The organism is Collinsella sp. AM12-1, from assembly GCF_003472325.1.
In the GTDB taxonomy this organism is placed as follows: Bacteria; Actinomycetota; Coriobacteriia; order Coriobacteriales; family Coriobacteriaceae; genus Collinsella.
The window spans coordinates 1-41649 of record NZ_QRLS01000016.1 but is presented as its reverse complement, the minus strand read 5'-3'; the positions used below and the strand labels follow the sequence as shown (position 1 = coordinate 41649).

33 protein-coding genes and 2 tRNA genes are annotated in these 41649 nt (G+C 57.9%); 24 read left to right on the top strand and 11 right to left on the bottom strand.

Annotation, left to right across the window (positions count from 1 at the left end; genetic code table 11):
* Positions 1–162 precede the first annotated feature (162 nt).
* From gyrA to DW136_RS08160, 7 genes are all read right to left on the bottom strand, one after another.
* The gene (gene gyrA, locus DW136_RS08190; RefSeq protein WP_199580218.1) at positions 163–2874 is read right to left on the bottom strand and encodes a DNA gyrase subunit A; all 2712 of its coding nucleotides are present in this window, start codon (positions 2872–2874) and stop codon (positions 163–165) included.
* Between the two features lie 41 nt (positions 2875–2915).
* A complete protein-coding gene (gene gyrB / locus DW136_RS08185) occupies positions 2916–4946 on the bottom strand; it encodes a DNA topoisomerase (ATP-hydrolyzing) subunit B (RefSeq protein WP_117769723.1) in 2031 nt (676 codons plus the stop codon).
* Between the two features lie 105 nt (positions 4947–5051).
* The gene (locus DW136_RS08180) at positions 5052–5615 is read right to left on the bottom strand and encodes a DciA family protein (RefSeq protein ID WP_118260018.1); all 564 of its coding nucleotides are present in this window, start codon (positions 5613–5615) and stop codon (positions 5052–5054) included.
* The gene (locus DW136_RS08175) at positions 5602–6708 is read right to left on the bottom strand and encodes a DNA replication/repair protein RecF (protein ID WP_117806590.1); all 1107 of its coding nucleotides are present in this window, start codon (positions 6706–6708) and stop codon (positions 5602–5604) included. The genes DW136_RS08180 and DW136_RS08175 overlap by 14 nt, the downstream gene beginning before the upstream one ends.
* 9 nt (positions 6709–6717) lie before the next feature.
* On the bottom strand, positions 6718–7821 hold the full coding sequence (gene dnaN, locus DW136_RS08170) for a DNA polymerase III subunit beta (RefSeq protein WP_099432409.1): 1104 nt from the start codon (positions 7819–7821) through the stop codon (positions 6718–6720).
* 238 nt (positions 7822–8059) lie between these two features.
* Positions 8060–9784, bottom strand: a complete 1725-nt coding sequence (locus tag DW136_RS08165) for a DnaA ATPase domain-containing protein (RefSeq protein WP_118289387.1) — start codon at positions 9782–9784, stop codon at positions 8060–8062.
* A 15-nt stretch (positions 9785–9799) separates the two neighbouring features.
* Positions 9800–11152: an ATP-binding protein gene (locus DW136_RS08160; RefSeq protein ID WP_118256742.1), complete on the bottom strand. Its 1353-nt coding sequence runs from the start codon at positions 11150–11152 to the stop codon at positions 9800–9802.
* Positions 11153–11497: 345 nt separating this feature from the next.
* Here DW136_RS08160 and rpmH point away from each other — a divergent pair, with 345 nt between their 5' ends.
* The 9 genes from rpmH to DW136_RS08115 all read left to right on the top strand — a co-directional run bounded on the left by rpmH (position 11498) and on the right by DW136_RS08115 (position 16538).
* Positions 11498–11632, top strand: a complete 135-nt coding sequence (rpmH, locus tag DW136_RS08155; RefSeq protein ID WP_019127408.1) for a 50S ribosomal protein L34 — start codon at positions 11498–11500, stop codon at positions 11630–11632.
* 20 nt (positions 11633–11652) lie between these two features.
* The gene (gene rnpA, locus DW136_RS08150) at positions 11653–11991 is read left to right on the top strand and encodes a ribonuclease P protein component (RefSeq protein ID WP_117766363.1); all 339 of its coding nucleotides are present in this window, start codon (positions 11653–11655) and stop codon (positions 11989–11991) included.
* Entirely contained in the window at positions 11988–12212 is a 225-nt protein-coding gene (gene yidD / locus DW136_RS08145) for a membrane protein insertion efficiency factor YidD (protein ID WP_117584026.1), read from the top strand. The genes rnpA and yidD overlap by 4 nt, the downstream gene beginning before the upstream one ends.
* Positions 12213–12241: 29 nt before the next feature.
* Positions 12242–13012, top strand: coding sequence for a YidC/Oxa1 family membrane protein insertase (locus DW136_RS08140; RefSeq protein WP_117584025.1), 771 nt, complete (start codon positions 12242–12244; stop codon positions 13010–13012).
* Between the two features lie 45 nt (positions 13013–13057).
* Positions 13058–13627 (top strand): R3H domain-containing nucleic acid-binding protein, encoded by a 570-nt coding sequence (locus tag DW136_RS08135; protein ID WP_117786710.1) that lies wholly within the window; start codon positions 13058–13060, stop codon positions 13625–13627.
* Between the two features lie 96 nt (positions 13628–13723).
* Positions 13724–14461, top strand: coding sequence for a 16S rRNA (guanine(527)-N(7))-methyltransferase RsmG (gene rsmG, locus DW136_RS08130; protein ID WP_233546551.1), 738 nt, complete (start codon positions 13724–13726; stop codon positions 14459–14461).
* Between the two features lie 134 nt (positions 14462–14595).
* Positions 14596–15396: a ParA family protein gene (locus DW136_RS08125; RefSeq protein ID WP_118289385.1), complete on the top strand. Its 801-nt coding sequence runs from the start codon at positions 14596–14598 to the stop codon at positions 15394–15396.
* The gene (locus DW136_RS08120; RefSeq protein ID WP_199409702.1) at positions 15389–16294 is read left to right on the top strand and encodes a ParB/RepB/Spo0J family partition protein; all 906 of its coding nucleotides are present in this window, start codon (positions 15389–15391) and stop codon (positions 16292–16294) included. The genes DW136_RS08125 and DW136_RS08120 overlap by 8 nt, the downstream gene beginning before the upstream one ends.
* The gene (locus tag DW136_RS08115; protein ID WP_022093798.1) at positions 16284–16538 is read left to right on the top strand and encodes a hypothetical protein; all 255 of its coding nucleotides are present in this window, start codon (positions 16284–16286) and stop codon (positions 16536–16538) included. Before DW136_RS08120 ends, DW136_RS08115 begins: the two co-directional genes overlap by 11 nt.
* Before the next feature lie 199 nt (positions 16539–16737).
* Here DW136_RS08115 and rlmN read toward each other — a convergent pair whose 3' ends face one another.
* Positions 16738–17790, bottom strand: a complete 1053-nt coding sequence (gene rlmN / locus DW136_RS08110; RefSeq protein ID WP_118289384.1) for a 23S rRNA (adenine(2503)-C(2))-methyltransferase RlmN — start codon at positions 17788–17790, stop codon at positions 16738–16740.
* Positions 17791–17875: 85 nt separating this feature from the next.
* On the opposite strand from rlmN, the gene DW136_RS08105 reads away from it, so the two are divergent.
* Together DW136_RS08105 and DW136_RS08100 are read left to right on the top strand one after the other, a co-directional pair.
* On the top strand, positions 17876–18841 hold the full coding sequence (locus DW136_RS08105) for a D-alanine--D-alanine ligase (RefSeq protein WP_117637917.1): 966 nt from the start codon (positions 17876–17878) through the stop codon (positions 18839–18841).
* Positions 18835–21729 (top strand): helicase C-terminal domain-containing protein, encoded by a 2895-nt coding sequence (locus DW136_RS08100; protein ID WP_118289383.1) that lies wholly within the window; start codon positions 18835–18837, stop codon positions 21727–21729. The genes DW136_RS08105 and DW136_RS08100 overlap by 7 nt, the downstream gene beginning before the upstream one ends.
* Here DW136_RS08100 and DW136_RS08095 read toward each other — a convergent pair.
* Both DW136_RS08095 and DW136_RS08090 read right to left on the bottom strand, forming a co-directional pair.
* The gene (locus tag DW136_RS08095; RefSeq protein ID WP_117637915.1) at positions 21726–22643 is read right to left on the bottom strand and encodes a YafY family protein; all 918 of its coding nucleotides are present in this window, start codon (positions 22641–22643) and stop codon (positions 21726–21728) included. The two genes, DW136_RS08100 and DW136_RS08095, sit on opposite strands and share 4 nt — an antisense overlap.
* Positions 22630–23652: a YafY family protein gene (locus DW136_RS08090; protein ID WP_118289382.1), complete on the bottom strand. Its 1023-nt coding sequence runs from the start codon at positions 23650–23652 to the stop codon at positions 22630–22632. The genes DW136_RS08095 and DW136_RS08090 overlap by 14 nt, the downstream gene beginning before the upstream one ends.
* Positions 23653–23850: 198 nt before the next feature.
* On the opposite strand from DW136_RS08090, the gene DW136_RS08085 reads away from it, so the two are divergent.
* Both DW136_RS08085 and DW136_RS08080 read left to right on the top strand, forming a co-directional pair.
* A complete protein-coding gene (locus DW136_RS08085; protein ID WP_118289381.1) occupies positions 23851–27048 on the top strand; it encodes a hypothetical protein in 3198 nt (1065 codons plus the stop codon).
* 21 nt (positions 27049–27069) lie between these two features.
* Positions 27070–27288, top strand: coding sequence for a hypothetical protein (locus DW136_RS08080; RefSeq protein WP_022094153.1), 219 nt, complete (start codon positions 27070–27072; stop codon positions 27286–27288).
* 66 nt (positions 27289–27354) lie between these two features.
* Here the strand turns inward: DW136_RS08080 and DW136_RS08075 are convergent, their stop codons facing one another.
* Positions 27355–30786 carry a SpaA isopeptide-forming pilin-related protein gene (locus tag DW136_RS08075; RefSeq protein WP_118289380.1) on the bottom strand — a complete coding sequence of 1144 codons (3432 nt, stop codon included), beginning with the start codon at positions 30784–30786 and terminating at the stop codon, positions 27355–27357.
* 297 nt (positions 30787–31083) lie between these two features.
* On the opposite strand from DW136_RS08075, the gene DW136_RS08070 reads away from it, so the two are divergent.
* The 11 genes from DW136_RS08070 (at position 31084) to DW136_RS08020 (ending at position 41025) form a co-directional block, all read left to right on the top strand.
* Positions 31084–31158: transfer RNA gene (locus DW136_RS08070), tRNA-Gly, on the top strand.
* Between the two features lie 424 nt (positions 31159–31582).
* Entirely contained in the window at positions 31583–32929 is a 1347-nt protein-coding gene (gene purB / locus DW136_RS08065) for an adenylosuccinate lyase (RefSeq protein WP_118289379.1), read from the top strand.
* A gap of 128 nt (positions 32930–33057) precedes the next feature.
* Positions 33058–33321: a TIGR03905 family TSCPD domain-containing protein gene (locus tag DW136_RS08060; RefSeq protein ID WP_117848466.1), complete on the top strand. Its 264-nt coding sequence runs from the start codon at positions 33058–33060 to the stop codon at positions 33319–33321.
* The gene (locus tag DW136_RS08055) at positions 33321–34532 is read left to right on the top strand and encodes a twin-arginine translocation signal domain-containing protein (protein ID WP_118289378.1); all 1212 of its coding nucleotides are present in this window, start codon (positions 33321–33323) and stop codon (positions 34530–34532) included. The genes DW136_RS08060 and DW136_RS08055 overlap by 1 nt, the downstream gene beginning before the upstream one ends.
* Positions 34533–34685: 153 nt before the next feature.
* Positions 34686–35408, top strand: coding sequence for a response regulator transcription factor (locus tag DW136_RS08050; protein WP_006236208.1), 723 nt, complete (start codon positions 34686–34688; stop codon positions 35406–35408).
* Between the two features lie 11 nt (positions 35409–35419).
* Positions 35420–36985, top strand: a complete 1566-nt coding sequence (locus DW136_RS08045; RefSeq protein WP_118289377.1) for an ATP-binding protein — start codon at positions 35420–35422, stop codon at positions 36983–36985.
* A gap of 118 nt (positions 36986–37103) precedes the next feature.
* On the top strand, positions 37104–37982 hold the full coding sequence (locus DW136_RS08040) for a phosphoribosylaminoimidazolesuccinocarboxamide synthase (RefSeq protein WP_035136481.1): 879 nt from the start codon (positions 37104–37106) through the stop codon (positions 37980–37982).
* Entirely contained in the window at positions 37983–38558 is a 576-nt protein-coding gene (locus tag DW136_RS08035) for a hypothetical protein (protein WP_022093792.1), read from the top strand.
* A gap of 89 nt (positions 38559–38647) precedes the next feature.
* Positions 38648–39928 (top strand): aminopeptidase, encoded by a 1281-nt coding sequence (locus DW136_RS08030; RefSeq protein ID WP_118289376.1) that lies wholly within the window; start codon positions 38648–38650, stop codon positions 39926–39928.
* A 28-nt stretch (positions 39929–39956) separates the two neighbouring features.
* A tRNA-Lys gene (locus DW136_RS08025) sits at positions 39957–40029 on the top strand.
* A 198-nt stretch (positions 40030–40227) separates the two neighbouring features.
* Positions 40228–41025, top strand: coding sequence for a TraX family protein (locus tag DW136_RS08020; protein ID WP_118289375.1), 798 nt, complete (start codon positions 40228–40230; stop codon positions 41023–41025).
* Positions 41026–41649: the final 624 nt, after the last annotated feature.

Sequence of the window (41649 nt, the reverse complement as noted above, 5' to 3'; positions counted from 1 at the left end):
ACATTAAGTGCTCTCCGGCTCGTGCGGAACTCGCGATCGACTTCATATGCCGCCGCGCGGCCGGGGCGAACGCGGGTCCAAGGTTGTCAAAAAAGCGGTCGGCGCGCAGTGCGCCGACCGCCGATATATGGGGTCTGATAATTTTTTACCAGCTAGGACCTCTTACTCGTCTAGGAGATCTTCTGGCATGTCGTTGCCGTCGCCTAGGTCGACTGGGGCCTCTTCGGGGGCAGAGCCGTTTTCCGTGGCTTCACCTTCGGGCTTCTCTTTGGCGGCCGTCATGCGGGCCACGGCGCAGATGCGGTCGTTGTCGTCGACGGTCATCATCTTGACTCCCTGGGTGGCGCGGCCAGTCTGGCTGATCTCGTCGGTCTTGACGCGAATGACCGTCGCGCCCTCCGTCACGATGAACAGCTCGTGCTGCGGGCCCACCGTCTTCATGGCCGCGAGGTTACCCTTACGCTCGGTCATTTGGATGGTGTAGACACCCTGGCCGCCGCGATTCTGCTCCGGGTAGTCCGCGACCGGCGTGCGCTTGCCGTAGCCGCGCTCGGTGATGACGAACAGATCGCCGTTGCCGTTAGTGACTTCCATACCCAGAACGCTCACGCCGTCCTTCATACCGATACCGCGAACGCCGCTGGTATCGCGGCCGGTGGCGCGCACCTGCTCCTCGGAGAACATGATCGCCTTGCCCGCGGTGGTGGCCAGGATAATCTTGTCGCCCTCGCGCACGCGGCGCACGTTCAGCAGCGCGTCGTCGTCACGCAGGTTGATAGCGATCAGGCCGTCGCGACGGCTGCGGTCATATGCGCTCATCACGGTCTTCTTGACCATGCCGCTCTTGGTGGCAAACATCAGATACTCGTCGGCAGGGAACTCACGGCAGCTGATGACGCTCGCGATCTTCTCGCCCTCCTCGAAGGGCAGCAGGTTGACGATCGCGGTACCGCGCGCCTGGCGCGTACCCACCGGCAGCTCATGCACCTTCAGGCGATAGACCTTGCCCTTGTTCGAGAAGAACAGCACGTACTCGTGCGTGGACGCGATGAACATCTCGTCGATGACATCGTCCTCTTTGAGGTTGACGCCCGACACGCCCTTGCCGCCGCGTTTCTGGGCGCGGTAGGCGGCCACCGGGATGCGCTTGACATAGCCGGTGTGGGTGATGGTCACGACCATGTCCTCGTCGGCAATGAGGTCCTCGACGTCCAGGTCCTTCTCGACCTGGCTGATCTCGGTGCGGCGCTTATCGCCAAACTTCTTGGAGATCTCGCGCATCTCTTCCTTAATGACGCCCAGGATCTTCTCCTCGTGCGCCAGCAGGTCCTCGTAGTAGGCGATGGCGCGGCGCAGGCCGTCCAGCTCTTCCTGAATCTTGTCGCGCTCCAGGCCGGTCAGGCGGCGCAGCTTCATCTCGAGGATGGCCGTGGTCTGCTCGGGCGTAAAGCCAAAGCGCTCGATCAGGCGACTGCTGGCCTCGGAGTCGGTCTGCGAGGAACGAATGATGCTAATGACCTCGTCGATATGGTCGAGAGCCATCAGGTAGCCCTCGAGGATATGCGCGCGGGCCTGGGCCTTCTTAAGGTCGAAGCGGGTGCGGCGGGTGACGACGTCGACCTGGTGGTCGATGTAGTGCTGCAGCATCTCGCGCAGGCTCAGGCATTTGGGGACGCCGTTGACGAGCGCTAGGTTGTTGGCGCCGAAGGTCGTCTGCAGCGAGGTGTACTTATACAGGTTATTGAGCACGACCTGCGGAATGACGCCCTTCTTGAGCTCGATGACCAGACGGATGCCCTTCTGGTTGGACTCATCGCGCATATCCGAGATGCCCTCGATGCGCTTGTCGTTGACGAGCTGGGCGATCTTCTCCTGCAGGGTGCCCTTGTTGACCATGTAGGGGATCTCGGTAAAGACCAGGCGGTTGCGGCCGGTCTTGGTGGACTCCACGTGAGCCTTGGCGCGCACGGTAATGGAGCCGCGGCCGGTCTCGTAGCTCTGCTTAATGCCGGCGCTGCCCATGATGATAGCGCCGGTGGGGAAGTCCGGACCGGGCATGATCTGCATGAGCTCGTCGACAGTGGCGTCGGGATTATCGATCAGGTAGCAGGTTGCCTCGATCGCCTCGGTGAGGTTATGCGGGGCGATATTGGTGGCCATGCCGACGGCGATGCCCTGGCTGCCGTTGACCAGCAGGTTGGGGAAGCGCGCAGGCAGCGCCTGAGGCTCGGCGAGCGATTCGTCGTAGTTGGGCTGCCAGTCGACGGTATCCTTCTGCAGGTCACGCAGCAGCTCCATGGCGGGCTTTGCCAGGCGGCTCTCGGTGTAACGCATGGCAGCGGCGCCGTCGCCGTCGATGTTGCCGAAGTTGCCGTGGCCGTCGATGAGCGGCGTGCGCATGGAGAACCACTGCGCCAGACGAACCATTGCCTCGTAGACCGCGAAGTCACCGTGCGGATGGTACTTACCGATAACTTCGCCGACCGTCCAAGCGGACTTCTTGTGCGGGCGGTTGGGGTAGATGCCGCTCTCGTTCATCGCATACAGGATGCGGCGGTGCACCGGCTTTAAGCCGTCGCGCACGTCCGGCAGGGCGCGCGCCGTGATGACCGACATCGAATACTCAATAAATGACTGCTTCATCTCGCGGCCAAACTCCGAAATCTGGAGCTGGCCACCGTTGATATCCTCGCCGGCCGAGGCGCCGCGATCGACTTCGCCAAAGCTCTCCTCGAGCTCACCGTCGTCGTCCTCTTCCTCGTCATCATCGGCATCGGGGTTATAGGCATCCGGATCGCCGTCCTCGCCCTGCTCAGCACGGGCAAGCAGGCGCTTCAGATCGTCGGGCATGCCGGCATCGCCGGCCTCGCCCATACCCTCGTTATTGTTGATATCGTCTGCCACGTTACCTCCTCTTAAGCGTCAAGGAAGCGTGCATCATGCGCATGCTTCTCGATGTACTCGCGGCGATAGCCGACCTCGGAACCCATCAGCTCGCGCACGGCGCGGTCTGCCACCACGGCATCCTCGATCGACACGCGCTGCAGGATGCGGGTCTTGGGGTCCATCGTCGTTGAGGCAAGCTGCTTGGGATCCATCTCGCCCAGACCCTTGTAGCGCTGGACGGTATAGCCCTTGCGCTTCTTGGTGATCTTGCCGTCCTTGGCCTTGCCGTCCTCGTCGTTGTCGTCGGGGTTCAGGCCCAGACTCTGGATGGTGTCGCGCAGGATCTCGTCTTCGGGCTGGCGGCCGTTGGGATACACGTAGTGGATCTTGTTGCGCACCTTAATGCCAAAGATGGGCGGGCAGGCAACATAGACGTAGCCGGCATCGATCAGCGGACGCATGTACTTGTAGAAGAACGTCAGCAGCAGGATGCGGATGTGCGCACCGTCGACGTCTGCATCGGTCATGATGATGATCTTGTGGTAGCGCGCCTTGGTGATATCGAAGTCGCCACCGTCGCCGGCACTCGTCGTGACGCCGCAGCCGATCGCGGTAATCAGCGACTGGATGGTGTCACTCGAGAATGCGCGATGGTCACCAACGCGTTCGACGTTCAGAATCTTGCCGCGCAGGGGCAGAATCGCCTGGATGTCTCGGCGACGGCCGTCCTTGGCCGAACCGCCTGCCGAGTCGCCCTCTACGATGAAGAGCTCGGTCAGCTCGGCATCGCGCACCGAGCAGTCAGCGAGCTTACCGGGCAGGGACGCCGTCTCGAGCAGGCTCTTGCGGCGGGTCGCCTCGCGCGCCTTGCGGGCGGCGTTGCGCGCCTTGCAGGCCTGTTGCGCCTTCTTGACGATCTCGCGGGCGGGCTTGGGATGCTCCTCCAAGTAATCGGCGAGGCCGTCGGTCACGATCTTGAGCGTGAGCGCGCGCATATAGGAGCTACCGAGCTTGGCCTTGGTCTGGCCCTCAAACTGCGGATCGGGCAGCTTGACCGAGATAACGGCCGAAAGGCCCTCGCGCACATCGTCGCCGGTCAGGTTGGCGTCTTTTTCCTTGAGCAGGTTCTGTTTGCGCGCGTAGTCGTTGATCACGCGGGTGAGCGCGGTGCGGAAGCCCTCAAGGTGCATGCCGCCCTCGGGAGTGTAGATGTCGTTGGCAAACGACATGACGTTCTCGCCGTAGCCGCTATTCCACTGCAGGGAAACCTCGACCTCGCCCATCTTGGCCACAGGCGCGTCCGGGTCCGATTTGCCCTCGATGTAGATGGGCTCCTTAAAGGCCTCAGGGACGTCCTTGCCCTCGTTGAGGAACTTGACGAAGTCGATGATGCCGCCCTCGTAGCAAAACTCCTCCACGTGGGGAGTCGCCTCGCGCTCGTCGGTCAGCACAATCTTAAGGTTCTTATTGAGGAACGCCGTCTCCTGCAGACGGTTGTGCAGCGTATCGAAATCGTAGATGCAGGTCTCGAAGATCTCGTCGTCGGGCCAGAAGGTGACGGTGGTGCCCGTCGAATCCGAGGTGCCCACGACCTCCATCTTCTTGACGGTCTTGCCGCGCGAGAACTCCATCTCGTAGGTGTTGCCATCGCGACGAACCTGAACGACCACGCGCTTGGACAGTGCGTTGACGACGGAGATGCCCACGCCGTGCAGGCCGCCCGAGACCTTATAGGCCGAGTTATCGAACTTACCGCCGGCGTGCAAGATCGTCATAACGACCTCGAGCGTCGGGATCTTTTTAACAGGGTGCTCGTCGACGGGGATGCCGCGCCCGTTGTCGACGACCGTGATGGAGTTGTCGGCGTGGACCGTCACCTGGATCTCGGTGCAGAAACCGGCCATGGCCTCGTCGACGGAGTTGTCAACGATCTCCCACACCAGGTGATGCAGACCGCTGGCGCTCGTCGAGCCGATATACATGCCCGGGCGCTTACGAACGGCCTCGAGACCTTCGAGAATCTTAATCTCGCCGCCATCGTAATCGTTTTCGTTTGCCACACGTCCTCCTTCAGTCAAGAAAATGTGTACAGCCTTACTAGTTTATCGTAAAAAAATACCCTCGGGAACGAGGGTATTTGGCTCTACAAGGCCACCAGATGCGATTTAAGGCTCTTTTTTGCTTTGCACGCCCTTGGCCCACTCGGCACTGGCTCTCATGGCATTCTCGAGGGCCTCGCGCAGTTTTTGGTCTTCGATGGGCGCCACTTGGCGCTCGATCTCGGTACGCTCGGCCTCACTTAGGTCGGCGTGCGGGGCCGGCGGTCGCTCGGTCGTCGCCGGGCGCAGGCGCTCCTTGGCGGCGGGCGGCGTGTGACCGGGCGCGGTGGTTTTGAACACCAGGCCGTCCACATGCGCACCGGCGCGCTCCATGCGCGCACGGATGATCTCGCGCAACAGCGTCATTTCCTGCGTCCACGAGGGCGAGTCGAGATACACCAGCAGCTCATTGGACTCGGGTAGGTAGCGCAGCCCCGTCACATGCCGTCCCTCGCGCGTGCCCGAGCACACCGCGTTCCATGCGCGATAGACCGCGCGCGACTCCTCGGCGGCCTCCATCTGCGCACGGCGCTTAGGCGTTGCAGCCGCCAGGATGCGCTGGCGCTCTGCGTTCAAAAATCCACTGAAGGCGACTGTCTCGCTCTCGCGCTCGTAATTAGCACGTCTCACCCATGCTCACCACCTTGGCTCGATCAAGCAGGTCATCGGTAAAGTACCCCAGGTTGGTCGTAGTTATGACCGTCTGGATATCATCGCCGATCAGCCGCAGGAAAGCGCCGCGACGCTCGCCGTCGAGCTCGCTCATCACGTCGTCCAAAAGCAGCAGCGGGGCGGTGCCCAGGACATCGCGAGCCACGGCCACCTCGGCCACCTTCCAGGACAGTACCAGCGTGCGCTGCTGTCCTTGGCTGGCAAATGAACGGGCGGAGCGACCCGCCACGGTGAACTCGATCTCGTCGCGATGCGGTCCCACCAACGTCACGCCGCGGCGAATTTCCTCGTCGGCATGCTCGTCAAGGGCGGCCAGCATGCGCTCGTACGCCCAACCCTTCAGCTCTTCGCGATCCTCGACCTGGGGCAAATCCCCCAGCGTGGACGCATAGGTCACGTTGGCAGCCTCGCCGGACGCCACTTGCCCGTAGGCAGTGTGCACATGGCCCGCCAGCCGGTCGAGTAGGGCCAACCGGTGCACGAGCAGGGCCGAGCCCGCGCGAGCAATCGAATCGTTCCACGCGCCGAGCATCTCGCGACAGCACCAGGTCTCCTTGAGCAGGGCGTTACGCTGGGTCACGCAGCGCCCATAGGTGCTCGCAAGATCGGCATAACGCGCGCTCAGCTGCATGCCAAAGTCATCGAGGGCGGCGCGGCGCACACTGGCGCCTCGCTTAACCATGTCCAGATGGTCGGGGCAAAACAGCACGCTCGGCAGAATCCCGCGCACACCGGCGGCAGAGCATCTCTTGCCGTTGCGACTAAACGAGCGCTTACCGTCCTCCGCGCTCAATCCCATATCAAGCACGCGGCCGTCGCCCTCGAGCCTCAGCTCGATCTTGCACGAGCCCACGCCGTCATGGACGAGCTCGGCTGCGGTCGGATGCCTAAACGAGGCGCCGCTCGTCAGCAGCTGCAGCGCCTCTATGAGATTGGTCTTTCCCGCCGCGTTGGGTCCCGCAAGTATCGTCACGCCCTCGTCCAGGGCAAGGCGATAGCTATCGAAGCTGCGGTAGTGCGCGACGGAAAGATCGCGGGCGAACATGGTCATGGCGCAGCGCTAGATGCGGACCGGCATGACCAGGTACAGGTAGTTGATCTTGTCGTAGGACTTGAAGATGCCCGCCTGCGAGTAGCTCTTGAGCTCCAGCGTGATCTCCTTCTCCTTGGACAGGGCATTGAGGCAGCCGAAGATGTAGTGGTAGTTGAAGGCGATGGTACCCGACTCGCCCTCAGCCTCGACATCGATCGTCTCCTGCGCAAGGTCCTGGTCATTGGAAATGGAGGACAGGCCCATCTGCCCGTTCTCGACATCGATCTCGAACTTGACGGCGGGGTTGGCGCTCGCGATAACGGCCACGCGCTTGAGGGCGGCGTTAAAGGCGGCGACATCGATCTTGACGCTCGTCACGCACGAATCGGGGATGAGCTGCTTGTAGTTGGGGTACACGCCCTCGATGCGACGCGACACGTAGGTGGTGTTGCCGGCCTCGAAGACGACCTGGGTGTCGGTAGCCCCGATCATGATGGTCGCCTGGCTGGCCATGATGTTCAGCGCGTCGTTAAAGGCGTCAGCCGGAACGTTGAGCTCAAAGGAGCCCTCGAGGGTCGAGGTCTCGACCTGCGTATCGCACACGGCCAAGCGGAAGGAATCGGTCGCCACCAGGCGTACGGTGTTGTTCTCGACCTTCATGTGCACGCCGCCCAGGATGGGGCGAGCCTTGTCGGTCGAGGTGACGCGCCACACGCGGCCGACCATTTCGGACAAGACATCGGTCGGCAGCTCCACGGCACTCTCGATGGCATAGGCCGGAAACTCGGGGAAGTCATTGGCATCGAGCGTGTTCAGCCTAAAAGAGCTCTTCTCGCAACCAATCAGCACCTGGCGCTCGGACAGCTCAAAGGTGACCGGGGCATCGGGGAGGGTCTTGGTGATATTGGAGAGCATCTTACAGGGGATAACCATCTCGCCCTCTTCTTCGACATGCGCCGCGATGCGATGACGGATCGAGATGGTGTAGTTAGAGGTCTGGAATTCCAAGATGCCGTCTTGGGCCTTAACGAGCACGCCCGACAGGATGGGGAGGGTGGATGCCGAAGCGACACCCTTCATAACGACGCCGATGGCTTGTGTAAGCGAGCTCTGGCTGACGGTGAACTTCATCTTTTAATACCTTTCTATAGATATAAATATCTTAATAATAGTAATAGCACTGACGAAACTGTTGATTACTCCCAAAGACGCAGGTCAGACCCAGAAAGAGAATCGACAGCAACCTGTGTGCAACAGGGGTGGTTTTCCACGTTCAAAACCTGCGCAAAACTTTTCATCACCGCAGGTTGGGTTTTAGACACCTTATGCCCGTGGTTTCGACAAGTTTTCAACAGGTGTCTCTATTTCCCTACGAGCGCAGTGTAATTTTATCGCGCAGCGACTTGAGGTCTTCGGTGACGGTGCGGTCTTCCTGGATCATCTTCTGGACCTTTTTGTAGCTCGTACTGACGGTCGAGTGGTTGCGGTTGCCAAATTCGGCGCCCACCGCCGTGGTCGTCATCTCGCACATCTCGATGGCCAAGTAGATAGCGATATGGCGTGCTTTGGCGATATTGGCGTTGCGACGCGGGCCGATGAGCTCCTCGTGCGTCACGCCGTACTGCTCTTCGATGACGGACTGAACCGTCTGGACGTTGATCTTTTTGGCCGATGTGTCGAAGTACTGGCTGGCGATGGCGTCGATATCGTCAAAGGTGAGCTCCCCGCCCTCGCGCTCGCGGTCGCCCGCCTCGCCGGCGCAGCGCTCGCAGAAGCTCTCGAGTTCGCGGATGTTGGTGCCCGAGACCTCGGCCATGTGTTTAAAGTGCTCGTCGGTCAGGTGCCCGCCGTCGCCCCCATAGGCCGCCAGCAGCGAGTCGTCGCCTGCCTCGGGAGCGGCGACGATGGTGTTCTCGTAATAGCGCTGCAAGATCTTGTATTTCATCTCGTAGCTGGGCTCTGCGACCAGGCAGAGCATGCCGGCGTTGAAGCGGCTGGTCAGACGCTCGTCCATGCTCAGGTCCTTGGGGGCGCGGTCTGCCGCGATGACGACCTTCTTGTTGTTGCGGATGAACTCGTCCATGAGCTGGAAAAAGTAGTCCACGCTCGCGCGCTTGCCGATGATGTTTTGGATGTCATCGATGATGAGCACGTCCACGCCGTGGTATGCCTGCATGATAGGGGCGTTGCTCTTCTTTTGGCGGTCGAACTCGGTCATCAGGTCGTCCAGATATGCCTGGGAGTTGGCATACTTGACCTTGATCTCGGGCGACTTCTCGGCGAGCTCGTTTTTGATGGCAAGCAGCAGGTGCGTCTTGCCCAGGCCCGATTTGCCGTAGATGAACAGCGATGTGCACGTGCCGCGCTCGTCCGCGAGGGCGGCAAACTTGAGTGCCGAGCGATAGGCATGGCTGTTCTCGGGGCCGTAGACAAAGTTCTCAAAGGTAAATTTTGAGTTCGCGGCGAGCGGAGCTCCATCCGCATTCTGCTCGGCCGGTACGGTCGGTGCTGGCATGGGTGAAGCGGGGGTCGCAGCTTGCGTGGACTTAGTCGGCGCTCCGCCCTTCATCTGGTTCATCATGCGACGAAAATCATCGGCCGAGAGCGTGTTCTTGATTGCAATGCCCGAATCCGCGCCCGCCGTTGCGTCGTGAGCGATGGGCATGTGCGTGACGGGTGCGTTCGTTGACGTCGCCGCCGCGGTCGGCAACGGTGCCATGGTTTCACGGGAAACATCGCTGTGCTGGTGCCCGATTGTCGGCACGTCGCCTGCGGAGGCCGGCGCCGCCGGGGAAGCAGCGGGGGCCGTGGCGGGCGCCGTCGCGGCAGCGGATTCCGTCGCGGCGCCTTGCGGTGCCACGACGTCGAGCGCAATCGGTGCAAAGGCGATTTCTTCCAGGTAGGCCTCAATGGTCGGCTGATGCTTTTTGAGCTGCGCGATGGCAAAGCGCGAGGGGGCCTCGATCGTGAGCGTATCTTCGGTTAGGCTTATGGCGCGCGATTGCCCCAGCATGTTGATGAGGCGTGCATCTTGGCCGTCGCGCTGGCAAAAGGCGATGGCATCCCCCAGGATGATGCTTGCTTCCTCGTCCACTATCTCTCCCGTTCTTTAGCTCTGAGCTCGCACGCGAGCGGCGCCGAGTTCGGTCAGATGGTATTTCTGGCCATGCTTGATGACCAAGCCGGCCTGCGCCAAGTCATTGAGCGTGCGTGACCAAGTGGGGGCCGAGTTTCCAAACGCCCTCGCCAGATCGGTAGCACCGCACGCTTGATTTTGCGCCAGATAGCCCAGCGCGGCGTTGCCGCGATCGCTTACGAACACGTCCGGTTGTGGCTGCGCATACTGATTTGCTGCATTAGGATACATCATTTGAGCTGCTGGTTGTTGAGAACTCTGCATCGGCGGCATTTGCTGTTGAAAACTTTGAGGCCACTGTTGGTAAGGCTGCGGAGGCATCTGCTGGGCCCAGGGGTTGTACTGCTGCTGCGGCATCTGCTGGTACGGCTGCTGATATCCCTGCTGGTACTGCTGCGGGAACTGCTGGCCATACCCCAGTGGCTGCATCTGCTGATATGGATATCCCTGTTGGTACGGCTGATAGCCCATTTGCTGGCTACCCGGTGCCCCCGTCGCCTGCTGCATTGCTGCTGTATCCTGATCCGCCAGCGGCATGGCCTGTGGCACGTTTGGCGGCATCGACATCGACGCCGCCTGGGGCTCTTGTGTAGGAAGCATTCCGGGCTGCTGCATCTGTCCCACGCGGGGCTGCATCTGTTGCGTTGCCATGGGCTGCTGCGCAAAAGCTCCCGGCAGGGGATATGCGGGCTGCTCCGTCTCGGGCCGCACGGCAGCACCGCGCCCGCCGGCGCGTTCGATTTCCTGCACGCGTTTAGGGTCCAGGCTTACCGTAACCACGGTGCCGTTGCCCATATTGTCCTCGATGGACACGGCCCCGCCGGCGTTTTCCAAATACTCCTGCACCATGGGAAACCCTGCTCCTGTTCCACGGATATAGCGCTTCATCTTGCTGTTTGCGCTGGTAACGCCAAAGTCGAAAGCGCGCTCCTTGTCGTCGATGCCGGGTCCTTGATCAGCAAAGCGGATGGTGTCTCCGCCGTCCAGAATCGAGATGATGGGCTCGGCAAAGTGTGCGTGGATAAAGTTTTCGACAATCTCGCGGATGACCATGAGCGAGATATGGCCACCTTGTTCTTTCATGCACTGGTAGACGGTGTTGGTCGTCTCTTCCAAATACGTGCGGACATCTTGCGGATCAATGACGATCACACGCGGTGTCGACAGCATGTCGTCATAGACGGCGATGCGCGCGGCGTACATGGCTTTTGGCGCCTGCGTGGTCGTCTGCTCGCCTTCCTCACGCTCTTCGCGCACGCCGGTGATGTGCTCGTTGTCGGGTGCCGGGTCTCCGGAATCGACCATGGTGTAAAAGTCGTCAGACATGCCGCTCGCAATCTTTCAAAAGGTTTCGAACAAATAGTAGCTCACCGTGCAATGTTTCTCATCTTTCGACAACTTTTCAAAACCTGTTGAAAACTCTTGAAAACGGACGAAAAGTTCTCAACATTGCCAACATGACCTGTTGAAAACTGGATGAAATATCGTGAAAAGTTGCCATGTACCGCTAAATCGAGCTTGGCTTATGGGGGAACCGTGTGAACTGCGCAACCTTTTACCTTTGATTTCTTGACATTTGAACATTGATTTCCCTACAATCTTCAAGCTCACGTGTCTATATCTGCGTCCGCGCCCCCGCGGACACTCGAAATGCAGCAGGAGGAACTTAAGATGAAGCGTACGTATCAGCCTAATAAGCGTAAGCGTGCCAAGACCCATGGCTTCCGTGCCCGTATGGCCACTAAGGGTGGTCGTGCCGTGCTCGCCCGTCGTCGCGCCAAGGGCCGCAAGCGTCTCACTGTCTAGCAGCGATACACACATCTCGCATGAAGACTATTAAGTCTCGGCAAGATTTCGAGCATGTGTTCAGTCAGGGGCGTCGTTTCAATCACCCTCTGATTCGAATGACCATATGTGAATCGGTTGGCGAAGGCGACTCCGGAAGGGTCGCCTTCGTTGGTGCTAAACGGCTCGGTTGTGCTGTCGTGCGCAACCGTTCTAAGCGTGTGATGCGCGAGGCCGCCCGCAGCTGCGGATTTCCCGTTGCGGGTTATGACATCATCTTGTTCGCAACTCCCAAGACGAGGGATTCCTCGCCGCAGGAGATGGACAAGGCATTGCGTTCGCTTATGAAACGCGCCGGCGTTGCCGGGGAGGAGCGATGAGCAATCACGTTTTGCGACGTGTTGCCATCGCTCCTATTCGCATATATCAACAGGTTATTTCGCCCTTATTGCCTGACGCCTGCATTTATTACCCAACGTGCTCGCAATACGCCATCCAGGCGATTGAGAAGTACGGTGTTTTGAGAGGCTGCTGGCTTGCCGTGAGGCGCATCGCTCGCTGCAATCCCCTGCACGTCGGCGGTTATGACCCTGTGCCCTAGCGGGCACTCGCTATCGGAGGAAAACTTACATGTGGGATTGGATCGTTAACATCCTTTTCGAGCTGCTCAAGCTCATCCAGACCTTTGCGGTCGACTGGGGCCTGTCCATCATCATCCTGGTGGTCATCATCCGTCTGCTGCTGACGCCGCTTATGCTCAAGTCGACCAAGTCGACGGCTCGCATGCAGGTGCTGCAGCCCAAGATGCTCGAGATCCAGGAGCGCTATGCCGACGATCCCCAGCGTCAGGCCGAGGAGATGCAGAAGTTCTACAGCGAGAACAAGTTCAACCCCATGGCTGGTTGTCTGCCGCTTCTGATTCAGATGCCTATCCTGTTTGCCCTGTTTACGCTGCTTCGTAACCTGCCGCAGTACTTTAACGAGGGCACGTTCTCGTTCTTCAACATCCTGCCCGACCTGACCACCACGCCGAGCGCTTCCTTTGCCGATGGCTTTATGGTTGCACTGCCTGCGCTGGTCTGCCTGATCCTGTTTGCCGTCCTGACCCTGATTCCGCAGCTCTATATGTCGCGCAACCAGACCGGCCAGCAGGCCCAGAGCATGCGTATGATGGCCGTTGTCATGACGGTCATGATGCTTTGGATGGGCTGGAGCCTTCCCGTTGGTGTTCTGCTGTACTACGATGTGTCTTCTGCCTGGCAGGTTATCCAGCAGATCTTCGTGACACAGAAGGTTATCGACAAGGCTAAGGCCGATGAGGAGGAGCGCCTCAAGAACGCGCCGCTGCAGGTCGAGGTTACCCGTCGCGAGAAGAAGCCGCGCCCGCACAAGAAGAAGTAGTCGGGATATCAATCTTATTTAGGTACCTAACTTTTGGAGTACGTTATGTCTGAAGAGATCATCGAGGATATGCTTGAGGAGGTTGCCCCGCAGATTGCGGGCGATTATCCCGAGATTGCACAGCGCTACAAGGCCGGTGAAGAGCTGACCGACGAGGAGCTCGACACCATTGCCGATGTCGCGATTTCCATCCTGCGTTCCATCCTTTCGCACTTCGATGCCGCCAACTCTCCTATCGATGAGTATGAGGGCGACGAGGGTGAGCTGATTCTGGATGTAACGGCTCCCGACCTTGCTGTTCTCATTGGCCGTCATGGTCGTACCCTTGATGCCCTTCAGGTTATGTTCTCTTTGCTGGTGAGCCGCAAGCTTGGCTTTAGGTATCCGGTTGTAGTGGACGTCGAGGGATACAAGAGCCGCCGACAGGACAAGGTTGCCTCCATGGCTCAGTCTGCTGCCGAGCGTGCCATCCGCACTCATAAGAGTGTTTCGCTTCCGCCCATGAATGCCTACGAGCGCCGACTGGTTCACATTGCACTTCGTGGCAATGATGCCGTCGATACTCATTCTGAGGGTTCTGACCCCGATCGCCATGTGGTGATTGTTGCTCGATAATCTACTCGAGCTTATGCTAAGGGGACGTGGTTTCCACGTCCCCTTTTTTTGTCAAAAGTTCTCGATACACTGATTTTTGTCAGAAAGGAGCTTTCGTTGTTAGTACTTACTGTGCAGCAAGCTGACGAGATGTTGAGTCGCCTAACTTCCTATTGCAAAGAGTATTCCTCGAGCATAACTGATGTTGAGCTGAGGAAATGTATCAAGCATTTGGATTTGGTTTTGGAAACAAATAAGACAACCAATCTCACCCGTATTCTCAACGTAGAAGATGCTGCAGTACTTCATATCCTCGACTCACTTGTTTTACTCCCCTATATCAATAAGGCTCCTGAGGGAGCTTTGCTCGATATGGGTACAGGTGCGGGCTTCCCTGGTATTCCGTTAACCATAGCCACGCATCGTAAAGCAACTTATATTGACTCTGTTGGCAAGAAGGTTGATGCTGTCAATTCCTTTGTCCATGCTCTTGGATTGAAACATGCTCATGCGGTCCATGATCGTCTTGAAGAATATGCTCGAAACCATAAGAAGCAGTTCTCTGTCGTAACCGCCCGCGCACTGGCCCCTCTACCGATTCTTGTTGAGTATGCGGCTCCGTTCCTCAAAGATGGAGGGCTATTTGTTATCACCAAGGGCAATCCTTCGGATGAGGAGCTTGCTTCCGGCATGTCAGCAGCTAAGATTTGCGGCTTTACTTTGCTTCTGAATGACGCAATCGATTTGCCTGAGGGCTTGGGCCACAGGGAGTTCATTGTTCTTAAGAAGAGCCATCCAGCATCTGTCTCATTGCCTCGTGCAAATGGCATGGCAAAGAAGAATCCGCTTGCCTAGATGTTTCACGTGAAACATAATGGATACTAACAACTTGCAGTGTTTCACGTGAAACATGGCGGTTGATATCGAATCGGAATGTTTCACGTGAAACATCCTCCGTTTGACAGCTTTAATACACACCAGGAGGGACCGTGGGATTTCGCGACGTTAAGCGTTCTAAGAGCGCAAAAGACACGCGTATCATTGCAATCATCAATCAAAAAGGCGGTGTCGGTAAGTCGACGACGGCTGTAAACCTTGCAGCAGCACTGGGTGAGCAGGGTCGTAAGACACTGATTGTCGATTTTGATCCGCAGGGAAACAGCACCAGTGGATTCGGAATTGAAAAAGAAGACCTTGATCGCTGCATCTATGATGCATTGTTGAATGATGTGACGGCAGAATCACTTGTTCTTGATACAAATTGCAAAAAGGTATTCGTAATTCCGGCTACCATTCAGCTTGCAGGCGCGGAAATTGAGCTCGTAAGCGCAATTGCTCGTGAAACCCGCCTCAAAGATTTGCTTGAGCCAATTCAGGACGAGTTCGATTTTATTTTCATTGACTGTCCTCCTTCGCTCGGCTTGCTTACAATCAACGCCTTGACTGCAGCAGACAGTGTTTTGATTCCGATCCAGTGCGAGTATTATGCACTCGAGGGTGTTACGAAGCTGCTTGAGTCAATGAAGATGGTCAAATCACGTCTGAACAAGGGCTTAGACACCTATGGCGTGCTTATGACCATGTATGACTCGCGTACTTCTCTGTCGAATCAGGTTGTTGAGGAGGTTCAATCGTACTTTGGTGATAAGGCGTTTAAGACGTTGATTCCCCGTACAGTTAAAATCTCCGAAGCTCCGTCTTTTGGAGAACCGGTAATTACCTATGCACCTCAAAATAAGGGTGCAAAAGCGTATATGAACCTTGCAAAAGAGGTGATCAAGCGTGCCTAGTGCAAAGAAACGTGGCGGATTAGGACGTGGTCTCAATGCTTTGGTCTCAGAGGCCGAGTATGAGACCGGTGGTTCGGCTGCATCTGCTTCAAATGCCGCATCTGAAACAAAACTCCCTATTGAGGATATCGTTCCCAACCCTAATCAGCCGCGAATTCACTTTAACGAAACTGAACTTCGCGAGTTGAGTGAGTCAATCCAAGAGCATGGTGTTTTGCAGCCGCTTTTGGTTCGCAAGCACGGAAACGGCTATGAGATCATTGCTGGTGAACGTCGTTACCAAGCGTCAAAGCTTGCTGGTCTTGAGGAACTGCCTGTCATCATTAAAGATGTTAATGATGAAGAGATGCTGGCCCTTGCACTTATCGAAAACCTTCAGCGTTCTGATCTGAATCCCGTTGAAGAAGCCAAGGGGTATCGCCAGCTCATTGATGCCAGTGGTATGACCCAAGAGGCATTGTCGAAGGCTGTAAGCAAGTCACGCTCTGCAATTACAAACTCGCTGCGCCTTCTCGATCTCCCCGAAGTTGTTCAGCAGATGATTTTTGAGGGTAAACTTACTGCTGGTCATGCACGTGCGATTCTTGCTGTTCCCTATGAGGACGCTCGAATTCGACTTGCTGAGAAGGTTGTTGCAGAGGGTCTTTCCGTAAGAGCGACAGAAAATCTTGCTCCGTTGTTTTCTGCCGGAGAGACGCCTAAAACGTCGAGGCCTGCAACGCCTCAGTCTTTTAAAAAGGCTGCCCGTGTACTTCGTCAGGTATTTAATACCAACGTACGTGTGAAGAGCTCACGTGGAAAGAATAAGATTGAGATTGAGTTTAAAGACGAGGAAGAACTCTCTCGTATTCTTGGTGAAATGATTCAGTTTGATCAAGGAGACCAAGATGAGGAATAAGATTTTAACTGCGATTGCATTGGCGACGACTGTCGCGGCTGGTGCCTTTGCTGGATATAAGATCGCGACAGACGATGAACTTCGAGGTCGTTTGCTTCGTGGCGCGCAAGATATCGTTGATACGTCCAAGAAGAAAATGGATGTTATGACAGAAGATGTTGCCATGCGCACTGCTCAGGTAACGAAAAATCCTAAGATTAATCAAGGTTGGGTTAGCAACCAATGGGAAAATGTAGGCTATTAGGTACCTAACAATTACTCAGCATATTCTAAGGGGCCCTTGTCTGATTCATGAGACAAGGGCCCCTTATTTTGGCCGTAAAAAATGGGACAGGAAGCAACTGATTCAAAATTGAGGTCAATAAATGAAACGGCCCCGGTTGCATATCCTGCAACCGGGGCCGTTCGATGTTTCACATGAAACGTTTTGGAGTGCGACTCCCCTATGCGTTCTTCTGAACTTTGAAGCGCTGTTTCAGCTGTCCGCAAGCGGCGTCAATATCGTTACCACGGGAGTTACGAATCGTGGTCTCGATGCCACGGGACTCAAGACGACGCTGAAGATCCTCAACCTTATGAATCGGCGACGGCTTGAGCGGGCTGCCCTCGATGTCGTTAAGTTGAATCAGGTTAACGTGGCACAGCGTTCCCTCGCAGAAGTCGCAGAGTGCCTGCATCTCGGGATTCGTGTCGTTGACGCCTTCGATCATGGCATACTCATAGGTCGGGCGGCGGCCAGTCTTCTCGGTGTAGAACTGAAGCGCTTCGTGAAGGCGAAGCAGCGTGTACTTCTTAACACCGGGCATGAGCTTGTTGCGCGTCGACTGGATGGCGGAATGCAGGGAAACGGCAAGAGTGAACTGCTCGGGGATATCGGCAAATTTGCGAATACCGGGAATAACGCCGCTGGTAGAGACGGTGAGGTGACGAGCGCCGATACCGATGCCATCGGGGTCGTTGAGGATACGCAGTGCCTTGAGAACCTCGTCGTAGTTGGCAAACGGCTCGCCCTGGCCCATGAAGACAACACTTGTGGCACGCTCGCCAAAGTCGTTGGATACATGAAGCACCTGGTCGACGATCTCTTGAGCGGTCAGAGAGCGCTTGAGGCCGTTGAGACCGGTGGCGCAAAAGGCGCAGCCCATGCCGCAGCCTGCCTGGGTGGAAACGCAGACGGAAAGCTTGTTACGACGGGGCATGCCGACAGTCTCGACGGAAATGCCATCGTGGTACTCGAGCAGATACTTGCGCGAGCCATCTTTGGAAACCTGCTTGGTGAGTTCAGTCGGCGTATCAAAGGCAAAAGCCTCTTTAAGCTGCTCACGGAAAGCCTTGGGAAGGTTGGTCATATCGTCAAACGAACAAACGTTCTTCTCAAAGACCCATTCGATGAGCTGCTTCGCGCGGAAGGCGGGCTGGCCAAGTTCGGCCACGAGCTCGCGAATATCGTTTTGGCTCAAGTCGCGAATGTCCTGAGATTTAGTCCTGGGATTCATGGAAGCCTTTCGATTTTGGGGAAACGTAGAGGGTATCGCTACAATATGGTATCAGCTGCAGAAATTATAGAGGAGGAGTCTGCCCATGCCGGGTAAAAGCCTAGAGAACATGCACGTAGCGGTCTTGGCGGGCGGTCATTCCGCCGAGCGCGAGATCTCGCTCGATTCGGGAAAGAACGTTGTGGTGGCACTGAAGGAAGCCGGCTACACCTCGGTGGAGCTGCTTGACACGGCCGCTGATGACTTTATGGTAACCATGGCGACCGGCGGATTCGATGTGGCATTTATCGCCATGCACGGCGCCGGCGGTGAGGATGGCGCCATGCAGGGTGCCATGGAGACCCTGGGTATCCCCTACACGGCCTCGGGCGTACTTGCCAGCGCCTGCGGTGCCGACAAGGAGGTCTCTAAGCTCCTATACGCCAAGGCGGGCATTCCCATTGCCCCCGGCCTTGCGCTCGAGGTGGGCGATGAAGTCGATATCGATCATATCGTCGAGGTTTGTGGCGAGCGCTGCTTTGTGAAGCCGGCCGTCAACGGTTCCAGCTATGGCATTTCCCTGGTCCATGAGCCCTCCGAGCTGCCCGCGGCAATCGCCAAGGCGTTTGAGTACGGCGACAAAGTGCTGGTCGAGAAGTGCATCGAGGGTACCGAGATCACCGTCGGCGTATACGGCGAAGATGACGTGCGCGCCCTGCCGATTGTCGAGATTCGTAAGCCCGAGGACTGCGAGTTCTACGATCTGGACGTGAAGTATGTCGACCCTACGGATATCCATCGCATTCCGGCGCAGATTTCACCCGAGAATTACGCTCGCGCTCAGGAACTTGCCTGTGCCGCTCACAAGGCCCTCGGTTGCCTGGGTATCTCGCGCAGCGACTTTATTGTGAGCGAGGACGGCCCCGTTATCCTCGAGACCAATACCATTCCCGGCATGACCGATACGTCGCTGTATCCGGATGAGATCCGCCACACCGACGACATGACGTTCCCGCAGGTCTGTGACAGCCTGATCCGTATGGGCCTTCGTCGAGCGGGCATTGCATGCTAATCGAGGACGCGGTTTCGTCAGGAACGCCGCAGTTTGTCATCGACTCCTATGCCACGCTTGCCGACCGCGCCAAAACGCAGTCCTTCGGTCTTATCGAGGAAGATGTGATTGTCCTCGATACCGAGACCACGGGTCTTTCGGTGCAGGACAATGAGCTGATCGAGATCTCGGCGGCCCGTCTTTCGGGCCGCGAGATCGTCGACCGCTTCGATACCTTCGTGCATCCCAAGCAGCTGATTCCCGCCGAGATTACCGAGCTCACGAGCATTACAAATGCCGATGTGGCAGATGCCCCGTCGGCCGTTGAGGCCGTCGCCGCTCTCGCCGATTTTGTCGGTGGTTGCCCGGTGATCGCACATAACGCCACGTTCGACCGCTCGTTTATCGAGTCTGTCAAAGGCGGCGTCAACGTGAGCGATATTTGGATCGATTCGTTGGCGCTGTCGCGCATCGCGCTTCCGCGCCTGGCCTCGCACAAGCTGTCTTTTATGGCCGATCTGTTTGGCTGCGACTCGGTATCACACCGTGCCAATGCCGACGTCGACGCCCTGTGTGGCGTATGGCGCGTGTTGCTCGTGGCGCTCACCGACTTGCCCCAGGGCCTCATGGCGCGCCTAGCCGACATGCATCCGGACGTGCCTTGGTCCTATCGTCCTATCTTCTCATTCTTGGCAGGGCAGAACCCTGGTTCTATCTTCTCTCTCAGCGCCGCTCGTGCTGACGTTCTCAAGGCCGATCGCGCCGACGATCGGGTGGACGCCGATGAACTGCCGGTTCTCAAGATGCCGAGTCGTGAGGAGATTGAGGCAGACTATGCGCCAGGTGGCCTAGTCAATCGCATGTATCCCACCTACGAGCCGCGTGATGAGCAGATCGCGATGGCGCTCGAGGTCCGCGATGCGCTGGTCACGGGCACTCATCGAGTAATTGAGGCAGGCACAGGCGTCGGCAAATCGATGGCCTATCTGGTGCCTTTTGCCGAGGCAGCACGCCGTAACAACATCACGGTTGGTATTGCGACCAAATCGAACAATCTTGCCGACCAGCTCATGTACCATGAGCTGCCAAAACTTGCCGAGCAACTGGACGGTGGTCTGTCATTTTGCGCGCTCAAGGGGTATGACCACTATCCGTGCCTGCGCAAGCTTGAGCGCATGAGCCGCGGCCAGGTCGAGATTACCACCAAGCGCGATCCGGCGGACACGCTCACGGCGGTCGCGGTCATTATGGCGTACGTCTGCCAATCAGCCGATGGCGACCTCGACTCGCTCGGCATTCGGTGGCGCAGCGTCAACCGTCCCGACTTTACGACGGCCTCGCGCGAGTGTGCTCGTCGCCTCTGCCCGTTTTTCCCTGATAAATGTTTGGTCCACGGTGCTCGCCGTCGTGCGGCGCATGCCGATGTGGTGGTCACCAACCATTCCCTGCTGTTCCGCAACGTCGCGGCCGAGGGCAGGATTTTGCCTCCGATTCGTCATTGGGTAATCGACGAGGCCCATTCCATCGAGCGCGAGGCGCGCCGTCAGTGGGCGCGCGTGGTGTCGGCGGACGAATCACGCGTCCTGTTCGAGCGCCTGGGTGGCTCGAGCACCGGCGCACTAAGCCAGGTTTCCCGTGATTTGGCAACCTCCGAGGGCTCTACGCTCTATCTGGGCCTTACTGCCAAGGCGACGTCGACGGTTGCCCGCGCGAGCATGGCAATCGCCGACGTGTTCGATGGCGTTCGCGAGCTCGGCCGCCGTGCGCGTGGGGGTTATGACAATGCCAATCTATGGATTGGCCCCGAGCTGCGCGAATCAGACGACTGGCATGATTTCTTACAGTCGGCCTACACTGGCATCGACGCATTGGAACAAGCTGACAAGAGCGTCGACGCGCTGGTGCAAGCCGTCGCCGCCGACAAGCCCGAGGTTGTTGTCGACCTGGGTGATATCTCGCGCCGCCTGCACGAGCTGGCCGAGAACCTCAAACTCATCATTGATGGCACCGATGAGCACTACGTGTATTCGCTGCAGGTCAATCGCAGACTTCGTGCCGGCGGAGAGTCGATGACCGCAGAGCGCATCGACATTGGCGAGGCTTTGGCAACCGAGTGGCTACCCGAGGTTCACACGGCTATCTTTGCCTCGGCGACCATGACGGTGTCCAAAAGCTTTGAGCACTTTAACCATGCGGTCGGCCTTGATCGCATCGGTGCTTCAACGTCGTCATCGCTGCACTTGGATTCGAGCTACGACTTCGATTCGAACATGGCTGTAGTCGTTGCGGGCGATATCCCCGATCCGCGCGATCGTGAGAGCTATCTTACGGCGCTCGAGCGCGTACTGGTCGACGCCCATCTTGCCATGGGCGGATCGGTGCTCACGTTGTTCACCAATCGGCGCGACATGGAGGACCTATACGCCCGCGTTGAGCCCAAGATGGCCCGTGCGGGTCTGGAGCTCAACTGCCAGCAGCGCAACTCATCTCCTCGTCGCCTGCGCGACCGGTTTATCAACGAACCGACCTCGTCGCTTTTTGCGCTCAAGGCCTTCTGGGAGGGGTTTGATGCCAGCGGCGAGACGCTGCGCTGCGTCATCATTCCCAAGTTGCCGTTCTCAAGCCCCACGGACCCGCTCTCGTGCGAGCGCAACCTGCGCGAAGACCGCGCATGGGCGCGCTATTCGCTGCCCGAGGCGGTGCTCGAGGTTAAGCAGGCCGCGGGGCGTTTGATTCGCTCGTCGACCGATAGCGGTGTGCTGATCTTGGCGGATCCTCGCCTGGTGACGAAGGGCTATGGCAAGAAGTTCTTAACGTCGCTGCCCACGAGCTCCTACCAGCGCATCGAATCGGCGCAGATCGGGCACTATCTACAGCTGTGGCGTGCACGCCACGAGCGGCGGCGCTAAAGCGGACAGACGAGGGTTTTTGCCATATCGCACAGACGCTTTGACAGAGCGGGGTCATCCAAGATGCGGATGGCTCCGCCCGCTGCGATTATCTGGCTCAGCAGCCAACGCTCGGAGCCGTAATGTACGGTTGCCGTTGCCATGTCTGTCCCGCTGCGCTCGATTAGGGTGATGCCGGCCCAGTTCAGATGCTCCGCCATATCGAATGGCATCAAGAGCTTTGCGCTACGCTGCGTCCGGGCAAGGGAATCGTGGAGGGATGCAACGTCCGGTACGTGAGACACGACGGAGTCTTCCGTCAAGGCGAGTCCCTCGATTTTATCCATGCGATAGGTGCGCTGCTCATCGACCGCGATGTCCCAGGCAATCAGGTATGTTTGGTCGCCGTTTGCCGTAATGCGCAAGGGGTCGACCAGACGCTCGCGTGGCCGTGCATCGTCCATCGAGCGATACGAGATGCGGCAGCGAACGCCGTCCTGAATGGCGCAGCTCAGCTGCTGCCAGTGCGACCCGTGGCTGACGGTGTCAGAGACGCGCTGGTTATAGCCGAGCTCTTCGGGTAGAAGAGCGTGTCGAATTCGAGCCGCCGCCTGGGGCTCGATCCCCAACGATTCAAGTTCGTGGTTGAGCACAGCGCCCTCGGCGGCACTCAGACGCAGCGGTAGCACACGCCCAGCGTCACCGGTGAGGACCACGCGCTCGCCGTGGCATTCGCAGATGATACGCGCACCCGATTCTCGGTCCGCGAGCGTCGAGACGATCTCGAGAATCTCGTCGAGCGACGCCCCCGTGATGTCAAAGCGACTGCAAATCTCGGTTCGTGTCATGCCGCTCTCGCCGGCGGCGTAGAGGGCCTCCATGATGTCGATGGCGCGCGAGAGCCTCTGCTCGCTGGTGAGTTTACGCACGGGCATGCTCGTGCACCGTCCTTTCAATGAGGTGGTTCCACGCCTGCTTGAGCGATTTGGGGGCCATGGGCCTCATGCCGTCCATGGCGTGGGCCATGCAAAATGAGGCGGCGGCTTCAAGATCGCGCACGTCAACGGTCCAAGTCCATCCCGAATCGGTGTGTGCGAGCTCACCTCGCCCGCGCGTGAGGCCGTTGATCATATCGATCTGCGTCTGCGGGGCGAACGAGAACGTAGCCGCAACGGGCGGGCGGTCGGCAAAATCGAATTCAAAGAACAGGTAGTCGCTGAGGTTGAAGTCCGCAGGGATAGCGTAGGCCTTTGAGGGGCGCCAAGCGCGAACGATACGGTCGCAGCGGAATGTCCTGATGTCGTCGGTGGCATTGTCGAGGCCGCAGAAGTACGCAACGCCCTCGCGCTCGAACATGCCGTAGACGCAGACGGTACGCTCTTTCTGCTCACCGCGTCCGTTCTGATATAAAAATCGCAGCGCGCATCGCTCGGCAAAGGCGCTCCATACCGCATCGACGGTGGGAGAGCGGCGGATCGGTGCATCGTCCACCGCCGACATGCCGGTGAGGTAGGCAATCTTGGAGCGAATATCGGCAAGCGGCGCGGCAAAGGTGGATGAGCCGGCCGCTAGCGTCTGGTCGATGGCGTTGAGCAGGATATCGGCGTCGTCTGCGGTGATGAGGCCGCCTGCAGCAAACGTGTGCTCGCGGTCGATTGTCCACGAGCTTTCCTCGGTCTCCTGCGCACCGGCGGGGCGAACCTCCTTGATTAAGATGCCACGCTCGAGCAGTTTGTCACGATCGCGCCGAAACTTGCGCTTATCCGAGTCAATGTTGCCCGAGCCATATCCCAGGTCAGAATCCAAGACGATTTGCTCGGTCGTCAGCGGTTCGGGGGAGCTGTTGAGCACAAAGAAAAGATTGAGGACACGCTGAGCCGTTTTATCGAAACTTGGCTCCGAATTTCCCTTTTTAATTGTCGCGGTCGCGTCGCTTGCCGTCATAGAGTCCTCGCATGAGAAGGTGGTTTGCTGCCATGATTTTAGTCCGATATGGAGATTAGGCTATATCCTTGTCCGCTCGGGGCGTTAAGATGGCCCGAATTCGATCGTTTGCGCTCGCTCGGGGTATACTTTCGACTATATACGGTTCTAATGTGCAAGCATTGGGCCTATTTGTCGGATTATGGATGTGGAGCGCACATGGCGAACACCCAGAACTATATTAACCACCTGCTGCAGAACACCGGCATCACGCCGGCATGCAGCGAAGAAGAGCGCTTGGCTGCCGAGGATATCGCTCAGATCTTCCGCAACCACGGCTTTGATCCCGAGGTTCAGGAGTTCAATGCCCCGGCGCCCAGTAGATTGGCATTTGCCGTTACTGGCATCCTTGCGTTTGCCGGCGCCCTGCTGATGGGCATCGGCGGCGGTATCGGCTTGGTCGGCACCTTGCTGGCCATTGTCGGTGCCGTGCTCTACGTGCTCGAGCGCACGGGCCACCCCGTGGTTTCGCGCCTGGGCAAGACGGGCGTGAGCCAAAATGTCATCGCCTACCACAAGGCCTCGGGCCCGCTTGCGTCTCCGCGCAACCGCCCGGTGGTCGTTGTCGCACACTACGACTCTCCCCGTGCTGAGCTGCTCGCCCGCGAGCCTTATGCTTCATATCGTGCGCTCATCGCCAAGCTGTTGCCCGTTGCCACGGTTGCCCCCGCTGCCGTTGCCATCCTGCGTATCCTGCCACTCCCCGGCGCGCTCAAGGTTCTGCTGTGGATTGTCGCGATCCTCGCTTCCCTCGTTGCACTTGTCAACGCGGCAAACATCATCTCTAACCGCCACATTCTTCCCTATACGTCCGGCGCGGTGTGCAACAAGTCTTCTGTCGCCGCTATGCTCGGCGTTATGGACAACGTTGCTCCCTTCCAGGGCGAAAACGAGTTTCCCGACGATGTTCCGTTCGATACCTATTTTGGGGAGCAGAAGCGTCGTGCCGAGGAAATGGCGCGCGCAGCGGCGGAGTATGCCGCGGCCCAGCAGCAAAACGACTACGGCAACACCATCGAGTACGAAGAGCCTGCCTACGCCGAGGACGAGTTCGGCCAGCCGATTGCTCCCGACGCTCAAACCGAGCCCGAACAGGGTGAAGCTTTCGACGAGCAGATCGAGGGCTTTGAGGGTGCATCTGCCGACGAGACGCTGATTGGCGCCATAGTGCCCGAGGATCAGAATCAGACTGTCCAGACCGAAGAGTTCAATGACGAGGTTTCCGCTGCCGATCCGGCGGAGGAGCCTGTCGCGGCCGAGCCCGAGCCCAAGCTCTATCGCAATGCCGCCGGCAACATCCGCTTTGGTTCGGATGCCATCCGTGCGCTCGGAATGCTTCCCGAGTCCTGCACGCTCGATTACGAGGAGGGCGAGGAGCCGACGTTTGAGCCCGAGCCTGTCCCCATCGTGACTGCGCCTGCGCCCGTTGCCACTGTGGATGATGAGTCTGCCGCGGTTACCGCTGCCGTTGCCGAGCCCGAGGCAGTGTCCGCGATCGATCCCGCGGCAGGGCTGGACATTTTGGCTCCCGCCGCGCCGGCGCAAGACGTTGCGGACGAGTCTGACGACGATTACGTTGAACAGCCGAGGCGCGTGTCTTACGAGAGCGATACTGATTTCTCGGCCGAGATTCCCGCGGCAACGCCCCATGCCGATATTGCATCCGCGTTCTCTTCGATTGGCGCCAGCGCTTCCAACTTCTTTAAGGGTGCGCTTGCAAAGGGCAAGAAATTTGTCGACGATTTCGAGGAGAAGCGCGCTGCCGCACGCGAGGCTGCCGAGCAGGATGCTATCGCTCAGCAGCAGGCAGCCGAGGCGGCACGTGAGCTCGCGGCGCAAGAGTTCGAGCAGAACGAGGCTATGCAGTCCGTGCCCGTCGATGCCGCCGAAGCTACAACGTCCTTTGAGTCCCAGCAGCCGACGTCCGCGGATGTTGTTGGGGCGACGACGTCTTTCGAGGCTCAGCAGCACGTCGATAGCACCATGTCGTTTGATGCCGCGCAGTTCGATTCCACGATAACGTTTGAAAAGCAGGGTACCGCGATTGCCGAGCCCCTTCCTGTTTCCGATGAGCAGGGCGACGCGGCAGACGATGACGAGCCTATTGATGCTGCCGAAATCCAAGATGCCGCCGAGGACGAGCCCGTCGAGGCCAACTCTGACGAAGAACAATACGCGGCAGCCGAGCAAGATGATTCGACCGAGGTCGAGCAGGAGGAAGTGTCTGCGGTTTCCAAGACTCCCGAGACGGATGAGTCGAGGCCTTACTCCACGCAGATTTTCACCATGCCGACCCCGAGTGGTTCCGGTGCCACGGTTGCCGATGTTTCTCCCACCCAGGACGAAACAGTCGATTCCCTTATGGCCCAGATTTCCTCCCAGGCATCACCACGCCCGCAGATGAATGTTCCCGATCCGGCGTCGGCTCCGTCGCCCGCACCTTCCTCGTCTCCGCTGGCTTCGGTCCCCGATTCGTCGCTACCGTCGATGAAGCAGGCAAACGTTGCGTCTCGCACGTCGCTGTTCGACCTTCCCGACCCCTCCGCACAGGTCAACGACCCCTTTGCTACCGCTCAGGGTCCCGAACCCACATCGGCACCCGTTGCGCCTCCTATGCCCGTTGCGTCGGGCGCTCAGCCGATCGAGACCATTTCGGCTCCCGCCCCGGCGGCACCCAAGTCTCGCAAGCGTGGCCTGGGCGGCCTGTTCGGTCGTAAAAAGAAAAACGAACAGGACAGCATGAGTGATTGGCTGGGCGTCGAAGACGATTACGATGCCAAGAAGTCCGGTCGCGGCATCGGTTCGTGGGATAATTTCGAGGACGATAACGATGGCTGGAAGGGCGGCGCTACGTCTTCCGACGGCGCTTCTTCCGAAGATATGCTCTCGGCTGTCGCCTCTATGGGCGATGATGAGCTGCTCGGTCACGATATCTGGTTTGTGGCAACGGGCGCCTCGGATTGTGATGGCGCCGGTATGAAGGCCTTCTTGGCTTCGCATCGCGATAAGCTCCGCGGCGTATTCTTCATCAATCTTGAATCCGTCGGCGCCGGTAGGCTTTCGGTGGTGACGGTCGAGGGCGAACAGCAGCTGCTCAAGGGCGATCGCCGCATCATGAACCTGGTCAGCAAGGTGTGCAAGTCGTTCCATGTCGATTGTGGCGCGCTCGAGATGCCCTATGCCAAGACCGATGCCTATGCCGCGCTCGAGGCGAGCCGCCGAGCCCTCACCATCGCCGGCGTGGACGGCACGCGCCTGGCTTGCGCTCGTACCGAGGACGACCTGCCCCACAATGTCAACCCGACGAACATTGCCACGGTATCCGAGGTCGTGACCGAGGTTATCCGCCGTTCGTAGACGGAGCTCTAAGGAGTCAACGTGTTTTCGTATATTAAGCGCCATTGGCCTGTCTACGTGATTTTGACCTTGATCGCCATTGCGTTAGGATTTGGGGCTGCCTACATCGTGGGTGCGAAGGGCTCGACCCCCGCCTCTGCAATCAGCGAAGAGGTGGAGCAAGAACAGAGCACGGGTGCCGATGGGATTCCTGAGTCCGAGCAGGCAATCGTTGATGGTGGATCTTCGTCTGCAGAGTAGATACGGCGATTTACATGATTGAAAGCGGGCGAGCCGGGGGACTGGCTCGCCCGCTTTTTTATCGCGCTAGAGCTTCTTTGGGATCGACCTAAGGCGAGCGAACCATAGGGCTGCGGCACCCGAGGTCAGGAGCGCGGTGATGCAAGCGGCGATGGGAGCAGATCCTGTTGCCGGTAGGTCCTGCGGTAGGGTACAGCGTTGAATGACACGGTCCTCGTCATGTGACTCAAGTTTATCGCCGCCGCCGTTGCGGCAAAGATCGACGCACGCGCTGTTGGTGAGTGCGGTTTGGGGCGTATAAGCCGACGTTGCCTGCATGTGCACGACTGCGCCCCGAGCGTCTGTGCCAAGGACTGCTTTGGCATCGTCAAGGTCGTCGTGCTCATCTTTGAGATCATCGCGGGTCCAGGAATCCGCATCGCTTCGAGTCGTAAAGCCGGCGGCTACTGCACCGTATTCAATGCGAATGCCCGTTACGACGGTATTGGATGCAAGGTCGAGTTCTTTCGCCTCGAGTGTGGTGGATTCCGTGGTTGAGACATCCGCCTTCCAGAGGTGCCAGCCGTCGTAATCGACGAGGCGACAGTCCTCACCCAGGCTCTCTTTTACTTCGTCGGACTCAAGCCAAGGATTTTCGTGCCCATCGTCAAGTGTCGCGTTTGCCGGCTCATCGACGTCTGTCGAGTCCAACGGCGTCGTGCGATACCACACGTTGCACAGACCGTTGAGATCGCCGATGGCGACAGGGGTTTCGATTGAGACGAATCTCGCCGTATCGTCCTCGGCACACTCAAGATCATCGGTAATTGTGAACTCATCAACCCAGGTAGCTGAATCGTTTCGAGCGTCGATGGTATAGGAGAAAAGTCCGTCCGTATTGGTTTGCGTTGCGGCGCGATTTTTACCATCGCCGTTGGCCAGCAGACCCTTCCCGATAGGTTGGACAAGCTCCTGACGCTTGTCGACCTGTCCTTTGATCTCGATGGGCGCATCCTTCATCGCGACGGATTGGACTTCTCCCGTATCCTTTATTTCAAACGTTATCTCCTCGGCAAGGTCATAGGTCCGCGGAGACATCATTTCGCGCAACGAGTAGGTGCCGGGTGCAAGATGTTCGACGCGGTGCGGCTTGTCGGATGAGGTCCAGGAGTCTATTTCGGTTTTATCGGGACCACATAAGGTGAGTTGTGCGCCTTTCACTTCCTGCTCTCCGCTTGCATCGACCTTGGAGATATCAATCTTGGTGTAATCGTCGGATATGTTAAGCCGCGCTTCTACAACGGGTGTTTTCTGGTCGGCATAAGCGAGGTCTACGATATGGGGCGTCCGGTCGAGTAAGAAGCCTGCCGGCGCTTGAGTCTCGACAACCTCGTAGCGTGCGGTGCCAGATCCCAGCGGGAGGTCGTCCGCGCGTGCTTCTCCAGTTTCATCCGTTGTGACGGTAGCGACAGTCACACCGTCGAGCGCGGCAATGCTACCGTCGCGGCGCACGATATCACCCAAGGCACGGATCTCAAAGATGGCGCCCGCGAGGCTGCTGCCGTCTACGGTATCGGTTTTAACGATCCTGATGTTTCCGGTCGCGGCGTGGTCATAATACGAGGCGATTGCAACGGGCGTTAGGTTCATGTCGGCGGGTATGTTTACCTCGATCTCTTCGCCGACAAGATAGGGCTCTTTGGCCGAGGTTTCGCGCACATAATAGGTGCCCGGCACGAGCGATTCGGGCAGTGTGACGGTCCCGGTCGCGTCAGTCGTAAAGGTGTCCATTACGTTATGTGCTGGATACCAGCAAGTTTGTGAGACAGGTTCGTGATTGCTGTCGAGGAGTTGGAAGGTGAATCCGGCTAGTGGAACAGAAGCGCCTGTTTGGGCATCGCGTTTTACAATCTGGAGATGCGTCGACAGAGCGTGGTTGTCCACGATATATTGAAGCTCGGCGCCGTTGGAAATCTGATTGGCCCCGACGGTCCATTCCCCTGCACGTTTAAAACCCTCGGGGACGGTTTCCGGAACCTCGCGGACCGTGTAGCCGGCGCGGTCGTATGGGATGGCTCCGTGGACACCGGCGGGTCGCTTGCCTGCGCCGAACCATGCTTCTGACTGATCTTTGGTGGAGGCAAAGCCATAGATGTTTGTGGTCAGTGTGCCAACAACCTGCTGAGAGCTGTTGCTCACAACCTCAAAGACAACACCTCCCGCCGGCTGCTCCAAGCCGGATTGGTCGCTATTGCCGTAGTCCTTGAATTTGGAAATCTCAAGGTCAAACGCAATGGGGATATCGGAAACACGAGATTCGATCTCGACCACGCCTGAATCGCCGAGCTGGTCGACTCCAACGGTATAGGTCCAGCTGTCGTTGGATGGCAGGTAGCCCTCGGGGGCTTTTGATTCGTAGATGGTAAAGGTTCCTAAGGGGACATCGGCGAGGGTGGCCCGACCGCTTTCGTCGGTCGTGAGGATTTGCGCCCATCCAGGGGTTGATTGTGATACGCACACGAATTCTGCTCCTGCGAGCGAAGCTCCAACTTGGGGGCCTGCATTCGTCGCGGCATCGAGCTTTGCGATGCGCAAGGTAATGGTGCCAGGTTGTTCATCAATGGCGACCCGCCCGCCGTCATTCCCCGTGGTAAAGGCAATACGATCGTGGCGGGGGGCATAGCCGGCCGGCGCCTTGGTTTCAACTAGGTAGTATGCCGTGTTGGGCAGAAGTGTTGCTTGCGCTTGACCGTGGCTGTCCATCTGGATGGTGCCGACACGCGCGCCGCTGGCGCTCTCAAAAATATCGAATGTTGCCCCGGTAAACTGATAGGTATTGTTTCCGCTGGTAATAACGGTGTTAGCAGACTGCTTTTGGAAGGAAACAGAGACCGCCGGCAGTACATAGAGCATGTCTTGACGTTTGCTGCCGCCCGATACGGCCCCTAGATAGCGTCGCGCGCGGTGCGGAGCGGCTTTGATGCTTCCTGATTTTGCGCTGTCGTGGAGCCATCGCGCAGCCGCCACGACTTCATTGTCGGCGGTAAAGTGCCCACTCTTGGTTTTGCCCTGAGCGGTCGTGTAGGAGTAGGTGCCGTCGACATGGGTAGTGCCGTTGAGCATCCATACGGCAAGCTGGGTGGCGGCGCGGGCGCGATCGGGTGAAAGATGGTAACCGCCAAACGACGTGGCGGTAGGATATCCGTGACAAACGATTGCCGCGAACTCGTCGTCGAGCCACACCCAGCCTTGATCAAAGTTGAGCCATGGGCCGCCCGGTTTGGTGGGTCCGGGGCGTTCCTGGTTCATGCAGTAGGCAATCGAGGCGTCTTGAGCTTCATATTTGCCGATGAAGAAGGGCCCACAATCATCGCTAATAGTACGGAAGCCGAGCTGGTCGTAGCCATCGACGGCAAATGCGGCTCCCGGTGCCAGGCAGCCGAACAGCAGGAAGAGGAGCAGGAGCAGCGGACCTGTTGCGATTGCGCTGTGGACAGAGTGCGTGGGTGCGTTGGACATGGCTGCTCCTTATCCCTCGTGCGCCGCACGGGGAGGCCGCGGCGCTTGGGATGAGGCTACCCCCGAGGTTCATGCGGGTAAGTACCGGAGCCTGACCAAAAGCTTGCCCAATTCCTGACAAATTGAGCTCAAATACAACAATCAAGCAAAAGCGCAGGTAGAAGATAGGGAGAACAGGAGGTCAAAGGTCCTCATCTCCACAATTGACGCGATTTTCAAACGAATCTCCACAGCTAAAACAAGCATCACCACCCTTGTATCGAACAAGACAACCGCGTTATACTATCCCCCACATATGCGGGCATCGCCAAGTGGTAAGGCATCAGCTTCCCAAGCTGACACTCGCGGGTTCGAGTCCCGTTGCCCGCTCCAAAAAAGTAAAAGCACGACACCGTTTCGGTGCCGTGCTTTTTTCAACAAAGCGCCGGGACTCGAACCCGACAGGGTGCGAGCGTTAAATAAACGCGAAGCGTTTATAGCGAGCAGGCAAGGGCGCCGATAGGCGACCGCAGCCGGTGCGGATTTGCGAAGCAAATACGCGGATGTCCCGTTGCCCGCTCCATCGAGTACGGGGGACCTCGGGAACGTCGGGTCCAACCCGCTGTGCCCGTGCGTGTGCGCGGACCGGAGCATGCCGACCGCAGCCGGTGCGGATTTGCGAAGCAAATACGCAGACGTCCCGTTGCCCGCTCCTGCTACAAAATGTTAGGTTCATGCCTACTGTCCATACTTGCACCTGCGCACGGTACAATGGTTGGGTTACGACCAACGTGCCAATAACCAAAAAGGAGCCGCTATGATCGATCGCTATACCCGCCCGGAGATGGGACACATCTTCTCCCTCGAGAACAAGTACGCCATTTGGCAGGAGATCGAGGTCCTGGCCTGTGAGGCCCAGGCGGAGCTCGGCAAGATCGGCATTTCTAAAGAAGAAGCCCAGTGGATCCGCGACCATGCCAACTTTGAGAAGGCGAAGGTTGACGAGATCGAGGAGGTCACGCGTCACGATGTCATCGCCTTCCTGACCAACATGAAGGAATATATCGACGCCGATGTTCCCGAGGGCGACCCCAAGCCCAGCCGCTGGGTTCACTATGGCATGACCAGCTCCGACCTGGGCGATACGGCTCTGTGCTACCAGCTCACCCAGGCCTGTGACCTGATTATCGAGGACGTCAAAAAACTCGGCGAGATTTGCAAGCGTCGCGCCTTCGAGGAGCGCAACACGCTCTGCGCCGGCCGTACCCATGGCATCCACGCCGAGCCGATGACCTTCGGCATGAAGTTTGGCTCTTGGGCCTGGGAGCTCAAGCGCGATCTCGACCGTCTTGAGGACGCTCGCAAGAACGTTGCCTTCGGTGCCATCTCGGGCGCTGTCGGCACGTACAGCTCCATCGAGCCGTTTGTCGAGGAGTATGTCTGCGAGCACCTGGGTCTGGTTCACGACCCGCTGTCCACGCAAGTTATCAGCCGCGACCATCACGCCTATCTCGCCGGCGTTCTCGCCACCACCGCGGCCACCTGCGAGCGCATCGCTACCGAGGTTCGCAATCTGCAGAAGACCGATACGCTCGAGGCCGAGGAGCCGTTCCGTAAGGGTCAAAAGGGCAGCTCCGCCATGCCGCACAAGCGCAACCCCATCACCATGGAGAAGGTCTGCGGCCTGTCGCGCGTCGTGAAGGCCAACGCGCAGGTTGCCTTCGACAACGTCGCCCTGTGGCACGAGCGTGACATTTCGCACTCCTCTGCCGAGCGCGTCGCCCAGGCCGATAGCTTCATCGCGCTCGACCACATGTTCCAGTGCCTCATTCGCGTTATCGACGGCCTGCAGCTGTACCCTGCCCGCATGATGGCCAACCTCAATAAGACCCGCGGCCTCATCTTCTCCTCCAAGGTGCTGCTCGCCCTCGTCGACACGGGCATCACCCGCGAGGACGCGTACGCCATTGTGCAGGAGAACGCCATGGCAACCTGGCACGAGGTACAGGATTGTGTCTCCGGCCCTACCTTTAAGGAGCGTCTCGAGGCTGACCCGCGCTGCACCGTCAGCCAGGAGAAGCTCGACGAGATTTTTGATCCGTGGGACTTCCTCACCCGTATCGACACGGTCTTTGATCGTCTGGAGCAGCTGAGCTTCGAGTAGGTTCGGGCATAACGTTAGCTTTTTAGGGCGCTTTGCTGGTAATGTGTGTTGCCGGCAAAGCGCCTCGTTGCATTTAGGGAAAGACGGGGATAATAGTCGTCTCGAATAACATTCTGAGAGGGGATCGCATGATTTCGTTTGATTACAAGCCTCAGGGCGTGTGTGCTCGTAATATTCACCTTGACCTTTCCGATGACGGCAACAAGGTGATGGGCGTTGAGTTTACCGGCGGCTGCGACGGCAATCTCAAGGCTATCTCCAAGCTGGTCGAGGGTGCTCCTGCCGATCGGGTAATCGAGGTCCTCGCCGGTAATACCTGCGGTATGAAAAAGACCTCCTGCGCCGACCAGCTTACGCGCGCTATCGAGGCCGCTCGCGCCGAGATCGCCTAATGGGTATCGCCGATCACATCAAGAACGGAATATCGCGTCGCGGCTTTGTACTCGGTGGGGCTGCCGCGGGCGCTGCCACGGTGCTTGCCGGATGCTCGAAAAAACCGGGTACCAGCGATGATGCCGCCGGCGAGCCGCAGGTTATCAAGGACGATTCCAAAATCATCTCGATTACGGATGAGTACGAGGCAGTCGACATCGATCTTGAGCCGGCGGCGTCGTGGACGCTGCCTCTGGGTACGCTGCTGTACTACTGCGACGGCGATTACGCCGCGGCGATGATGACGCCCGCATTGGCACTGCACGCCAACACACTCGGTGTGCTTAACCTGGGCGATGGCTCGCTTACCACATTAATCGAGGATCCTATCGAGGGCACGGGATATGCATTCTACGATGTCCGTGCCGGCGACGGCGTATTCGCGTGGGTCGAGATGAACTTTGCCAATTCATCGTGGAAACTCTACGCTCAAAATCTGTCGGGCGCTTCGCTCTCTGGCGACGTGGTTGAGCTCGATCGGGGTGGCAAGGACTATGATCCGCCACTGTTTACGGCGTTCGGGTCATCAGTCATCTGGTATAAGATGCCTTCGGCAGGCGGCAATAAAACGAGTAGTGATTCGTTTTGCTATCGTCGCTCGCTTGATGAATCCAAGGCCGAGACAATTTGGAAATCGACGGGCCGCTTTGCATCGGCCCCGCGTGCGAGCGACGGCATTTTGACCATCTCGCCGCGTGTCCGCAACGACGAGGGCGTCTACTACGGCATAACGGCAATCGATCTGACCGACGGCAACAACACCAAACGTGCCCAGCTAGTCCTTCCCTCGTCAGTCTCGCCTTTCGAGGCCGTATATATGGGCGATACCTTCGTGTTTTCTATCGAGGCGACCTATAGTGGCGTGGGCAGCTTGGGCAACATGGGCACGTATATCGGTAATGAGGGAGGGCCGTACCTCTTCCTGTCACGCGAACCGCTCGCATGTGCGGCTGGCAAGAAGAATAAATACCTTGTTAAGGTGCAGGCATCGCATTTCCTGATCGACACCTCTGCCAAGACCTATGGCTCGCTGCTGTCGCCCGACCGCGCTTTGGAGTATGGCGATTATCCAGCTACGGCGGGAAAATCGGACTCATTCCTTACGTACGCCACGGTGCGCAACAGCCAGGGTATACCAGAGACGGTCACTGCACGCCTATTCTCTCTTTAAGCTTAGAGGGGTTAAAAAGGCGCCAACAGGGGAATAAACGCGTTGTAATTGTGAGTACCGCCCGCCGAGCTGCCGCGTCATAGCGGCATCCGGCGGGCTCAGGTGCGTTAAAATGGGCTTGTTCTTAGCTAATTGAGACAGGGGGGCCGTGTTATGGCTTCAGATGCAAAAAAGATTCTGCTGGTCGAGGATGAGAAGGCAATCCGTGACGCCGTCGCTGCCTATCTCGAGCGCGAAGGCTACTGGGTTGTGGGCGTCGGCGACGGCCAGTCCGCGATCGAGGAGTTCGAGAAGCATCAGTTCGACCTGGTCGTGCTCGACCTTATGCTCCCCAAGATTCCCGGCGAGCGCGTTTGCCGCACCATTCGCGATACCTCGGATGTCCCCATCATCATGCTGACGGCTAAGGGCGAGATCGAGGACCGTATTATCGGTCTTGAGCTCGGCGCCGACGACTATCTAATTAAGCCGTTCTCGCCGCGCGAGCTCGTCGCCCGCGTTCGCGCTCTGTTCCGCCGTGCCCATCAGGCCGACGAGCCCGCCGTCGAGGTGCTCGACTTCGGCGATCTGGTCATCGATATCTCGGGCCACAAGATCTTGGTCGAGGGCAAGGAAGTCGATCTGACGGCTTCCGAGTTCAAGCTGCTCACCACGCTCGCCCGCCATCCCGGCCGTGTGTATAACCGCATGGAGCTGGTCGAGAAAGTGCTCGGGTATGACTTTGAGGGCTATGAGCGCACCATCGATAGCCACGTGAAGAATCTTCGCGCCAAGCTGGGCGATGATCCCAAGAAGCCCAAGTGGCTCTACACCGTCCATGGTGTCGGCTATCGCTTCGAGGCTCCGGCCAAGACCGATAAGTCGGACGAGAAATAGGGAAATCACATATGACACCTGCGCGCTTTGAAATCGGACAAAAGCACAAGCAGGAGAACGAGGCGGGTTCCAAGGCAAGTTGGAACACGCCTCGTTCCGATTCACGGCCAACGATGAGCTATCCCTCGCGTATGGCCCTGGCTTTTGCCCTGACGTCGCTCATGACGGTATTGGTGCTGGTGGGCGTTGTCTCTGTTGTGTGGGGCACGGTCTTTTCGGATTACACGCGCTCCAATATCGTAGAAATCGCAAATTCCGCTGCCGAGAAGTTGGCAACCTCATATGAGGAAAACGGCTCTTGGACCGCGGGGGAACTGCGCACGGTTGCAACGTCGAGTTTGGTTTCCGACGATCTGGGTATGCAGGTCGTCAATAAAAAGGGCGTGATCGTTTATGACGATTCCTGGCCCTCGGCAAGCGCCACCGCCGATGTACGCGAAAACCAGGCTACGACCGACGACACGAGCGGCAAGAGGGCATCGCATAGCCCGGTCTCGTCTGCTCCAACCGACTCCGATAGCGTTGCTAACGTCGAGATTGTAACGTCTTCCGGCGAGCATGTCGGACAGGTAAAGCTGTGGTCCATCGGCTCCGACGCTCTGCTCACCAAGGCGGACTCTGCGTTTAGGGAGAAGACCTTTAACGCCATGGCTCTCGCCGCGGTTGTTGCAATCTGCATTTCGGTCGTTATCGGATCGCTCGTGTCGCGCATGCTCACCAAGCCGATTCATCGCATCACCAGTACCGCAAAGCAAATCCGTGACGGCGACCTGTCGGCTCGCACGGGACTGCGCGGTGATGACGAGATCGATCAGCTGGGTGAGACCTTCGATGAGATGGCCACTTCGCTCGAGAAGGATATGAAACACGAGAAGCGCCTGACCTCAGACGTTGCACACGAGCTTCGCACGCCGCTTATGGCCATGCTCGCAACGGTCGAGGCCATGCAGGATGGCGTGTATCCCACCGACGATGAGCATTTGGAGACCGTTGCTTCCGAGACGCGTCGCCTGGCTCGTCTGGTGCAGCAGATGCTCGACCTGTCGCGCATGGAAAACAGCACGGCTCCGCTCAACCTTGAGCCGGTGGACATGGTTCCTTTCGTGCGTTCCATCGTCAATGCCCAGGAGCGCCTGTTTGTCGACCGCGATCTGCGCCTGCGTTTTGCGGACGAGACCCAGGGTCACGACGATGTCGTCGAGGCCGATCCCGACATGATCACGCAATGTGTTATCAACCTCATGAGCAACGCCATGCGCTACACCCCCGAGGGCGGTTGGGTCGTGGTGTCGGTGCTCAGTGACCGCAAGCACGTCAGCATTGCCGTTTCTGATACCGGCATCGGTATTGCCAAGGACGATCTGTCGCGCATCTTCGGGCGGTTTTGGCGCGCCGATGCCAGCCGCGCCCGCGAAGCTGGCGGCCTGGGCGTTGGCCTCGCCGTGACCAAGCAGATCGTCGAGCGTCACCATGGCTACATATCCGTGGAGTCGGAGCTTGGAAAGGGTACGACTTTTACAATTCATCTGCCCCGCGAGCACACGGCGGACGCGGCATCTACTACAATGGAGCACTAGCTTTTCGCTATTCGGTGAAGGAGGGGCCGCGTCCCTGCCGCTCCGAGTTTGCGAAAACATGCGGGAAAGAACCCGCATTTCTGTCGTATTTAGGTAAGGAGTGACTCACGTGACAACGATGGAGCGTCGTCCGGATTCCCGTGGCAAGGTTCGTGATATCTACGATGCCGGTGAAAACCTGCTGATGGTCGCCACCGACCGCATTTCTGCGTTCGACTTCATTCTTCCCGACGAGATTCCGTTTAAGGGAGAGGTGCTCAATCGCATCTCGGCATTCTGGTTCGATAAGTTTGCCGACATCGTCCCCAACCATCTCGTTTCCATCGACCCGGCGGATTTCCCCGAGGAGTTTGCTGAGTATCGTGACTACCTCGCTGGCCGCGCCATGCTGGTTAAGAAGGCCCAGACGATTCCTATCGAGTGCATCGTCCGCGGCTATCTGACCGGTTCGGGCAAGAAGACCTACGACGAGAACGGCACCGTCTGCGGCATCCAGCTGCCCGAGGGCCTGACCGAGGCTTCCAAGCTTCCCGAGCCGCTGTTCACGCCGTCCACGAAGGCCGAGATCGGTGACCACGACGAGAACATCTCGTTCGAGCGTTGCTGCGAGATCGTGGGCGAGGACATCGCCACGCAGATTCGTGACCTGTCTCTCAAGATCTACAAGGCCGCTGCTGAGTACGCCGCGACCCGTGGCATCATCATCGCCGACACCAAGTTCGAGTTCGGTGTCATAGATGGCAAGGTCACGCTGATCGACGAGTGCCTCACGCCCGACTCCAGCCGTTTCTGGCCTGCTGCCAGCTACGAGGAGGGCAAGATCCAGCCTAGCTACGACAAGCAATTCGTCCGCAATTGGCTCAAAGCCAACTGGGATATGACGGGGGAGACCCCGCACCTGCCCGCCGAGGTCATCGATGGCACGTCCGAGCGCTATCGCGAGGCCTTCCAGATCATCACGGGCTCCCAGTTCACAAGCATGAAGGAGAACGCATAAGTGAGTACCCGTAGCGCCACGAACAAGCGCACGCAATCCCACGAAGTTACCGGGGTTGCGCGCAAGTCTGCCGCATCTGCTAAGCCCGCCCGCCAAGCAGCGAGCTCCGTTCGCGTCGTGCCGGCTTCGTCTAAGGCACGCCGCAAAGAGCTCGAGAAGGGCGAGAACCTCGAGGGCCTCTCTAAAGAGGAGAAGCGCGCCCGCAAGGCTAAGCAGCGCGCCAAGGAGGACCGCATCTATACGGTGTCGAATATCCTCCTCAAGCAGGACGAGGACTACACCAAGCGCCGTCGCATCTGGTGGATTGTGCTCGCCATTGGCATGGTGCTCGTCGTGGCAATTTGGGCCTCGCTGTACTTCGCTCCCGCTGGCATGGTGTCCAGCCCTGTCCAGATGGTCGGCATCGTTTTGTCCTATGTCATCATCCTAGGTGACTTTATCTACGACTTCGCTCGTATTCGTCCCTTGCGCAACATGTACCGCGCGCAGGCCGAGGGCATGTCCGAGAACAAGCTCAACGCCCTTATCGAGCGCGCAGCTGCCGAGGAGGACAAGAAGGACTCCAAGAAGAAGTAGCGTTTGCATACATACTTATCGCTAAGATATAAGGCGCGTCGTTTTTGCGGCGCGCCTTTTTACTGTTCTATAGATAGATGGAGTGGCACATGATTCGAGCTGCCCTGACGGTCGAAGAAGCTCTGGAGGGCATGAAGGCCCTGGAGCCCAAGATTAAAAACTACGCGCGCCTGGTCGTCCGCAAGGGCGTAAACGTTAAGCCCGGCCAGGAAGTCGTCGTTCAGTCTCCGGTTGAGTGCGCGCCGTTTGCGCGCGTGGTGGTCGCGGAGGCCTATGCTGCCGGCGCCGGCCACGTGACGGTCGTTTGGGCCGATGATGCCGTGACGAGGCTCACGTACGAGCATGTCGAGAAAAGCTATTTTGAGCAGACGCCCGAGTGGAAGCGCCTGCAGCTGGATTCCCTGGCCCAGGACGGTGCCTGCTTTATCTTTATCGAGGGTGCGGACCCTGCCGCCCTTAAGGGCATCGATCCCGCTAAGCCGGCCGCGGCATCCAAGGCGAGGAATACGCAGTGCAAAGTTTTCCGCCGTGGACTGGATTACAACATCAATCCGTGGTGCATCGCCGGCGCTCCGGTCGTGGCTTGGGCGCACGAGGTGTTCCCGGGAGACGCCGATGAGGTTGCAATCTATAAGCTGTGGAATGCGATTCTGCATACCGCTCGCGCCGATGGCCAGGACCCAGAGAGCGACTGGGAACTCCATGACGCCGCATTCGAAAAGAACCTGCGTTTCCTGAACGACAATCGTTTCGACTACCTGCATTACACCGCGGCAAATGGAACCGATCTGACGATTGGCATGACGAAAGGTCACGAGTGGGCCGGCGGCAAGGGCAAGACGCCCGAAGGGCACCCCTTCTTCCCCAACATTCCCACCGAGGAAGTCTTCACTTCGCCCGATCGCATGCGCGCCGACGGTATCGTGTACTCGGCCATGCCGCTCATCCACCACGGCAATAAAGTCGACGATTTTTGGATTAAGTTCGAGGGCGGCCGCGTAGTGGACTACGATGCCCGCGTGGGCAAGGCGACGCTTGCGAGCATTATTGACACCGATGAAGGTGCCGCTCATCTGGGTGAGGTCGCGCTCATTTCCAAGAACACGCCGATCCGCGAAAGTGGTGTTCTGTTCTACGATACGCTCTATGACGAGAACGCTAGCTGCCATCTCGCGCTAGGTGTCGGTTTCCCCGAATGCATCGAGGGTGGGTATGACATGTCCAAGGAGGAGCTCCTGGAGCATGGCGTTAACGTCTCGAGCACGCACGTCGATTTTATGATCGGCACGGACGACATCGATATTACGGGCATTACGCCTGATGGACGTGAAGTTGTGATTTTCCAGAACGGTCAATGGAGTTGGGAATAGTCCCAGACCGTGGTACAATGCCACCCGCGGGCCGTTAGCTCAGCTGGCAGAGCAGGGGACTTTTAATCCCAAGGTCCAGGGTTCGAACCCCTGACGGCCCACCCAAGATTGTTGAGACGGTCAACTCCGGTTGGCCGTCTTTTTTGTCGCCCTTTCATGGGTTCGAACCCGTCGGAGCGCGGAGCTGAGTAAACGCGTGAGCGTTTGCCAGCGCAGCGCGCAAGGCACGAAAGCGCCGCAGCGGCCGCCTGTGGAGCAGGCTGAACCCCTGACGGCCCACCCAAAGAAAGGAAAAAGAAATGAAAACAGATAGATACGGAATTAGCGGCAGCACATTAAAGATAATAGCGGCCATCTCGATGGTTCTCGATCATGTAAGCAGGATCGTTCTGACCAATGGAATCATGACTCACGCATCGTACAATCAGATATCAGACGAACAGTGGGCGATTCTAAGCGAGGCTTCGGATGTGCTTCATGTTCTTGGCAGAATTGCATTTCCCTTATTTTGCTTTTTGATAGTTGAGGGATTTTTGCATACTCATGACATAAAGAAGTACCTGCGAAATATGCTTGTCTTCGCAATCATTGCGGAGCCCATATACGATTTCGTTCAAACCGGGCAGCTATTTGACCTTCGGCAACAGAATGTTATGTATGAGCTCCTGCTTTCCTTGGTCTTTTTGATTATTCTGGAAAAGATACAAAGTCTTTCAAAATGGAAAAGGTACATCGCAGAAACTGCTCTGATTGTTTTGACAGCACTGGCAGCTGAATACACTAAACTGGACGGCGGTGTGTATGGCATTCTGCTTGTGACTGCATTCTATTTATTCCACGACAGCAAGGCCAAGATGTTCTTTGCTACAGTATGCGCAGTGCTCCTTTCGTCATGCCATATAGTTGGCGGCGGATTTGAGTTTGCTACAGCTAATGTATTTAATCCTGATGTTGCTGCCGCGGTCGTTTCGTTGCTGCTTATCAATCTTTATAATGGCAAGCGAGGGCTGAAACTGAAATATTTCTTCTACATTTTCTATCCGGCACATCTTGCTCTACTTTATGGTGTCTCGCTTATTGTTTTGAACTGTCTTTAAAAACTCTCAAACAAGTCTCTGAAAGCAGAAACAAATTGACCCTAAGACTGCTTGTGAATTTCCGGAAGACCTGAGAGATGCGAGGATAGACAACGAGGACTGCAGAAAGATGCTTCTCAGTTCTCTGGCGGATCGCATGAATCTGTATGAGGATCACTTCCACACACTCATTGATAACAGTGATAAACACGGGAGATCCTCAAAACATGAGACTGCGAAGGTCGAAAGATGCTTCGAAAGCATGAATGGCAGCGAGAAAACGAGTTCGGAAGCACCCTCTGGATGCTCCAGCATAGAATAGAAAGCGGTCAACTTCGGTTGGCCGTCTTTTTTGTCGCCATTTCATGGGTTCGAACCCGTATCTATCTATATATAAGAACGCTTGGCGAACAAAACCTGCCTTTTACCGACGGGAAACAAATAGCTGACGCTTTTGGAGTAAAGTTGCGCTCCAGAGATGACCGATGCCTTAACACCTATAAACCAGCTGGTCATCGCCAATATCAGAAGCTGCTGCTTCGAATACGGCCCCAGCGAAGCAACTGAGGGTTCTATTTATTTGTGAATAAAATATGGAGTGCGGGATTCCCGCCCACGGCGCCCCTCCGGTCTGGCAATATATCT

Coding starts and splice junctions, on each gene's coding strand:
- DW136_RS08075 (WP_118289380.1), bottom strand. CDS start 30,786: ATGTCCAACGCACCCACGCACTCTGTCCACAGCGCAATCGCAACAGGT.
- DW136_RS08060 (WP_117848466.1), top strand. CDS start 33,058: ATGATTTCGTTTGATTACAAGCCTCAGGGCGTGTGTGCTCGTAATATT.
- DW136_RS08030 (WP_118289376.1), top strand. CDS start 38,648: ATGATTCGAGCTGCCCTGACGGTCGAAGAAGCTCTGGAGGGCATGAAG.
- purB (WP_118289379.1), top strand. CDS start 31,583: ATGATCGATCGCTATACCCGCCCGGAGATGGGACACATCTTCTCCCTC.
- DW136_RS08135 (WP_117786710.1), top strand. CDS start 13,058: ATGTCTGAAGAGATCATCGAGGATATGCTTGAGGAGGTTGCCCCGCAG.
- DW136_RS08050 (WP_006236208.1), top strand. CDS start 34,686: ATGGCTTCAGATGCAAAAAAGATTCTGCTGGTCGAGGATGAGAAGGCA.
- DW136_RS08020 (WP_118289375.1), top strand. CDS start 40,228: ATGAAAACAGATAGATACGGAATTAGCGGCAGCACATTAAAGATAATA.
- dnaN (WP_099432409.1), bottom strand. CDS start 7,821: ATGAAGTTCACCGTCAGCCAGAGCTCGCTTACACAAGCCATCGGCGTC.
- yidD (WP_117584026.1), top strand. CDS start 11,988: ATGAGCAATCACGTTTTGCGACGTGTTGCCATCGCTCCTATTCGCATA.
- DW136_RS08105 (WP_117637917.1), top strand. CDS start 17,876: ATGCCGGGTAAAAGCCTAGAGAACATGCACGTAGCGGTCTTGGCGGGC.
- rnpA (WP_117766363.1), top strand. CDS start 11,653: ATGAAGACTATTAAGTCTCGGCAAGATTTCGAGCATGTGTTCAGTCAG.
- DW136_RS08100 (WP_118289383.1), top strand. CDS start 18,835: ATGCTAATCGAGGACGCGGTTTCGTCAGGAACGCCGCAGTTTGTCATC.
- DW136_RS08095 (WP_117637915.1), bottom strand. CDS start 22,643: ATGCCCGTGCGTAAACTCACCAGCGAGCAGAGGCTCTCGCGCGCCATC.
- DW136_RS08055 (WP_118289378.1), top strand. CDS start 33,321: ATGGGTATCGCCGATCACATCAAGAACGGAATATCGCGTCGCGGCTTT.
- DW136_RS08160 (WP_118256742.1), bottom strand. CDS start 11,152: ATGTCTGACGACTTTTACACCATGGTCGATTCCGGAGACCCGGCACCC.
- DW136_RS08085 (WP_118289381.1), top strand. CDS start 23,851: ATGGCGAACACCCAGAACTATATTAACCACCTGCTGCAGAACACCGGC.
- DW136_RS08090 (WP_118289382.1), bottom strand. CDS start 23,652: ATGACGGCAAGCGACGCGACCGCGACAATTAAAAAGGGAAATTCGGAG.
- DW136_RS08115 (WP_022093798.1), top strand. CDS start 16,284: ATGAGGAATAAGATTTTAACTGCGATTGCATTGGCGACGACTGTCGCG.
- rlmN (WP_118289384.1), bottom strand. CDS start 17,790: ATGAATCCCAGGACTAAATCTCAGGACATTCGCGACTTGAGCCAAAAC.
- gyrA (WP_199580218.1), bottom strand. CDS start 2,874: ATGGGCGAGGCCGGCGATGCCGGCATGCCCGACGATCTGAAGCGCCTG.
- DW136_RS08175 (WP_117806590.1), bottom strand. CDS start 6,708: ATGACCATGTTCGCCCGCGATCTTTCCGTCGCGCACTACCGCAGCTTC.
- rpmH (WP_019127408.1), top strand. CDS start 11,498: ATGAAGCGTACGTATCAGCCTAATAAGCGTAAGCGTGCCAAGACCCAT.
- DW136_RS08045 (WP_118289377.1), top strand. CDS start 35,420: ATGACACCTGCGCGCTTTGAAATCGGACAAAAGCACAAGCAGGAGAAC.
- DW136_RS08140 (WP_117584025.1), top strand. CDS start 12,242: ATGTGGGATTGGATCGTTAACATCCTTTTCGAGCTGCTCAAGCTCATC.
- DW136_RS08040 (WP_035136481.1), top strand. CDS start 37,104: ATGGAGCGTCGTCCGGATTCCCGTGGCAAGGTTCGTGATATCTACGAT.